The sequence below is a fragment of the Moorena sp. genome (genome assembly GCF_982860115.1).
Genome location: NZ_CEYLVT010000020.1, coordinates 1 through 55,129 on the forward strand (window position 1 = coordinate 1; position 55,129 = coordinate 55,129).

The following is a 55,129-nucleotide window of genomic DNA, read 5'->3' on the forward strand; positions in this document are numbered from 1 at the left end:
TGCCTATTGCCTATTGCCTATTGCCTATTGCCTATTGCCTATTGCCTATTGCCTTGCTAAAACCCATTTTAAATGCGTTTTAGCTTAGCTATGCTTTTACTGAATATCCCGAAATCCATGGGAAAGTTGCCGATAGGCAATCACGGCTAATTGCGCTCCTACAATTGGGGCAACCCAATAAATCCATTGATGTTGCCAAATCCCAGCTACTAGGGCTGGCCCCAATGAACGGGCTGGATTCATGCTGGCACCGGTAATTGGTCCGAAGCAAGCTGCTTCTAATGCTACGGTTAAGCCAATAGCCAAACCAGCAAAGCCAATGGGAGCACGGCGGTCGAGACCAGAGCCTAAGATCACAAACATTAAGATAAAGGTGAGTACTACTTCCAGCACTAAGGATTGAAACCAGTTCCCTTGTAGAGGCAGAGTTGCGCCAAGATCAGCAACATACCCCAGTGTCAACAACAGTAATGTTGAAGCAGCGATCGCACCAATGCATTGAGCCAGGATATAAGGTAACACCTTGCGAGCGGGAAAAAAGCCACTAGCCCAAAAAGCAAGAGTCACAGCTGGGTTAATATGGGCATCGCTAATATGTCCTGTGGCATAGATTAAAGCAGCGACCACTGCTCCAAACACAAAACTGACGCCCAGATGAGTTAAGGCTCCACTAGTGATGTGATTAACCATGACAGCACCAGTGCCAAAAAAGACTAAGATAAATGTAGCCATGCCCTCAGTTACTGCCTCTCGCCAGCAATGGGATATTAATGGCCAGAGAGTTTGTTTGGGTATCAGTTTGCGGATTCTCATTTAATGGTGATCTAATTTATCCACAGCAGGAAGATGTAACAGTATTGGATTCCTGCTGAGAATTGTCGGTAATCTTCAGATTCAAGTCGGGTGCAGTATCTTCGACGTTCACCACAAATACTTCCCAGCGGTTACCATCTGGGTCACTTACCCAAACTTTATCCTGGATAGCATAGCAACAGTGAGTGTTCTTTTCTTCTAACACCTCTAGTCCTGCAGCTTGAAAACGCTTGATCTGAGCTTGTACGTCTTCTGTCGTTTCAACCTGTACACCTAGATGAGATAATGTCCCACCAGAGTGCATGATGTTGGGGTTTAGTTCTAGGGTGAGATTGAGGGGCGGATTTGCCAAATCAAATTTGGCGTAGTCCGCTTTGTATTTAACTGGAGACACACCAAACATGGCGTGGTAAAATGTCACAGATTTGTGAAGGTTAGTGACATTTAGGGAGACATGAGTTTTGAGAGTAGCCATGAATATCCCTCCTGTTTTACTAATTAGTTGATTCTAATATATCAAAAAAAATTGATTTATTGCTTAAAGAATAGTTAAGCCATCGGCTGAATTGGCTAATGGTATAGCGCTACGCGCAAGGCAACAGGCAACAGGCAACAGGCAACAGCAGTGGGGTAGGGTGCGTTAGGGAAGGGCTTGCACTGATTTTCCGTCTCGTGGCCAGCGTTAGGATAGCCCGCCCCGTAACGCACCACCAGGTCAAACTGATCAGAGCCCTAGAGCCATTCAATTTAGACCCTAAACTAATCTGAGCAACAACTACGGGTAGGTACCATCACAGCTGTGCGACGAAATTCTGCCAAATATTGCTCTAAAACCACAAACTGGGGCAAATTCAGGCTGTAGTACATCCACCGTCCCTGTTGACGGGGGCGAATCAGACCAGCTTGTTTAAGGGTTTTCAGGTGAAATGATAGTTTTGATTGCTGGACATTTAAGCGATCGCATAAATCACACACACACAATTCTTGCGATCGCAGTAGCTCAATCACTGCCAGGCGAAGGGGATCGGAAAGAGCATGGAAGCCAGCGAGGATAGTAGTGGAGTCTGGAGGAGAAGTGGCTTGCATCAATTTTTATTGAATTATTCTGTGGGTTGGACATCGATAAATTTGAGTAATCGCACTTTTGGATCAGATAGATTACTATACTTCTTCGCTTTGTCTTCTATTATCTTCAGTTGTCCTAGTGCTTTGCTACAAGAGAAACCAAATTGAGCTTTGACGCGATCACTACCATCGTTAAGCGCAGTCCGAGACAGTGCCACAAATTCCGAAAGGGAATAGTCTTGCTCAGCATTAAAATATTTCTTGACCACTAGAGAAGGGGAATAGCAAAGTTCTTGTTCACCATCAGGCCATTCAATTTTAAAGCGAGTTTCAGGCATCTTCTTATCTTATCGAATTTTCGATTTTCGATTTGGAATTCTTTATTTTACTAATTATAACGATAAACTTTAACAAATACTCGTCGTCCAGTTAAGGGCTAATCTCTGCTTCCTTTTACTTTTTAAAATACCCTTTCCAGCCTTGACAGCCAATAATTTGAAAAATTATAAACTTCAGTTTATGGCAATATTTATCAGTCAACCAGATCCCGTATAATTGCAATCTGTTGCAGACAGATAAGGTTTAGGGAACCCATGTAGCAGTCGCGGTTATCGGTAATTAGTGGTATCGAAAACACTAGCAATTGTTAAAAGTCTTTAACAAACTCTGAAACAATCTCATCCCATCGATATTGCCTAACATCGGATCAGCTGCTCGTTCTGGATGGGGCATCATACCTAAAATTTTGCCAGTGGTATCACAAATTCCGGCAATGTTATTTAGGGAACCATTGGGATTACCGGTTGTCTCTATCTCTCCTGAAACAGTAGCGTAACGAAACAATACCTGATCATTATCTTCGAGAGCTTTGAGAGTGTCAGCATCAGCGTAGTAGCGCCCTTCACCATGGGCAATAGGTAGATTTATAATTTCTCCTGGGTGATAAGCTGTAGTCCAATATAAATCAGTGCGCTCTACTTTAACTGGAACGCGATCGCAAATAAAATGTAAGTCGCGATTTCTGACTAATGCCCCTGGTAACAGCCCCATTTCGGTCAGCATCTGGAAACCATTACAAATGCCTAGGACAAATTTACCCTGTTTAGCATGGTCTACCACCATTGGCATGACTGGAGAAAACCGGGCAATTGCGCCACAGCGAAGGTAATCCCCATAGCTAAAGCCCCCTGGGAGTACCACCACATCTAAGTCAGAAATATCGGTTTCCTGATGCCAAACCATCCTGGTTGGACATTGGAGTAAGCTAGTTGTAACATAGGCCAAATCACGATCGCAGTTTGACCCAGGAAAGACCACCACCCCAAATTTCATGCTTCCACTCCTAGTTGTGCTGAAATCTCAACCAATTCAAAGCGATAATTTTCAATAACTGGGTTGGCTAAGAGCTGGTCACAGATCTGATTCAATTGCTCTCGCGCCATATCTTCATTAGCAGCACTCAGCGTCAGTTCGATATATTTACCAATACGCACCTGTTCTATACTCTCATAGCCTAGCTGCTTCAGTCCTGACTCAACAGCTACACCGGCTGGATCCAATACAGAGTTTCTAAGTGTAACATAAATAGAAGCCTGATATTTGTTAATCACAACTCTCCCCTTTCACTATATAATGATAATGGATATAATATCAAGGATGAACGATCAAGGATTAAACAAGTCTATCAATTAGGTGACTTATAGGTTACTGAGCAACTAGTATTTTTTTCAGCTGCCACAGCGCGTAACTATCAATAGCCTAATCCAGGGATTTGGGCACAGCCGCGCTCATTGTTGCTGATGATCCGTTTATCATTCATCCTTCTTTACAGTTTGAACCAACAAGCACCATTAACATCAAAAAAATTATAGGATATTAAAAAAAGATTAATGAAAGGCCAACGCACCCGCTCCCAAGAGCGAATTCTGAAACTGCTCACAAGCTTGAATCGGGCTATGTCGGCCCAAGATCTTTATGTCGAGCTGCGCAAACGTAAGCAATCTATGGGTTTAGCTACAGTTTACCGCGCTTTGGATGCTTTAAAACTAGAAGGAATGGTGCAAGTCCGGACTCTTGGTAGTGGAGAATCCCTCTACAGTGGTGTACAAAATGATCAACATCACCTCACTTGTCTCAATTGTGACATGTCTATTCCTATTGAAGAATGTCCCATACCTCAATTACAGAATAAGTTGCAAGATTCTTATCAATTCACGATTTTTTACCATACCTTGGAATTTTTCGGATTATGTGAACAGTGTTCTGTAACCAATGCTACAGAATCTCAAGAGTCAGAATGAGATAATACCGTAATCACCTACAACAGCCATGCTAACAGACGCTTGGTGATGCTCGCTTAGCGGCTTAGCTAGCCAAAGACACGATCCCAGTACAATGTACAATTTTCAATGGAACATTGAACAGGGATTCAGTGTCATCTAAATAATCAAAAGCTTAAAAAAGGGTGATAAGTACTTTAGAGGCATAGTCCAAATTGGCTTTTGCTAGACTTTCAGCCTCGAAGGTACATTCTTATTTTAATAGGTGCTTGTGTTATGGCTAATATCAGGGAAGTTGTACAAAAAGCACTCAAAACTGGCTATTTGAGTGTGACAGAAGAGGATAAGCTACGGCAGCTTTTAACCAGAAAATATCCACTGGAAGACTTAAATGCCTTCATGAAGCTACAGCTAGCTGTGATGAATGGTTATGTTAAGCAAGAATCTCGTGAGATGTTCTGTTCCAAGGAACTTTCTCAAGGGATTTAGGTGTCCTGTAGTTATACCAGCGCCAACCAGTTAAAACTGCGTTGGCTAGAATCGCTGTCAACAGACTCCTATATCCCTTGGCTGTATTAAGAGCTGTGGATTTACTCTGTTTTTACTTTCACCATTCAACGGTCATAGTATCGATTAGTGTGGTGGTGGCAAAACCAATCAAGAGTTACATTGTTTAGGTCTGGCGGGGTAATGGTAAGCAAGAATATTCCTTAATTTTCCATTACTGTCAATCACCCTAATTTTACCATAGAAAAAATCGAGGAGCTTGCAACTCTGCCATCGGGAGTGGCGCTCCTCTGCCTAAAAGTTTTTTTAAGCTTAGACATAAAACATACCTAAACGGGGATACCCGTCTAGGTATGGGTGATTTACTATCAACTCCCCCTTTGATTTACATTCATACCTAGGGAATTGGGGTTAACCTGGTCTCCATCACCGACAATCGAACGCATGCCTTCAATGGTTGCCGGAATGCTGCGAGGATCCATAAACATAACTTTACTACTCTCGCTAGTGCCAACTTGCATACCCATATCGATATAATTCTGAGCCAGTAAAAACTGGAGGGCATCACGAGCATTGGGGTCATTATTAAGAGTCTTAGCCACAATTTTCAGAGCCTCAGCAGTGGCTTGTGCCTTGAGAACCTGCTGCTGTCGTTCTGCCTGCGCTTTGAGAACGATTGCCTGTTGTTGCGCTTCAGCGTCCATAATCGCAGCTTTTTTACGGGCTCCAGCATCTAACTCTAGTGCCTCGGCTTTACCTCTGGCAGTGTTAACCGCAGATTCTCGTTCCCCTTCAGAGGTCAGAATTTTTGCCCGCTTATGGCGTTCTGCGGACATCTGTAACTCCATTGATTCCTGCACTGCCTGAGACGGCACAATATCCCGCAGTTCAACCCGCGTGACTTTAACTCCCCAAGGATCAGTGGAAATGTCTAATTCCCGCAGTAGGGTTTCATTGATTTGAGAGCGAGCGGTAAAGGTTTGATCCAGTTCCAGTTTCCCCATTTCAGCTCGAATCTGGGTTAGCACCAAGTTCTGCATGGCGGAGCGCAGGTCTTCAACCTTATAGTAGGCTTTCTCCATATCCATGATCCGCCAGTAAACCACAGCGTCAACGGTAATGGAAACATTGTCGGAGGTGATACAAGGCTGAGGTGGCACATCAAGGACTTTTTCCCGAATGGTTTGCTGGTAAACCACTCGCTCAATCACGGGAATGACAAAGTTGAGCCCAGGTTCGAGTTTTTTGCCACTATATTTTCCTAATCGTTCCACTAAGGCTTGGTTTCCTTGATTAATAATCTTGACGGAACCGAGAAGACTTGAACCGCCCAAAGCCAAAAAGACAAGCAAAAACCACTGTGACACGCTCTTTCCTCCCTTTCGGGTAGTGTTTTACAAATTTGTTGTTAGAAGAGGAGCGGATGGGTGGGGGAGGGCAGAAAACTTATTTAGACTAATTTAGTCTGATTCTCAAGTGCTTGAAGCTGACTTTATGACCCTCTGTCCAACCTGACTGTTCCACGTATCTTTTCTCAAAAAATACTGGACTGGGTGAGCAGGGAGACTCCCAACAACTAGTAACTAGGGGGGTAATAGATCTAACGTTGACTCTATTACTCCATCACCCTATTAACCCATCACTATCCCCTGAAGCTGGCAGAGCACCCATGGTCGATCAGCTTCAGTCGTGCAATAGGTGATGAGGCACAACAATCAGGGTAGTGCCTTCCCTGCGCACTACGTAGACTTTTTGGTTGGATGCGATCGCATCTGCATAGTCTTCACAACGGGCACGCCATGAGTTGCCTTCATAGAGTACCCGTCCAGTTTCCCCTGGCAGAATTTCTGTCAAGGTTTGAGCTTCCATCGCATCCAAATTTTTTCCCACTCTAGCAGGAGGCATCAGGCGACGGGATAAAAAGACTGAGGCAGTGGAAAGCAGCAACCATAACCCCACTTGTAGGGTATAAGATATGGGCAAAATCGATATCAAAAATCCTACCACCAAAGCACTGATGCCCATCATGAAAGCAACAAATGCTGTTGGCACAAACAGCTCGACTAAGCACAGCATTGACCCGGCAATTAGCCAAAGCATCGAGGAACTTACCATCGGCTCATAATATACAGGGTATCGGGTAAGTAGTTGCAGGTAACTCTACTTTATTTTGTCTAACCTCAGACAAAGATCGCTCGTTGCTGAGTTATGTTAATTTTCTTGAATCTACTAGACAACTTTGAGAGAAAATGTTTAAAAGCTCAAACACTCCTTTTTCTAATTTATCTCAGCCGTCTAGAATTTGACCGTATAGCCGTAAATTAACTTCATAGGTATTAGCCGTGGATCGTTATCTTTGGGCAGTGGGTTCTGCTGCCGTAGAGCTACCAGTTGGAGAACAAGTGGCAGACCGCTACCAGGTAGTTGCCCCGCAAATTTGGCAGGATATGCAGCCAGAACTGCCACCGGATTTTCCTGAACAACTCAACGGCCATATCCTTCCTTACCTACGCTTGTATTCCCAGTGCCTCCATGTGCCAGAGGTTTATGGGATATGCCAGTTGCCACAGCAACGGAATTTTCTGTCTACACCTGGTCAAGATGTAGTCATTTTGCTAGAAAATGCCCCGATTGATGCCAATGGCAACTTATATCCCTCAATGGAGTCGATGTGGACATCTGCTACTGCAGTGCGTCAAGTCTATTGGCTTTGGCAAATTTGGGAATTATGGATACCCTTGTCAGAATTGGGTGTGGCTTCTAGCCTTTTAGTGCCAACTAATTTGCGAGTTGAAGGGTGGCGGCTGCGACTACGGGAATTATATCGGGATACCATGGCTGATACGAGTCTATCACCAGTTGTACCGTCTAATGGTCTAGAGGATAGGGGATTTGATACATTGGTTTCCCGAGACTCTCCTGCCGAAGCGACTTCTGTGAGTGAACCCTCTGTGGATGCTAGTCTTAAACAGCTAGGAGAGTGCTGGGAAGCTTGGTGTCGCAAAGCCTCAGTGTCTGTGGCGGATCAGCTACAAGCTATTGCCCAACACCTGCAAACTGAAAACCCCTCCTTAAGTGCGATCGCATCCCAACTTAACCACCTATTACTTGAGCAAGCTGCTCAGCAGCCGTTACGCTTACAAATTGCTGGTATCACGGCAACTGGTTCAAGTCACAGCCACAATGAAGACAGTTGCTATCCTACTAAGGCTGACTTGATTAAAGACCCAGAGCAATCCCAAGACTCCTTGATTCCCCACCTGTCGATTATTTGTGATGGTATTGGTGGTCACGAAGGGGGGGAAATTGCTAGTCAGTTAGCACTACAGTCGATTAAATTACAGGTTCGGGCATTACTGGCTGAATTGAACGAAGATCCGGAGCTGATGACACCAGAACTCGTAACCGAGAATCTATCAGCAATTATCCGGGTTGCCAATAACATGATTTCTTCTCGTAACGATCAACAAGAACGAGAATCCCGGCGTCGCATGGCTACTACCTTAACTCTAGCGCTACAACTTCCCCAAATGGTCAATACACCAGAAGGTAAAACCAATGGTCACGAAATCTATATCGCTAGTGTAGGAGATAGTCGTGCTTACTGGCTTACTCCTGACTATTGCCAGCAGCTAACTGTGGATGATGATGTAGCTACTCGGGAGGTCAGGCTTGGTCGTAGTATTTATCGACAAGCCTTGCAGCGTACTGATGCACAAGCACTCACTCAAGCCTTAGGGACAAAGGAGGCTGAATTGCTTCGTCCCACTGTGCGACGCTTTATTGTGGAAGAAGATGGTTTGCTGCTGCTGTGTTCCGATGGCTTGAGCAACAACAACTTGATTGAAAAATTTGGTCGAGATTTACCGGAAAAAGTCAATAGCCACCGAATTTCCCTCGAATCGGCGGTTGAGTCTTTAATTGACCTGGCCTTTAAACATAATGGTCAAGATGACATTTCGGTAGTCATAACACACTGTGCTGTCTCTCCCCAATATCCGACAGTGCTAAATTTGGGAGACATCTCTAGCTCCAAAGAACTACAGGTGGTTAATATGGAGCAGCAAACCGCTCTGACTCCATCAGTACCAGCGGAAATTACTACAACCAATGACAATAAACCCGAACCCACCCGCTCATACCGGGATTGGATTAGAGCCTTGTTTGGGCTGCTGGGGGTAGTCGGTATACTTGTTGGGGCTGGTGCTATTTTACTGGCTACCCAATGGATACTAGCTCCTGAGGGCTTCCAGAAAATGCGCGATCGCTTTTTCCCATCACCGGATCCAAATCTACCAGAGTCTTCACCTACCGAGCAGGAGCTCCTAGATAACTAAGGGTGAAACTAAGGGTGAAAAAACTTCCTATTATAATCTATTCTTAGAATTTTAACCAAGAATCATCCGCATCAGACCAGGGAACTAATGCCATTAAACCTAAATTTTGTTTATGCTCACAACTGTGCTCAATGTAAATAACCCACTCTGTGAGACAATAAGAAGGTTCCCTGAGCAAACCCTAGCTTAGGTAAGGGATGTCCGTATAATAGTTAGAGTTACTTATATGAAAGTTGGCGATCGCGTCCGAGTCAAAGAATCAGTTGTGGTATATACTCATCCCGAACACAGGAATAAACCTTTTGATATTAAAGGTCTCGAAGGGGAAGTTACTGGAATAATTTATGAATGGCAAGGTAGGCCAGTCAGCGCCAATTTACCAATACAAGTCAAGTTTGACAAAAAATTTAAAAAAGTTCACTTCCGTGAAGATGAACTAGAAATTCTATCGTAGGCGGTTATATTATTAACTAATACTATAAAAGTCAATTATAATCACCATCACAGGGATTTTTAAACAGGTAGGCACGGATAGGATAAAGTTAGATCATTACTGTATATATATTATATCTATTGATATCTATTACTATCCGTGTTGAATTGAATTTTTTAAACCATCTTTTATTCTAATCTAGGACTTGCGGCGACTGAACCAACCAAAAAGGTTGATATCACCGCGCATTTTTTCTAATTCCTCTCGATGGCGTTGTGCTGTCAAATAATACCACTGACAATAGTCTTCAAATTCTTGTCGATGTTCTACTTCTTGGCTAAACTCATAAGCTAGCTGGTAAGTGGCAAACATATCAGCTGCTGGTGGTGGTGCTGGGACAATCCGTTGGAATTCTTCTGGCATGGTAACTAGGAAAATAATCAAGGATAATATTTCAGCAACAATAATAATCTTGTCATACCCAACCACCTTGTCATACCCAACCGCGAATGCGATAAGCTACTATTCCAATGTATTCCTTGATAGCACGGGTAATCCTAGACAATTGATCAGCATTTGGAAGAGAATGTAGCAAAGCAGCTTGACTACTGCTGCTAGGTTCATCCAGTTCATGTTGGGACACTAGAAAATCTGTGGGTGCTGGGATCACATCAATACCCTGACGCCGGAACACTAGGACAGAACGAGGCATATGGATGGCCGAAGTTACCAATAATACCTTGCGCAAATCCCGCTGATCCAAGATTTTGCGCACATTGACCGCATTTTGGTGAGTGTTTAAAGACCTAGACTCTTGTATAATAGCGGTTCTCGGAACACCAAGGTCTTCTAGAATCTGTGCCATGTCTTCTGATTCAGAGGCCAACTGTTGTGAGGATTGACCAGTCTGGGAAGAAAGTCGTTGGCTAGAGTTATTACTACTGGAACCCCAAACAATCCGACCACCAGCAGGAATCACCCAGGGAGCTTTCCCTTCACGGTATAGCTGAGCACCATACAGAACGCGATCGCCTGCTTCATCCACTTCTGGAGTAGGTCGTGGTGGAAAAGGCGGTTTGGTCGCTCCCCCTAAGATTACGATCACATCAGCCTCAGGTAATTCTGAGGTAGGAAGATATTGCCACTCCAGAGAGCGTATTAAGCTGTTAGTCACCCAAGTATTACTTGAGACCAACAACACAATTAATGCCAAAGCCACGGGTATCGGTACCCAGCGAGGGTTGCGCCAGGACATTACCAAAGCTACTACCAGTAGCACACAAGCCAGGCCCAAGGGGTACAGAAAGAGTGGCAATAGCTTTGAGAGAAATAAAAACATTTTAGATTTTAGTTCTAAGTCAGAAAGTACTCAATCCAAAGCAAGTTCTTCTAGATTAGCCCTAGCTTAAATATCTTGGTATTTACCTGTGACCAATGAGCAATAATTAATTCCTCTTGCTCATCGTCTAAAAAATCTACTAATAGGATTGAGTGACCCTTCTGAGCGGTTCTTTTCTCTAGCTTGTCGTTGCTGTACAGCTAAACGGATGCCAGTTAAGTCAGAAGAATCTTCCTCGGTATACTCTGCCTGCTCGGGTTGTAAGTCCCTAGGTTTGTCTGGGTGCTGCCACCAGTCAACTATCAAACCACCGGCTAAAGCGGCAATGCCACCAAATAGTAAGCTGAATTGGATGTCGTATCCCAGCAAGGCAAGGGCTAAGATAAAAAACACCAAAATTTGAAGCCCGCTTAAAAAACCGTCTCTGTTACCGTTCATGTCATTAAATCTAAGGTATTTAGCTGTTTTGTTTCTAAGTTAGTTTTGTTTCTAAGTTAGAGGTTAGATGTTTTCAACCTTTCCCCTGTGCCATCTCAACGGATTACATTCTACCAAAGCCAATTGAACTAAAACGATTAGTCACAACCGCTAGAGCAGCTATTGGGTTTGAGCTTTTCGAGAAAGTAACCATAGTCTTTCTTAACTTGATCAGCATAAGTCAAAGCCACTTCCCTTACCAATTGCCGAAACTCCTTGTGGCGACCGTCAGTCAACTCATCCACCTGTTTGTCTATGGAATAAGGCACTAAGGTGGCATCAAAATCTTTGTCAGCTCGTGCGTGAGCTGTTGCCAACACTTGACCCCATTGTTCAGCTAGCTTAACAAAGCGTTTCTCTTTAGTTAGCTCAGTGATATCAAAGGTTTCCTTAAATGGCGATCGCTCTCGCACTGAGTAATACCCATCCCCTAGTTTCATCCAGCCCAGGTGATTATCGGTGTGCTTGGTTAAGGCTCGATAGGCTAAAGCGTGACGTTGACCCTCATTGTTAAAATTTTTATCATACTTTTCCCGTTCCTCCTGACTTAGGTAATCATAGGCAGTAGGGGAAGATTGGAATTTAATGTCCAAGATCCGGTCATCCTTCTGGGAAGAGGTCTCACCCTCAATCAGGACATAATAGCGGGGTATTCCTAAGGAACCAGTGCCAGCCAGTAAGCGTTGCGCAATATCTTTGACTCGGAAGTAGTCCTCATCATATTTAAACTTTTTTGTCAAGGTTTTCTTATAATCTGCGATCGCATTCTGAATATCCTGTCGCTCGGAAGCAGTAGGTTTGCCTAACTTAACCTTGGATAGATCGAAGCGACGCTTATTTCCATCCAGTTCTGTCCATTTTTTCAACATTTTTTGGCGGCTTTCGCTAGCTTCGACTCCTTCTAGGAAGTCATCCAACTTCCCATAAGTATTGTCTTTAGTGAAGTAAGTCTCTAGTTCACGATCATTACCGCGATAGGAGGCCATAGTATCAAGATAGGACTCACTGAAGGCATCAATCCCGTTGTTTTGTTCCTCAGCAGATAAACCATTCTGACGACCGACCAATGCTAAACTAGCTGCCATGCGCCAGACATCATATTGGTAATCGGCGATAATGGCATCATCAAAGTCATCAAGTGCGTAAACGATTTCCCCTCGATTATTTTCATAGGCTCCAAAGTTCTCGGCATGCATATCCCCCGATAACCAAATCTTGGTTTTGGCATTTCCAAATTCCTTGAGGCGATTATCCCCAGCAAAATCTTTCCAAAATAGTTGGTTAGTGCCACGGTAGAAGACAAATTCAGAACAAGCCATTTTGCAATATTTAGTTTCTCGATCTTGCTTGGAAATGTCACTGTTTGCTTCCTGAATCGTTTTCACGACTACCGTTGCACGATCCTTGGTTTTCATTGGGGGGTCTGATCGATCGGGGGAGGAACAGGATACGTTAGTCACTAAAAGTAGGATTGCGAACGCACTCACATAAACTAGTTTTTTACAAGTCTTCATCATTATTACGTTAATCTATGAAACATCAATCAATAGATCTCTAATAGCAAAGGGAACAGGGAACAGGGAATAGGGAACAGGAAACAAAAATTATCACAATTCCTACACGGATCCCTAAAGAGGCTATTCCTTTACATTTCTTCATGTTTCGTTGTCTTGATGGCTTACTGGCTTTCATGGTTGGTAAAATGTTTGCTTATTGCTAACTAAGGGAGTTTTCAGGGGGAAATATGGTATAATCCATAGATTACCGCACTTTACGCTTTTTGCGATTAGGATTGTGCATAAGATTTATTAAAACTAGACACCAAGAGAATGGCTGGAAACAGAATCAGGGTTGCTAAAGATAAGGCGGCTTTGGTGAAAGACCTAACCGCTTCCGATGGAAAAACTGGACCGTTTCAGACTTATGCTGATGTGATGGTGTTTGCAGCTGCTTTAGGAGTAAAGCGTCAAAAGCGATCGCCCCTGAAATTAATTTCTAAACGAGAACCTGGTCCGATTGGATTGGAAATTTTTGTCTCAAGGGGATATGAGGTAGTAATTAAATTAATTGCGATCGCTGAGATTAAGGATACTAAAATTCTCTCTTCTATCGATAAAGAGTCTGAGGAAAAACGCATCTATATTTTTGAGGAGTATGCCAATGGAGGGCTTGATATTTTGCGCAATGAGTTGCGAGGAGCAGTAGACTATTCCGAGCGACTTTTGTTAATTTTAAATAATGATAGGTATAAGAAGAAAGAATCTACAGCAAATGAGCAACAGGAGTTTGATTTGAGTCGATTTTTGTGATAGCTAGCTGCTACACTTGCCAGATAGGAAAGTGTAGAAGCTGTCACTAATTTCGTTACAACTGAGGTGGTAATCCTACCTCCTTCAGTTTCACAAATTTACCCTCAAAGCTGATCCCTTGATCTTTGCCAACACTCCTGGCATTAGCCACAGCGATGCGCAGTTGAGCACGTTCCATACGTTCTGTAACACCACCCAAAAGATATAACATCACTTTGGAGGCTAACTCTCGTCCAGAAACTAGCACTCGCTTTCGATTTGGGTCATACAAAATGCCGTACCAAGGGGATTGTGGGTGATCGATCTGACTAAAGCCACCTGAACCATCGTATTTTTGAAGTTTCTCGAAGATGGTTTTGAGGGAGAAATCCTTATTAAATACTAGGATAGCCAAAGCTTGAACGAGGGCGATTTGTCCTACTGGACGGAATAGCATGTTTCCTTCTCCTCCACCCCTTTCATGGTTAAACCGACGCAGCTGGGGTGTTTCTTTTCCATGGTCGAGCTTTTGATAGCTGGGTAAACTAGCTAGATAGTCGAAAAGCTCTGTCAATGTCTTAGTTCCCATCTCTAGTTCTTCATCTTCAGGACGCATGGGAATTAGACCTTTTTCACAGGGTTTCCAGTGAGGAAATTGGTAGCCCAAATAGAGCTCAGATATATGTTTGAGAGCTTGTAAAGTAGTCAATACTGTTGACTTAGCTGAAACCGTAGCGCTATCCCAATTAACCCGAGGATTACGATTTTCCATCTCCCTTAGCAGAGGATGAGTCATGGCAATTTTTCTAGCAACGATTGAAAAGCCATCGTCTTCATTGAGCAACGCTAGTTGTCCTTTGCTCAACCTTACTGCCATCAGGTTAACGTGAGCAAAGATCGATCGGATCCGTCGCCGTGCTTCTTCACGGGTTTCTCCCTGAACGACAGCAGGAATAAACTCAATACCAATTTTTTCTGTCGCTAGACTTTGGAGATAACCTGGTGAGATGTGATACTCCTCAATCAAGTCATCCACTGTAATCAATGAGCCAATTGGCTTTTTCCCTTTGCTATATTTTTGGAGCGTACCAATTTTAATCAATTCCATCAGAGCCTGGATTCCCATCAGTCGATGCTGACCGTCTAAGGCAAAAATTGAAACATGGTCTGAAACATCAAGCAGTCCGACTGTGCGATCTTTATCTAAACTGGTGAACTCAGCTGCCGACTGCCGAGCGCGTTGATTCTTATCCCACTGAGCAGCTTGGGCATTATCTACCCACCCAGAGCTAAGCACTACCAGGACTGGCGGAAACTTGTGAGTTTTGCGGGCTGCTAGATATTGAGCCAGAGCAGCTTGACGTGACCAATCAAGGGGACGCTGCTGAAGCGCTTCTATAGTATCGGCATCCCTGACGATATTGTTCGTTTGTTGATCAAACTTTTGCTGAAATAGCGGCAGTTGGGAGGCGTAGCGGACGCGAATCGCTAACCATTCCAGAGTGACTGAGCCAATAAATGCCTCTGTAGTGCCCATGTGAGTTTTCTGCACCAAGATTTGATCGTTTCTAGCCAGATGCCTATCGAGCAATAACGCCAGCGCCTGTCGATCTTGGTTTTCTTGTTCAAGTATTTGCTTGGCGAGGTCATTCGGATGATTTTCAGTTTTGATCACCATAGTTTTAAACCAATAATGCTGCGTTGTAGACGCTATCGATAACTATTTTGGTTCTTCCGAACGTAGTATGTAAAAAATCTCTGAAACCTATGCTGCGTGGTGTTTTAGGCTAAAACTGCTCAAAACTGACTTCAAATCTCGCAATCAATTAACAGATGACGGCTACAGGGTTTTATCCAACACACCAGGTTCCGAAGAACCAATAGTTTTAACACTAGCACAAGTTTTTAACAATCAAATTAGCTGATTTCCCTATACTCGTGGTTCGATAGAGTAAAACTATTAATCATACCAATTTAGGAAGAAAAACGTTAGATCCACTGTCAAGAAATTTTTTTCAAAACTTGGGATAAGCTCGAAAAAAGGACTAATCTGTCAAGCCTTGTCTTAGCAGAGAGTCAACGCCCCGCTCTTGCCTAGAGGGGGTTTCCCCACTCCCGTGACGTCAGATGAATCAGGTAAAATTATCAGAAAATAAGCCAAAAAATCGGACTGTGGCTGAGCTGGTGGAAGAGATTACTGCTCTGACCACTGAAATTCAACAGTTGTACTGCTTAGACGCAATTCCCTGGGTGATAGGGTATAGTGGTGGCAAGGATAGCACCGCAACTCTACAGCTGGTATGGAATGCGATCGCAGCTCTGCCACCAGAACAGCGAACTAAGACTATCTATGTCATCACTACAGACACTTTAGTAGAGAATCCCATTGTTTCAGCTTGGGTTCGCAATTCCCTAAAACAGATTAAGTTGGCGGCTGAAGCTCAAGGATTGCCCTTTGAACCCCATCTCTTACAACCGGAGGTTAAAGAAACCTACTGGGTAAGTTTAATTGGCAAAGGTTATCCAGCCCCACGGGGCAAATTTCGCTGGTGTACGGAACGTTTGAAAATTAAACCGTCTAACCGTTTTATTCGGAATGTTATCCGATCTAGTGGAGAGGCTATTGTTGTTTTAGGGACTCGCAAAGCTGAAAGCCAACAACGGGCAAGACGGATGAAAAAAATGGAAGCTAAACGAGTACGTGCTCGTTTAACTCCTAATATGAATTTACCAAACTCCTTGGTTTATAGCCCCATTGAAGATTGGCAAAATGATGAGGTTTGGCTCTATCTCATGCAATGGCAAAATCCCTGGGAATACAGCAATAAAGATCTATTTGCTATGTATCGAGGGGCTAGTGCTGATAACGAATGTCCATTAGTTGTAGATACCTCTACTCCTAGTTGTGGTAGCTCTCGTTTTGGTTGCTGGGTTTGTACACTGGTGAGTCAGGATAAATCCCTGACAGCGATGATTGATAATGACGAAGAAAAGGAATGGCTGGAACCTTTACTGGATTTGCGCAAGGAGTTGGAGCCTGGAGAAAACCGTGAGCGACGAGATTTTAGACGTAGCAATGGTAATGTCCAACTGTATGAACGGAATTTAGATGGACAAATCTCTGTTGAGCCGATTCCTGGTCCTTATACCAAAGAAGCACGGGAGTATTGGCTGAGGAGATTGCTTACTGTTGAAACTGACGTTCGTCAGAATTGTCCAGACAATATGGGGGACATCACCTTGATTAGTCAAGAGGAACTTAGTGAGATTCGTCGCATCTGGCTAGAAGAAAAACACGAATTTGATGACAGTTTGCCCCGCATCTATGAGGAAGTTACTGGCGAACCCTTCAAAGACATCCGTCCTGGCGCTGAAAACCGTCTCCTTGGTGGTGATGAGTGGCAGGTCTTAGAAGAAATCTGTGACAATGATGCTATGCATCTCGAACTAATGGCAAAACTGCTAGACACAGAACGCCAGTATGTGACTAGGTCTCGTCGTATTGGTATCTATGAGGCTTTGGAGCGGTGCTTTGACACTAGTTCTCGGTCTAAAGAAGATGCGATCGCTAATGCTCACTTGAAACGAGATTTAAAAACGGCTGCTGATGAAGGGGATGTTGACACTGTCAAGCAGCTGGCTTGGGCAAACTTGAAATTTCCAGTCCAAAATTCGTAATCATTCAAACTAGAGTAACTTATGATCAAGGCTTTGGATAGATCTAATCAGATATTAAATTTCTGGTTTGGTAAGCCGGATGAACCAGATTATGGCAAATCCCGAAAAGTCTGGTTTACTAAGAACCCAGATTTTGACCAAGAAATGCGATCGCGTTTCCTCGACATCTATCAACAGGCGGCGTCTGGCGAGTTAGATAACTGGCAAACATCACCCTATAGCTGCCTAGCGCTAATTATCTTACTTGATCAGTTTCCTCGTAATATGTTTCGGGGTCAACCCCAAGCTTTTGCCACTGACTCCAAAGCCTTGTCTACTGCCCAGTATGCTGTTGATCAAGGTTTTGACAAAGAATTTTTACCAGTCCAGCGCTGGTTTATCTACTTACCGTTTGAGCATAGCGAAAATCTCGAACATCAGCGCTATTGTGTTGAATTATTCTCGACTCTTAAAGATGATCCCGATAGTGCCAGTACCATTAATTATGCCTATCGTCATCTAGAAGTGATTGAACGTTTTGGTCGCTTTCCCCATCGCAATAAAATTCTTGGTCGGGTTAATACTCCAGAAGAGGAGGAATTTATAAAACTGCCCGGTTCATCATTTTAGCGTTAATTATCGAAAGTAAAATCTCAATAGTTACCTTTCGACAATTCACAATCAATATAGCGTTTATCAGAGTTATGAGGTAAACCGTTGTTTTTTCTTTTCCCTATTCCATCTTCTCTAAAATATCAAAGTACCTCACTTATTAAAAAAATTGTATAAACGCCAATAAACAGTTATTAATTTGTGGTTCTCAATCTAATGTATAAACTTTGTAATCAACTTCGTACTTAAAAAACTGGTGATTTTCCTTGAACTTGTCCTAGAAAACTTTGGCCCCTATCTCGGGCGTCAGGTGATCAATCTCTGTCCAAAAAGGGATGATAACTCTCGACCTATTATTCTAGTCGGTGGTATGAATGGTGGTGGTAAAACCACTATGATGGATGCGATTCGTCTGGCTTTATATGGACACCGCGCTCAATGTTCCACCCGTGGCAATTTGAGTTATAGCGACTTTCTAACTCAGTCAGTCAATCGCAATGCCTTACCTATTGACAACACCCGAGTGGAATTAGTTTTTGAACATATCGAGAACGACCAGCCCATGGAGTATCGGATTGTACGCACTTGGACAAAAAAACCGAAAGATGGTAAGGATAACTTAGGAATTTTAGAGGGAGACTGGCTGGATTCTGCCCTAACCAATACTTGGGACGAGTACATTGAAAATCTGTTGCCCTTAGGAATATCAAACTTATTTCTTTTTGATGGGGAACAGGTTAAAGAACTAGCAGAAGTAGAAGCACCACCCCCAGTTGTTGTGGAAGCGATTCGATCCTTACTTGGTCTAGAACTTGCTGACCGCTTAGCCATTGACCTTGATATTTTAGTGACGCGCAAACGTAAATCTATGGCGAATCAACAGCAACTTGCTAATTTAGAAGATATCGAAAAAAAACTTTCCTCTCAACAATCAGACTATGAGCTAGCTAAACAAGAGTTAGCCAGTATTCAAGAACAGCTAGAAAAAACTAGGGAAAAACAGCAACAAGCTTTTGATAAATTTGTCTGTGATGGTGGCAAAATTGCAGCCCAACGGAATCAACTAGAGAGTCAACTAAATCATTACAATACTAAAGCTGAACAAATTCGTGAACAGATGAGGGAATTAGCAGCTGGTATTTTGCCTCTATCGTTAATTGACACCCTACTCACCCAAGCTCAAGCTCAAGCAGAAAAAGAATCGCGGGCATCACAGGCCAAACTAGCTAGAGATATTTTACAACAGCGTGATCAACGTCTGGTAGATTTATTGACTTCCCTGAAGTTGCCTGCTAGAAAATTTGATAAAATTAAAGCGTTCTTGGGAAAAGAAAATCAACACATAGAGCAAGAGGCTGGGGAGGGTAAAGACGCTTGGTTAGGAGCTGAAGAAGAAATGTTTCATTCCCTAACTAATCTCCTGACTTACTACCAACCAACTCAAAAGCAATTAGCTGAAGAGCAATTAGTTAACCGCGAAAATCTGGAAGCAGATATTAATGCCACTAAACGACAACTAGCAACAGCTGCTCCTCCGGAATCCTATCAAGAACTCGAAGATGCACTAAAACAGGCACAAACGGAATTGGCTCAAGCTCAAGCAGCTTACGAAATCGCTAAACGCCGCTGTGATAAATTAGGATATGCGATCGCAGAAACTAAAAAAGACTTAGCCAGGTATGGTGAGGAAACCATCGACCGCAAAAATGATCAGCATATGCTCGCCGCATCTGCTAAAGTCCAACAGAGCCTTAAGGTTTTCCGGGAACAGTTAACTATCAGAAAACTGAATAAATTAGAACATGAAGTAACCGAATGCTTTCTCTATCTCCTCCATAAATCTGACTTAGTCCATCGAGTTGCCATCGACACCAACAACTTCAGCCTATCCCTGTACGACCTACAAGGAAAAGTTGTACCGAAACATCGTCTATCCGCTGGGGAAAAGCAATTATTAGCGATCGCATTATTGTGGGGACTCGCCCGTGTTTCTGGACGTAATCTACCCGTAGCCATTGATACCCCCCTCGGACGATTGGACTCCTCCCATCGCAGCAACCTAGTGGAACGTTACTTCCCTGCTGCCTCCCATCAGGTGATTCTGCTGTCTACAGATACGGAAATTGGTAAGGTCGAAGCTCAACAATTACGAGAAGCTGATGCGATCGCACAACAGTATCTGCTAAATTATGACCCAACTAAACATCGGACAACCGTGGAATCGGGTTACTTCTACTCAGAACAGGTCACGGCATGACCATAAATGTTGTTGACTCTCCATGCAATTTGTCTTGGAGTGCTTCTGAGACAGGGTCTAAAGTAATCCTGTATTCTCCTTCTTGCTCCAAGGTAATTCTAGGGCCTCCTTGATATAGCTGGCGCTCACTAGGATGCGCAGTATCAGACCAACCCACCGCCTCCCTCAGACTCCTGTGATCGTTACAAGAATCCAAATCCCCTGGTATAGGATCACAAGGGTAATAGAAAACTGGACTTTGCAAATCGACCATGAACTGTTGTTGGCTACCATCTGGTAGATAGAGAGTCATTTTCAAGGGAATCGGGTCTAAGATCTTGACAGGCTCGCTAACAGCTTTAAAAGCGAATTGGACAGTTTCCCCAGCAGTAATTGGTTGCTCTTTATCTAGTATTGCCCGGATGGTTAGAGGTTTTGACAGTAACTGTGCTTCTTCTACTAACTCTTTTGTATCATTATAGCCGCAAGCAGTAATCAATAACGGGCTAATCAATAGGGCAATGGCGAAGACAGTTTTACGAATGTACATGGAAGTTAATCCCATCGCTATTTACAATCAAAGACGCCAAATTGCCCTAAAAAGTTCTACTGATTGCTGAGTAATTATAGGTAAATACTGACCTTAATATTGCTATCGTTTTACATGAATTAAAATTCCCAAACTATCACCACTTTGGGCAAATACTAAGGTACTTTTTCCAGAAACAGTAAACCTGAGTTCATTAATTTATTCATGCAACCCCCAATCAACCAAATCATACTTTCCCAAACTGCCAAAGATCAACTTATTAAACTCAAACGTCAGACCAAAATCCCTCAGTGGAATGTCCTTTGCCGCTGGGCAATCTGCCGTTCCCTCGCTGAACCGACAATGCCCTCCCCGGTTCCCATATCTGCCGATAGTAACCTTGAACTCACTTGGAGTGTGATGGCAGGAGATATGGCTGATCTGCTCCTGATTGCTCTCAAACAACGCTGCCATAACGATGGCTTAAGTTTGGAGCCAGAAACCCTAGCGAATCAGTTTCGTCTGCACCTTCATCGAGGTATTGGTTACTTAGCAGGGGATACTACTATAAAAAAAATTGAGGATTTAATTGCCCTGGGTGTTATCAAGGATGAACAATGAAGTATCAAGTCTTACTCAGGACTCAGGAGTTAGCACTATAGTGTTCACTGCGGTGCGTTCGGGAAGCCGTTCCAAAGGAACATCCCTTGTTCTGATGGTGCAAGGCACGAGAAGTCCGCAATCGATAGATCAGCTGGACACTCAACCAATAACTAACCACAGCACAGACCAATCCAACGGCAAAACAACCAACAAATAAGGTTAGGACAATTTCTGAGCCCAATTCTGTAAATCCCTGCCAAGATTGCAAACTCACATTAGCCAAGTCATCCCGGTTAAGTAGCCATTCACCCACGTGAAAGTTGAATGCAAAAATTGGTACATAAGTCAAGGGATTACTAATCCAAGTTCCAGCAGTAGCAGCTATTTTGTTTCCTCGCAAGAGTATCGCCAGCAAAATCCCTATAATTAACTGGAGACCAAACAGGGGAAAGAACCCAGCAAACACACCACATGCTAAACCTCGTGCGATCGCTTCTGGTTTTCCTTGCATACGAACTAAACGCCAATATATGTATTTTAGGCGTCGTCTAAAAGTTACCCTTGCTCTGATCGACTTTCGTTTACCTAGGTCAAGGGGTTTGGTGGCTGATTGTAAAGGCTGTGGGTAGCTTGACAGGGATTTTCTAGACATTTTCGCAAATCAACCAGCAACCCTCTAGCAACTGGGGCAGATTATTCTGGGGCACATTATTAGTCAGCAGCTGATCATTACTGTAGCGGAAAATTCGCTTAAAGGCGAAAGCCAAAGGCCAAAGGGGGAAATAAAGCTGCAAAAATCTCAATAAATTCTATGCAAGCTTCCTTATACTTTGTGCCTTTTATCTTGTGCCTTTTACCTGACTGCCATGGCTACGAGGATCATCTTGACTAGTTATTGTAACTGACAGGGAATCGTCAATATCCGAAACTGTACCACTAGCTTGGCTATAAGGTAATGGCACATGGGTTACTATGGCATCTAAGTTAGCTTCGATTACTTGACGGGGTTGTTCTCCAATAGTTTGGGCGATCACTGTGCTGGCTTGATCAAAATATACAAAATGAGGAATACCATCTACTCGATACTTGACCAGTTCTGGTAACCACTTGGTGTTATCGACATTCAGCATGACAAAATTGACTTTCGTTTTATACTGCTGTTTCAGTTCACCCAAATCCTTTGCCATGGCTTGACAGCTGGTACACCAGTTGGCATAAAACTCCATCAAGGTTGGCTTGCCATTGCTCAGTGCCACCTCTAGAGGGGTAGATGCTTCAGCTTGGGCTTCCAAAGAACCGAGACTAGTCTCAGTTTTTAATCCCAAGAATAGGGCAATACCGAGTGCGATCGCTACTAGGGCAATTAAAAAGTTTCTGATCCGGCTGCCACTAGTGGGTACTGAAGGGGAGGAGGATGGTGTAGTTGAGTCTGGTGAATTAATAGCCATCTTGCTACAACTTTCTTGCTATAACTTTATAATTGTTTACATTTTACAACAATAAGACTTAGGCACCAACAGCCTTAAAACCAGGTTTATCGTTATAAATCCGAGAATAGCAAGGTTTAGGGCGTAAGTCCTGAGTAACGCACGAAGTAGATTAGATTAAAACGTTTTTTGTTGACGGTTGACGGCTGACTGTTGACTGTTAACTATCAACGAATGGGAATGTTACGTTTATTTTTACTCCCCTACTGATTAATTTTCACAAATCACAATGAAAAAACGGGTAACCCTGACCTTTCCCCGACGGGCGATTCAGATGCCGGTGGCTTACCGACTGGCAAAGGATTTCAATGTGGCTGCTAATATCATCCGGGCCCAAGTCGCTCCCAATCAAATCGGCAAACTTGTGCTAGAGTTATCTGGCGACATTGATGAGTTAGATGCTGCGATTGAGTGGATGCGATCGCAAAATATTGATGTTTCCCTCCTCAGTCGCGAGATTTTAATTGATGAGGATAGTTGTGTCGATTGTGGCTTATGTACTGGGGTTTGTCCCACTCAAGCCCTTAGTCTTGAGCCAGAGACATTCAGACTGAAGTTTAAGCGATCGCGTTGCATTGTCTGTGAGCAGTGTATCCCGACTTGCCCTGTTCAGGCCATTTCTACAAATTTTTAAGATTTCAGACGCCTTAAGGTATTGCCCAACAACCCTGTTTTCAGGCACACTTTCAGATAAAATCAATTAAATATCAACCCCAAGAGGATCCCTAATGAACCCAATTATTATTATTGTAGCTATACTTGCAGCAGCGGTTGTTGGGGCAATCGTATTTTTTGTACTGCAAAATAAACTGGATTTTCTCTCGGAACAAACCGACAGAAAATTAGAAGTTTTTCAAAATAAGTATGAGGGTAGAATACAACAAAGTTCTCAAGCTCTCCAAGAAAGTTATCGAGAGCAATTAAATCATAAAATTGAGGAAGTCAAACAGCAGGTAGAGTCTAGGGCTGCTGATCCTGCCGAATCTGCCCAAGCTTTACAGGAAAACTATCAGGCTCAGTTAACCCAAACCACTAATGAGCTGAAGCAACAACTTGATGCTAGTCTTCTTGAAAGTGTCCAATCCTCTGAAGCAAGATATCAAGAACAATTGACACAAGCTACCCATGAGTTAAAGGAAGAACTTGAATCTAATTTTCGCAACGAGCTGCAATCTTTGGAAGCGAAATATCAGGCTGATTTAGAGTTAGCCCATCAAAAAATTGCTGAATTAGAACAAGCTCATAAATCCCCAATACCAGACGAGGTGAAAACCATTGAGAAAACTGAGGAAAGTTCAGCGGAAACTGGTAATGAATTAGTCGAATTATTAGAAGAGGCAGAAACAAATCAAGACGAGCCTCAACAAGTGGTCGAGGAAGAAATATTGCCTGAGCCGAGTCAGCCAGAGCAACCAATGGTGACAGAAACCCCAAGTATTACTGATCAGCCCAGCCAAATTGATCAAGACTTGGAGGAAGAAATATTGCCTGAGCCGAGTCAGCCAGAGCAACCAATGGTGACAGAAACCCCAAGTATTACTGATCAGCCCAGCCAAAGTGATCAAGACCTGGATGAAACCATAACTGCTTTGGGAAATTATGCTCAAGCCAGCGATATTCCCCAGTTAAGTAACTACATCAATCATCCTGAAAGCCTTATTCGTGAATCAATGGCATCAGCCTTGGGAAAAATTGCTGCTGCTCAAGGACTCAGAGCCGAAATTAAACAGGCCATACCGCTGATCGGCAAATTGATTCAAGACCCCCAACCATCCGTGCGACAGTCTGCTGTTGAAGCCCTGAGTAATATTAAATCTGAAAAAGTTATACCCTTGCTTGAAAGGGCATTAAGGGATCCAGATAGTGATGTGGTTAAATCTGCCAGTGCTGGGATTAGTCAGTTTAAGAGTTATCGGCGAACTCCCAAGCCCAAACCTGCTAAGAAGACTGTAAAGCCCTCTAAGCGTTAACGAGTGCTCTCATCGAACAGCATCGCCCAAAACCCTAGGGAGGTGGGGATTGATGACCCTTTCTGGGGAGTCAACCCCCATGATTTAGTCCCACTCTTACCCATACTCCCTTGAAAAAAGGGGGCTGGTATCGTGCAGGACTTCTAGCTTGTTTAGTCAGCGTCGCTTTCAATGTGGATAAACAAAAGTCCCAAAACTACAGTAGGCATAACTAAGCCTATGAAGGGGACTAGCATCGTTGGTAAGAAAGAAGCTGCGTATGCGCCTGTCATATCTTATTTTCCTATTTGCCAATTAATACAGTAACAAGTTGAACATTTAACCAAACCAAGCCAATTAGGTATGGTATTGGTTGCCGGTTTGATCTCAAGCAAGACTCTACCTACCGAAGTAAGTGTAGGTCTTACACTGCCCAGCCAAGGCTTTGCTCTAAATTTAAAGAGCCAGCACTGCTATTGATGATAACTGGAACAAGGCAGCTCCCCGCTTATTAGAGGGGTAGATTACTATCGATTTTTTCGACAAGTTAATCCTATCATGCTTCAGGACTATGAAATACCAAGATCTACCTCGGAATTTGCCATACAACCTGTGGCAAAAACCTGATAGTTGCTTCTGCCCTGGCTGAGTCTTTGATGGAGTCAATTCTAATCAGTCTGCCATCCCTCTATTGACATCAACATCTCTGGTTGACCTAGACAAAAGCACATAACTCCAGTCAATTTGGGTTAACTTCCCATTTCACCTCGGCACATGAGAGGAGTTATCCCAACTCGCCCTTGCACCACCGACCCAGGCTCTTAATGGCTCAGATTACTGGAAAGTTTTTCCGAGTCGGATAATTGTAAAGATTTTTAACAAAAATTGCCCAAAAGTCTTTACAAAAATTAATTACTTTTTGTTACAAAAACCTAATAAGCTGAAAGGGGGTTAGTCATCAAAACCGTTGGTTTTAGGTTATTACAATGGTTTGGCAAAGGTTATTTTACCGTAAAGAACTAAAGCTAAAATTTTTGCCATAGACTAAGAAGGTTAGAAAAAAGAACAATATCTCGTATAATTCGTTACGAGAGGATGCACTTCTCAGCAAAGATTACTCGTGCTGATTCTTTCAGTTCCTTTTCTCCCCCCTAAAGTATGATTACTCAAGGGGTTTATCCGATTTTATAGGAGATAAATTTACAATGACGATTGATGTAATTGGCCATGGTGGAGATCCCCAAGTGGGTAATCTAGCCACCCCAATTAATTCCTCTGGTTTCACAAAAGCTTTCATCAACAACTTGCCAGCCTACCGTAAAGGGCTATCAGCCAATCGCCGGGGTTTAGAAGTTGGTATGGCTCATGGCTACTTTCTGTATGGACCGTTTGCCTTACTAGGTCCGTTGCGTGGGACAGAGTATGCCAGCACAGCTGGTTTACTGGCAACAGTTGGCTTAGTGGCTCTTTTGACAGTTGCTTTATCTATTTATGGAGCGGCTGGCTCTGGCAAACCTAAGGCAACATTGACCACACCCAATCCACCAGAAGACTTAGGAACTAAAGAAGGCTGGAGTGAATTTGCCAGTGGTTTCTTCCTTGGTGCTTGTGGCGGGGCAGTTTTTGCCTATTTCCTATGCCTGACACCTCATCTAGCCCCACTGCAAAAGATTGCTAGTGGAGTATGGTCCTCTTAACTCTGACTGGAGACAAGAGTTTCTGATCGCGCAGCGGAGGCGAAAGCCGATAGCTAAGCAAGAGAGTAAGGTGACTGACACTTAGTTAAATCACCATATTCTCTTGTTGGCACTCCACCGAAGACTCTCTAGGAAGATCTCTTGATGACTGGGGGTTAACCCAGATCTTTCCCTTTTGTCAAGTTCACGAAAACCAGCAATATACCTATCCGTGGCATCAGTATTATTCAGATACGGATTGGAGCTGGATGGCGATTGAATATCACCCGATTAAAAGTTCCAAGTAGGTAAGTGGATATTGCACGAACACACCTCAGATTCAGTCATTTAACTATGGGAGTATCTCACGGTGATTGCTAACTCTTCTTATATCGACATTTTGCAAAAACAAGTTCGGCATCTTTCAGACCCCGAACAACGCTTATCTCTTTTTCGTCAGCTGAATCCTCAGGTTACCAATCTCGGCACAGCAGAAAATGTCTTAATTTTCGATCTTTTTGAAAGCATATTTCAAGATTCTAGCTCCTTTGCTGTTGACAACACCAAATACTCTCAGCCTTTTTATGGGGAAGAATCAGTACGAGAAATGACAGCAAGCTTATTGTCAGAAACATTTCAGCACCAACTGGATCCCAACGATTTTTCAGGTGTCTCCGGTGCCTCTGCGGCCCTGGAGTGTTTGGCATTTGCTCTGTTCTCTCCAGGAGATACCGCGCTGATACCGACACCTTACTGGCAGGGGTTTCAATGGTGCTTTGAACAGCGTCCAGGGATGACCCTTATTCCTGTGGATTTATCACCCAATGCTTTTGAACTAACCCTTGAAGCAGTCCAAGAAGCCTATAACAAAGCTGAGCCCAAACCCAAAGTCCTTTTATTGACGAATCCCCATAACCCCTTGGGCATCAATTACGAACAGAGTCTGCTAGAAGAGCTTTACGCATGGGTTCTCAACTCTACGCAGATGCATATTATCTCCGACGAGTTGTACTGTCATTCTCAGATCGATCAACCCGGGGCAGATTTCATCAGCGCCTTCGCCCTTAACGCATATAATATCGATCCAGATCGAGTTCACATAGTATGGGGATTTGCTAAAGATTTCGGACTATCCGGCTTTAAGGCAGGGTTTGTAATAACTACTTGCGAGACAGTCCACAACCACATCCGCTCGAATAGCACTATGGGAATCAGCGATCGCTACGGTTGGTTTTCTCCCTTCGATTCCCTGAAAAATTTTATGCTGGGGAATCTTCTTGGGGCAGATAACGAGCAATTAGTCCGCAATGCAATGGCGGAGTACAAGCAAAGGCTAACCAATGCATTTAATACGATTAACCCTCTGTTTGACCAAGCTCCAGATATCATACCCTACGCTCCAACCCGGGCAGCGCAATTCTTCTGGCTTGATTTGCGAGCCTACTTGGATCGCGTACCACCTAACATGAACTTCTCCTTAAAAAACATTGAGTTGCTACAAAATCCAGAAAGTGACGACGCCGAGAATGCTTTGTTAGCCTATCTTGCCGAAGAAGCTTTCGTAGAACTGCTGGCGGGACAAACCCTCTCTTGTGTTGAACCGGGCTTCTACCGCTTGTGTTTCACCTGCGAGCCAACATGCGATGTTAAAGCTGCGGTAAATCGAATGATTACTGCCCTCGAAGCCCTTCCGCCTGCGCCATCCAAATGATACCAATTTTCTCTCTTTCGTGACATATATTCTGTAACAGCTGAAAAGCGGAAAGGGTAAGGGGGAAAGGTTTAATTGTAGCTTCGCCTATCCTTGGGAAATCCCAATTAATTTAATTGTTGTTGAGTTTCTGGGGGGCGACATTTAAGCTTAAATCCATACTGGTTAACAATTTTAGCCCATAAGCTCCAAAAAAATACATGCTGTTTTGGGCTGATATTGGACTATGTTATTAGGGCTTGAGCTTCCAGAACATGAAAGAAGGGTCAATTGGCGACTGTATCTTGGATGAGCTTATTGGCCTCAAAGCTTTACATAGCAAGATTTTGAGGGCTCATGTCACCCCCTCCTACGTCAATACGTAGGTCTTTAGGATGGGGAGTGTCAACCCTTTCGTCTCGCCCAGGGGGTAGACTTCCAGATAGTAAAAAATAAAGCTCCAGACACCAAAGCTCCTAAATTCCATTTGACAGAACTTTTAAACAGACCCAGACGACGAGACGATAAACTCGATTGAGCTTGGTTTTGTATCCTCTGCTCACCACGAGCAATGAATGAAGCTAGCTGTTCTTTCACCCTCTCCAATTCTTGAGAATTATTGATATCCGGAGTGCTACCTTCACTACTCAGGCTTGCCAAAAGTTTTTCCATCTCCGCTTCTGTATTTACTTTCTCCAAAGCATCTTTAACTTGTTGGAATTGGGTCATCCCTCGGTTAACTTGAGTAGTAATTTGAGTACTCGCTTGTTTATTAATCCGTACGGTATTAATAATTCCCAAAGGAATCAGCAAGAAATATAGCACTCCCAGCACCAAAGCTAACCAGGATAAAACCTTCACAACCAGGACTTCCCATCTCTCCCGCCCATGGCGCTCTCCATAAAACACCAGTGCTAAGCCGAGTAAAGGTACAGGAACCCGTTCCACCAATGCCCCTATGGTCTGTAATTCCCAGGCCGGATTCATAAAGTTTGCTGGGATAAACGTTTCAACTACGTCAAATATAGTTAGCACTAAAAGCCCATAACCTATCCAGTGCAACAGAGTCGCAGACCTTAGAACAGAAAAGTTAAACTGCCGTATATCCTCTACGGATTCAGTCAATTTATTGCCATCTAATTTAGTCATATATTAAATATTCCTTCATAATAGGACACGATTGTCGTAAACCTTAGCTCAAGGTTTAGGAAAGTGTAGATACCACCACTCGTACCAGTCAGGCCACACATTTTCCAGCACTTGATAGGCAGCTTCAGGGGAAGAATTCTCTAGAGGAATAGAAAGATGAGCCCACAGACAACGGTTGTCTTGCAGCTTTACCTGACCCAGTAACCATAGCAGCAGCCGACGGGAGCGTACATCGTAAATATCTCGATTTTTCTTGAACTGATAACTCGTGACCGTACTGCCACCCCGGGGGTTGATACAAGAACTTAGGTAAGCCCGCTCTTGGTAAACAAATAAGCGATGAAAACCTATTTTTTTATGCTGGCGTGACACTATTAATTCTTGACTAGCGGGTTCAATCCCTATGTACTTTTGAAGGAATTTATTAATATCACCCCCGCTCTGAACTAAATAGCGCATCTTTATATCTAGAGGTAAATCATTCTGAATATATCGATAGTGCTTGCCAGCTTGTAGTGTTTTATCAACAGCCGTTTGACCAGTCAAAGCTTGACTTTCCAGAGGCTGCCATTCTGGTAAGGGAACTGTAGCTGGAAATTCAAAAGGGGTGATGGGACGAGTGCTTGTAGCTGGATACCAAATTACTTTGCCCATCACTGAGAAAGTACCCCCAAAAACAAAAGCTAGCAGCCAAATACGTAGTGATTTCCAATCGAGCATGACATCAAGGCAAAAGGTAAAAGGCTTGCAGGTCAAAGTAGGACATCCTTTGGACTTTAAACCCTGGGTGTTTATGACGTTTAAGCTTTTAGATTATAGGCTTTAAGCTAATGGTTTAATGGCTCTAAAACTCTGACAAGCAAGGATATTTTTTAGTATTAAGTAGGCCATGATATGGTTTGTTTTTACCTAATACCTAATCACCAACGCCTAATACTTATAATTTAGGTTAGTCACTTAATCTTGAGTTGTCGGTTCATTATGTTGAATAATAAAATAACAGAAGAAACCGAAAATAATGACAGCAACCAATGAAAATATCATTGAACCATCTCCAAAATGCCAATATTCAAAGGCTTCATAACTGGAATAGGCGACTAAAATAGCCATCATGCTAACTCGAATAGAATTGACCACAAATCCTACTGAAATAGCTATCAGTGGTACCAAAAATTTTTGAATCCGGCTAGTAGGGAACATAAATAAGAATAACAATGATATTCCCAATAACTGAAGAATAGAACTGACCCCAGAACAGCCTGGATTGACTTCTATTCCTCCGGTTGGCAGCATTAAATAAACCCCTTGGCGAGAGACTTCAAATCCTGAGTACCAAAGGAGCAATCCAGAAAACTTAGCAGTTAATGTGGATACATCAATCAGTAATGTTGGCAATCCAGATGGTATAGCGAGACATAAAAATATAGTAAGGTGCTGCCAATATTGCTTTAATCCCTTCACTCCAGATGCCAGCAGTCCCAAACCCAATACTGAAATCAAAGGAGAAAAGCGGATAAAAATGTCATAGCCTGATACAAATGTCGATCGCAACAGTACTAAACCAATTAATAATGACCCTAAAACGCCAGAAAAAATATCACTTTCTAGCTCCAAAGTATGGCGTTTTTCCCATACCATGTAAGACACAGCCACCCAAAATAAAAAACTTGTACTTAGTAAATCAGCAATGTTACTCCTATCAGCTAGAGTCAATTGAATTGCTATTAATCCAGCTGCTATACCTACTAGCCAATATTGGAAATTTTTAAGGTGTGTAATGGTTGCAAAATGAGTAGCTTTCATCGTGATGTAGCAATATTACCATAATCGGATACGTCAGACTAAGACTCTTTCATAGTTTCCCTGACTAAGCTAAAAAAAATATCTATAATGGTCAGCTTTTTTTTATTATTGATAATAAATCTTGTTTTTAATTAGTCTATGATAACTTAATTTCTTAGACTATTTACCCTAACACCTCATTGCTACTGAATTAACTATTTTAAGTTATATTATAAATAGCACTATTTTTTTAAAAAACTATTTATAATAGTCATTTGCCAAGTCTAAAGCGTGCTTATTTGTGTAATTTTTAATTCTTTGGTAAAATAAAATATATGACAAATTAGTGCTTGTTCTATTCTTCCACTCAAAACTCTCCCACTCAGGACTATTTTTGCCTTAATTGGTTGATTCATCCAACAGTTGTATCTTTGGGGATTGGACTATAACACCAGTTTAGTCAACGTAATTGACTAAATAAATTTTCTATGTTATTGGTAATTTTTAATGATTTACAGATCCCCAGATCCTCAGGGGGAAAATACCTTAGCCTGCAAATAGAGGAAATTTGATCAAATAAACTATTAATAGTTATTTAAATGAATTTAGCGGAATTAAAACCTGGAAAGCTTGCCATTATCGAGAAAGTTCAGATAGGTTTCCAGGTCGAAGGTCTCGCCAATCGACTAGAAGCAATTGGCATTATTCCTAATAGACAGGTACAAGTGTTGCGCTCAGCCTGGTTTGGGGGACCGTTACACATTCGAGTTGGTTCCACCACAGAAGTAGCTATCCGACGGCAAGAAGCTAGCATGATTGTAGTTAACCCTGTCAAGGAATAGTTAGGGGTTAGTGGTTAGGGGCAATGTTAGCAGTACGCTATTATCTTCCTCTTCCTTCGGCGGGGAGTGTCAATCCTCAAAGGTTAAACAGCGGATAGCCTCTAGTAACCCTCTAGCTTTATTGAGGGTTTCTTGATATTCTTTTTCTGGGTCAGAATCTGCTACCAAGCCTGCACCAGCTTGCACTGACACGGTATGTTTACCAGAACCACATGGGCGAACTACCATAGTCCGGATTGCGATCGCACTATTGAACTGACCTTCAAAATCGTACCAGCCATAGACACCCGAGTAAGGTCCGCGACGCTCTGGTTCTAGTTCTTGAATGATTTCCATTGCCCGAATTTTGGGGGCTCCACTCACTGTCCCCGCAGGGAAACAAGCTTTCAGTAAATCCCAAGCTGTTTTACTAGCATCGAGCTCCCCTACTACATTGCTAACAATGTGCATGACGTGGGAGTAGCGCTCAATGAGCATCAGTTGATCAACTCTGACTGTACCACTCTTGCACACACGACCCAGGTCATTCCGACCCAGGTCAACCAACATAACGTGTTCGGAAATTTCCTTTGGATCTTCTAGTAACTCCTGAGCTAGAGCTTCGTCTTCCATAGGAGTTTGACCCCGACGTCGAGTTCCAGCAATTGGTCGTAATGTTGCCTGGATTTTTTCCTCTGGGGAAGCTGTTGCCTTTACCATTACCTCTGGGCTAGATCCAATGATTTGCCAGTCCCCAAAATTAAAATAAGCCATGTAAGGTGAGGGATTAATCAGCCTTAGGGAACGGTAAAGGGAAAAAGGGTCACCCTTGTATTCTGTCGAGAGGCGCTGGGATAATACGACCTGAAAGATATCCCCAGCTCGGATATAGTCTTTCGCTTTTTCGACATTAGCGCAAAACTGGGATTTTTCTGTATTGCTTATATAAGACACTTCTTGAGTAGCACTCTCTGGAGGTGTCCATTTGAGTAATTTGTCCTTACCTAAGAACTGCCCTTGCAGTTTGTTGACCAGATTACGAACGCGATCGCATGCTTTTTCATAGGCTGCCTCTAAATCTCCTTGGGCATGTCGTAAATCAGCATAAGCGATCACCCAAATCTTACGCTTGACCTGATCAAAAATAATCAGGTTGTCCACTTGCATCCACAATCCATCGGGTAAGTCATTGGACTGTAGAGGATAAATTGGCACACGGGATTCACAAAAACGAATTAACTCATAACCCCAGAAACCGAACAAACCGCCAATTCCTGGCGGCAATTGGGGTAACTTTACAGGTTGATAGGATTTCAGACAATTCGCTAAGGTTTCAAAGGGGTCTCCCTCAAATACTGTTACTGACCCATCCCGGTTGGTCTGAGTCGTGCGATTTCCCCTAGTTTCCAATACCCACAGGGGGTCACAACCTAGTAAACTGTAACGTCCCAGATTTTCACCACCTTCTACCGATTCCAACAAGAAGCTGTAGGGTTGACCAGCACATACCTTATACCAGGCAGAAACTGGCGTTTCTAAATCCGCCACCCACTCCTGGGTTACCGGTACAAAATTACCTTGTTGAGCTACGGTTGAAAATTGGGAAAAATCTGGGAAAATCATGGTATTTCTCAGCTCAAGGTTGAAAATTCGGCAAACAGCTGAAACTGTTGGTCACAATGTTCAACTTTTTCCCCTTTACCTTATCACTGATTCATTAAACCTCGTAAGTTGCCTTCCCACTGAACTTGATGGTTGCAGGTTCTGGATTGCTGCCAATATTGCGGTCGATTTTCCCTGCATAGGGACGCCCTTCGTTGACTTTCTCCGGGAATACGCCATCTGCGGGATGCAGAAACTGGATTTCACCATTGGGATAAACCCGGTAAATTTTATAGTCTTCGATTTTGGGCTTAAATTTCGTCCGCAGTTGGGTTCCCAATGCCAGACACTGTTCCTTACGAGCTAAGTAGAGCAAGTTTTCCCCTTCATTCATGATGGCAGCGCCACCAGTAGGCATTTCAAACACTTGCTCTTTTGAGCTTGTCCAGGTGATAGCGTATTTTTCTTCAACTTCAGCTTTGGTCAGCAATCCGCCAGTGCTACCACCAAATATGGGAGTTGTTCCCGTCAGTTCTTCTGCCATAGTCTTTTTTTCTCGTGTCTATAATAAGGCATTCAAGGGAATGCTATCATCGACTTCATACCTGTCTGGCTACTTTGTCAAGAACTGTAACAGTTCTTTAGCTATTCGTGATTTTAGTCATTGGTCTTAGTGATTGGTCTTAGTGATTGGTCATTTGTGATTTCTTCTGCCAAGGGACTTCCGGCTGATTAAAAAGGAGCTATGACCAACAAAAACCAGCATAAACACACAAAAAAGCCCAAGTTACCCGTCAAGCCAATTACATGACGCTACCCACACCACCCTACCCTGATCGTTGTGGAAATTTTGCCAACCCCAGCTATTGCTTTGAGATCAGGTAAGCCTTAGTGCTGACGGCATGCTTACCGTCAAATCAATAATGTTGATTGCTTCTAGTGTTGATTGCTATACTCACATCAGGCTTTGCTGCTACCCCAATCAACTCAGCCTTTTCAGTAACTTCCAGCTTTCGTTGTCAGTTTGAATAGACAGCAGCAATTAACCTTAATTTTCTTTAACTTAAATACTCCGATACTTGCCTATCTGGTAAGTCTGGGCTGATCAGCAATCTTAGCCTCATCAATCCCAGCCCTGGCTAGTTGCTTACGTCAATTATTGGCTGAGGTCAAAGAGCCCGAGTTTGGGCATCAAGCCAGCTTTGCTACTGGCGGGATCTGCCTCGGCCAATTAAATCAGAAAATTAAATCCGGCAATTAAATCAGAAAGGGAACCGACGACTGGCCGTGTTTCGTCTCGGTTCCCTGACTGGTTCGCTCCTCACACATCCGTAAATATACCGAAAACTTTCTGGATTTGTCAACCCCTTTGGCAAAATTTTTTTTTTCGGTCAAAGTTCACCTGGTGCAGGGACATCCAGTTGGTCTTCTAGAAGCGATCGCAAAACTACTTGAGTTACCCCCACTAATCCTAACCTTGCTTGAGCCAGCCTAGGGGTCTGGTGTTTCACCTCCCCCCAAATGCGACAGCTACGGTAGAACTGCTCAAAAGCATTGCTCACAGAACTTGCCAGTTTTAGCAAATTCTTTGATTCGCTTCCACTAAAGTAGTCTGTCAAGTCCATGATTTGACCAATTAAGAGTCTTTCTGCTGGATGAACCAACTGTATAAGCTGCTGATTTTTCCCTGTTCCTAGGTCGTCTTTTAACCAGGGAATTGGATATGGCACAACGATCAGTCCCCTAGAGGTTTTCAAGTCCATACTCTGAATCTGGATTAAGCCCTGGCGATGAGCCAAGCGCAGGAGTGAGCAGCAACGAGCATGGGCATACTGAACTCTAAAGATCTTGGAAGTATCTTGTGTCAAGAGTCCTGAGTGCTGGGTGCTAAGTTCTAAGTAGCCCAAAAGATTCTTTTGACCTTGTTGAGGGCGAAAGCTAATCAGCGTGTCTGTTGAAGGTTGAATCCAATCTTGTAACCAAGTTGCTAACCCCTGATCTGTCAGCCAAAAATTAATCCAGCCTGGGGGAGCTACTTCAACCTCGAATTCGATCAAGTTTTGTTTGCCACCATCTTGAGTTATGGTTGGCAAAGATACAGTTAACTGATGAGCAATGGCTAGAGGACTTTGCTGCATGGCGCGAGAAAGCTTGAGAGCGATCGCTGATCGATATGCTACACCAGCATTATCTGAGCAGCGTTCTAAAGGAATCGTTTCCAATATCAACTGGGGAATACCAGAATCTACCATTGCTCTGGATATCTGTTCTTGTAATCGGGTACTCAGGGCAGCAGAATTACCTGACAAATTTACGCGCCATGAGCTACTTCTCAAGGTATTTTTTGTTACTTTGGACTCCATGTAAGATCTAGATAAACTTGTGTATCCATCAGGCTCGGAGCTTATGTATTCACCATCCGACCCATTAGAGGTATCCCGACCCTTTGTAACTTGGCAAAGGATCTTAGATTGGGGACAGGAACACTACCGTTATAGGACGTTTAGCAAAGATGAGCGGATTCCTACCCGTCCTGGGTTGTTGTATTTGGTAGAGCGGGGGGCAATCCGTTTGGTGGGTACTTCTCAAGTCAGTGCTAGCCCCAATTGTTCTGAATCTCAATGCTCCCATCAGAATATGGAAGAAGCGTTTTTAGGATTCATTGGTGCGGGTCAGCCCTTTGAAATTGTTGCCCTTTCACCCTTCACACTGCAGGCTTACTCCCACGTTGAGCAAACTGCTGTGGTATGGATGTACTGGGATGACTTAGACAACTGGCCACACTTCCGACGAGAGATATTAGATGCATTTAGGCTTCAGCATCAACGCAAACTCCTGTGGCTGAGTACCTTAGGACAGCGACGAACCATTGATCGGCTCTTGGGATTTCTGATACTCTTGGTTGAAGAGTTCGGGGAACCGTGTGAACAAGGTTACTGCTTACCATTTCCCTTAACTCATGCACAAATCGGTAGTGCCATTGGCTCCACCCGTGTCACTGTCACTCGGTTGATAGGAAAGCTTCGCCAACGGGGAATTATCAACACTCAGAAGGATAATTTAATTTGCTTATCAGGTGACTCAGTACCTAAGATAACTCCTAATTAGGTACACTTCTAGATGCTTGTGTTCGAGTAAGTGCAGTGGAAATCTAATTTACTGCCAAACTGGCAACACAGCCATGCTAAATTGCTTTTTAATAAATACATACCTAACAGATCGCACAAATCAGCCATCCTGTGCCGTAATTGATGATCAGCTTGGCTGTGCTGTGAGGGTTAAAACCCTTCACAACACAGCCAGTTTTTTTTTATATAGCAGTCGCCAGGGCAGTTAGGACATGACAAAATTCTCAAACCTAAGTAAGCGCAAGAGTTTGACTTTGTTCCTTCGTTCCTTCGTTCCTTCTGCTATAGCAATGGGTGTAATGGTATTTCCAAATTCAAGGGAGTAATACCAAAAATCAAAAGTCATGACATACATACAGATTGCGAAAGCCAATGTATATGGTCATGTTTTTATTGTAAGTATGACGCTACTTTTGAAAACTGGTATAAGGTATACAGCGCTACTCGCTGCTCCGTGCTGTCTGCTCCCTAAAACCCAATAGATACGCTTTCCACATCTAATTATTAAATTCGCTCAAGGTGCGTTTTCCAATGGGCGCGAGGGATTGCTCGCGCCCATTGGGTCGCACCTCAAAATGAGAATTGCTATACTTTGGTCAGCCTACTTTAATTGGTATTTTTGTTACACCCAAATCCCTAACCAGATTTGAGATTACCTTAACTTCTGAGTATTTGCTACCAAACTTTCTGCAAATTGATCGAAGCGCTCGGAAAGTTTTTTATCCAAAAGTTTGCCATCTTCACCAAAAGCTTTCCAAGCCTGACCAATGGCAATTTGCTCTGGAATGACCCAACTATGTACCCAGCGCATAATTATCCGTAGGTCATTGAGAGCGTTACTATTCGACTGACCCCCCAATACACTAATCAAACCGATAACTTTGCCTTCGAGATGTTCAAAACTCATCAAATCTAGAGCATTTTTAAGTACACCACTCACACTACCGTGATATTCCGGTGTTGCCAGAATTAAGCCATCGGCTTGCTTCACGGTTTCCTGTAATCGAGTGACATCTGGATAGTCTGCATAGTCACTATCACCAGTGCAAAATGGTAATTGCATCTGACGCAAGTCGAGGATTTCAGTTGATATACCATTAGCTTTAACTCGGTCTATAGCATGGTTTAAAGCCTGATAGCTATAGGATTCAGGACGTAAACTACCACTAATTCCAACAATGTTCACCATCTCACTAACCTCTGTTTAACTATAGTGCTGAGTGCTGAGTGCTGAGTGCTGAGTGCTGAGTGCTGAGTGCTGATTGCTGATTGCTGATTGCTGAGTACTGAGTGCTGAGTGCTGAGTGCTGATTGCTGAGTGCTGAGTGTTTGAGTAGAGCAAGTTGTCATGTGTTCTCGTCAAAGCTACCAATTATCAAGGAAAGACGCTTTATACGTACTCGTTATGACTACGTTTAGTCTAGCAAGTTGGGAGCAACTTTGTCAAACTCCTTTTGTCGCAGATCGGAGTATGTCCGCCCAGGACCGCAAGCATACATTCGACCATCATGCTGTGACCGATAAGGCATAGGTGCGCTCTTACCATTAAGAATTAAATTCGCTCTTTGCGCGCGCCTATCGACAAAGCCGACGCGGGGCGGGAACGGGCGCGCACCTGATCATTTTGTTGTTTAATTGACAGGGCATCGAGATCAGCCCGAATGGCTAACACAGGTCCTGGTAGTTGACTAGTCATTAGAGCGGCAAAGCCATCGAGCCATTCAACCTACAGCCCTTATGCCTAAAGCCATTCAACCATTAGCCAACCAACCTAACCAAATTAATAAATAAAAACAGTCTCCTGATCTAGAGTTAACCTATTACTTGAATTGGACCGGTGGTACTGGCACTAAAGAATTGCTGTACTAGAGGATTATCTGTGGTATCTATCTCCCCAACGCTGCCGGACCACTGTACTTTGCCTTTGTAGAGAAAAACAACCCGGTCAGCGGTGCGGCGAATTGTACTCTCCTGATGGGTGACCATTAGGTAAGTACTACAAGCGTTTTCCTCTCGTTGTATCTGGCGCACTAAATCTTCAATTACTGTTGAGGCGATCGGGTCAAGTCCAGCGGTTGGTTCATCGTAGAGTAACACCTCTGGGTTGTCTCTGGGATTATCAGGATTAGAAATGATGGCACGGGCAAAACTGACTCGTTTGCGCATACCTCCTGATAACTCAGCTGGGTAGCGGTCTCCAACACCAGATAACCCTACCATCTCCAGGCTTTGATTGACTAATTTCCTAATTCGATGATGTGGTAGTTTAGAGTGCTGGTAAAGCAAGAAACCCACATTCTCTTCCACCGTCAGCGAGTCAAACAAGGCTGCTTGCTGAAATACCATACCAATGCCAATGGGGTCTTGAGCATCTTCTATTAAACCGGAGCGCCGTTGCCCTTTAACATAAACTTCACCGACATCAGCAGGTAGTAAGCCAGCAATAATCCGAAGAATTGTTGATTTGCCGGTTCCAGAAGGACCAATAATTACTAGGGCATCACCCTGATAAATTTTTAGATCCAACTGATTCAAAATGACATTGCTCCCAAAGGATTTGCTCACTCCCTTCAGTTCAATTAGTGGTTCTGGCATCGGATATTTCTGACATTTTTCATTGTCTTCTCCATACAATGTATAACCTCTTCATCAAAGAGAACGACTTTTTGGTAATCAGGAAATTCTCCTGTATGCAGGCGCACAGCCACTTGTCCTAACCCCTCGCTATACAGAAGTTGCTTAAACAACAGGTTGTCCGTAAAGGACATAATGTGAGCAGCAATGGCGCACTCGCCTTGCCAGCCAAAGTCCACATCGAGTTTAACGTGATGCCTTTCATGAATACATCGGTAAATTAAGTTGACGTCCTTACCTAGTAGATCTGATTCATTATATTGGGCGCTGATTTTAACATTTCCTTTTTCAAAGTCAGCTTTGATGTCATTCAGACATAGATCTGGTCCTCGAAAGTAGGGTTGGTAGTCAACGAACTCAAAATTGACCCCTTGCAGTTCTACCTTTGCTAAGTCAATCACAAATTGACGAAACTCTTTAACTAAAGATATAGGAGCTTCATAGGCTGGAGCTGTCATATAGCCCTTGGCTAATTCTTCAATTATCATTATTATGATCTCCTCCTGTCCATACATGACCTCCTAGGAATTCTTATAGAACTTCGGCATTCACAATGTATTCACACTATTAGTAGACAATAAGTGATATAGTAAACTTATTAATGATGGGTTTGACCCCCTGAGTGTGTAAGTCCTATGTTGACAACAAAAGAGTTAAAGCTTCCGCGTTAAATTCGTAACACTTGGAAGCCAGTTTGGGTTTCTTCTAAATTGTGATATTTCTTGACAATAAAGACGTCGCGACAACCACTTAAACGATCTTTAAGAATAAGAAAGAGTTCAAAAAGCTTGCCGTGAATTTACTTAAATAGTTCTCTGGAATACTGCAAGAGCTTTACCTGATTTTGATTTCAGAGGCAGCAACTGCGGGTTATTTGAGCAATCTGACCCTGACAAAGGCTTTCTTAAGAATATCTAAATCATTCAAACCTGTTGAAGAAGCAGTTAAATTAACTGTTCCTGCTCCGGTCATCAGTAATAACACGTACATAGCTTATACTCATTCAATTTCGGTTACTTCACATGGATTCGCTCTAACAATCTATGCACCGAAAATATAGCTGTTAATTCCATCATAACTATGTGCTTACGACTAATCACCGATAGGATTGTCTATGGCTTCAGGGATCTTCCTTATTATTATTCATATCCAGACAAAAGCCAATATATAACCAGTGAATTTACGGAATTCTCTCTTGGGTTAGAGGGGGAATGTCCAGTATTATCAATAGCTGTAAATGTTAAAGGTTTACCCTTCTTACTTACATGCTTGACCCTGATTACTTCCTTTTATATTTCATAAGCGAGATGACAACCAATCGAGAATCAGTGAATTTACGGACTCTGGGTTTTCGTCATGAGGGCAGTGACCAGCCTTAGGAATTCCTACAAATTTTACGTCTTTACCCTGATCACTCTGCTTTTGGAAGATGGTAGCACCAGAAATCGGTGTCCAAGGGTCTTCCTCTCCCCAAAGAATGAGTAGAGGACTTTGTAACTTCGGTAAAAGTTCACTAGGTGCAGGACCAGGAGGAGCAGTAAGAACTGATGCAAATACCTTTTGAGCACCGGGATCACAAGCAGGCTGGTAGATTAACTCTACAAGTTCCTCTGTAATGGCATCTGAGTCACAGTAGACTTGACGGAGGGTGCTGCGGATGCGATTTTTCTGGCGGATACGGTTAAACAGGAACGGCCCAAAGGTTGGTGAGTTAACTAATCTGGTAAAAGCTCCCATCACCAACCGTAAAGGTAGATTTAGCTCTTCAGGGCGGTGATTGAGTCCACCAGCACTGTTGATTAAGACACCACCAGCAGCAATCTCAGGATAGTTTGTGACCACCATCAGACTTAACAGAGCACCAATGGAGTTACCGATAAATATGGTAGGTTCATTGATGTAGGTATCCCAAAAGTCCTTTATTTGTTGTTGCCACAACTCTAAGGTGTAGGATAAGGCAGGTTTATCAGAACCTCCGAATCCCAGCAGATCGATGGCAAACACTCGATAACCCCCTGCGGCTAGAACAGGAATATTCTTGCGCCAATGTCCAATGGATGCCCCAAAACCATGAACCAACAGTAGAGGCTTACCAGTCCCCATTACGGTGTATTCAATCTGGTTACCTTGCCAGTTCCAAACATGGTTTTTCGTAGTGTGGTATGATAATAAATTTTGTGTAGACACAGCTTTTTGTTAACTTTAATTAACATAGTCATTTTAATAATATTATTAAACAGTTGATTCTGGATGATAAAATAGTAAGCCTAAATAGTCATGTGATCAGACGATTAAACATCACCTAGCAAGGATTGCTCAGGTCAAGGCTTCAATCTCAGCTTTCCACTCCCAGCAGGATCCAACTTAACCCGCCCTTGGTAAGTGGCGAGGTAAGTGGCTGAATCGGGCATTGTATAATTTGGGATAATAGTGAACTGAAACCTAGACATGGCAATGGTTTTGGGGCGCTTATCACCATCACAACGAGCACTTTCTATGCAAATGAAGGGATGAAGGGGAGATTTTACTGGCTGCCAAATCTGGCTGCAAAATTATAGATCCATTAGAATTATTTATGACTTAAGGTTGATTGACTTCTAGTAAACCGGCAGGAGGGGTAATCTCAATCCGACCATTTTCGAGATCGACCACTGGTGCGATCGCTTTCACAAACGGAATCAGCACCGTTGCTGGCTGTGGTTCCTTCTTAGCCTTGGATTGGCGTTTCTTGCTAGTTCGAGTAGGTGGTGGAGTTTCTGGCTGGGTTAGGGGCGGTTGCACTGAAGATTGCAATTTGACTTTCAAAAGGTCATTACCCGCTGGGATCACGTCTACGACTACCCCCACAGCTTTACCAGTGAGTTGATTAAACACTTCAAGGTCAATCAAGTCTAGGATGTGATACTCATCTTCCTCTAGCTCTGGGCGATCGCTGGCTGGTACCAACAGTTGATAACCGCGCAACGCCTCTGCCTGATCCCGGTTGTCTACCCCCTTTAGGTGTACAACATATAACCCTTTAGCAGGGACAAAACGTCCCCAAAGTAATTCTACGGGTTGGGGAGGATAATCATCCCCGGAAGGAGGAAGTGGTGGTTTTAACCAGCGCTGTCCTGGCTCCTCAAACCTCTCGGGAAAGTCAGAACTGGGATAGACTCGCAACTCTCCTTTTAGCCCATGGGGGGAAACAATTCTACCGATTTCTAGCCAGTTCTCATTGTTCATTTGAGCATTGTTAGGTAAGTGAAGTAAGCACTAAGGGCAAGGTAGTACCATCATCCCTAAAGGGGTCCGAGAGCGTGGATAGCGCGGACCTGTCATTTGATTTTATCCTGATTACCGGCATTTTGCTCAGAAAAAAATAATATAAAACACACTATATTTTTTAAGGATAATTGTCTATAAAAACCTCAAATAAAATCGATAAATATATTCCATTATTTTGAAATTTTTCTTGTTAATTTAAGGATTATTAATAACTATTAATTGTTTTTTTATTTTTGATAACAAATAATGTAACGAACTAAAATCTAAATTTTTTGTTAACTATAACCTAGACAGGATGCCAATAATAACAGGGCTTGTGGGCTTATGGATTTTGAAAACTCGTTTATAAACGTTATCGATGCTAACAGTCTAATCAGGGTTACTTCAATCAAGGCAATTGGCCATTAGCTCACCTTCGAGAGATTAATGACTTTGTGCAAGTAATTGAGATTGTCCAGCTTCTCCTGATGCTGCTCGGCAATGGCACTGGACTGGGACAATTGTCTAGATTTGACCCAACCTCAGTCCTCAATCTTATCTTTGACTACATCATAAAGCTGATTTACACTAAATTATTCCTTTATCATCATAATAATTTACATAGCAAATGTTTAGCTATTTGTCAAATTTTTTATACATTCTCGGAGAAAGAAAACTCCGACTTATCCCTCTTCTGTTATTAATCTTACTAACCTCCCTGCTGGATACTGTAGGTATTGGACTTGTCGGGCCATTTATGGGGTTAGCTACTAACCCAACGTTGATTGAACTAAATTCTCGGTTGCATTGGGTTTATGTCAAGTTAGGTTTAACTTCTGACGTTCAGTTTATTGCCTTGCTAGGTTTCATCATTATTGTTGCCTTCTGGACTAAATCCTTATTAAGTTTCCAAGCTCAAAAATATATCTTTCAATTTAGCTTTACTCAATACGGTGAATTATCTTCAAATTTGCTCCACGCCTACTTGGTAGCACCTTACACATTTCATATTAGGAAAAATACTGCTTTTTTAATTAACACAGTCTTGGAAGATTCTGGAGTTTTTAGTGTAAAATTCATGATTCCTTTCCTAAAAACGGTAGCCAGTTTTATTATTATCTTGTTTTTAGTAATTTTACTAATACTAACCGATCCGATTGCAACACTCACCCTAGGATTGATTTTACTAATTCCCTTGGGGATTATCTACCAATTTAAAGACAAAATTTCCGAATGGGGAAAAAAGGTATCTCAATCTAAGGAGGAAATGATTCGCATCATCAATCATAGCCTTGGAGGACTAAAAGAAACACGAATTATTGGTTGCGAATCTTATTTTGAAAGGCAAATGAGTGATCAAGTCGATCAACTGGTTAATGGCATGACATCGTTTCATACGTTTCAAGCTTTGCCTCGCATTATAATTGAAGCGATTTTAGTGACATTTTTAGTAGCTTTTGTATCTATAGTCTTAGTCTTTAACCTTGGTACAGAAAATATTATCCAAGTTTTAGGTATTTTCGCTTTGGCTTCCGTACGCATGATTCCAGCATTTAGTCATTTAACATCTAATATTGCTTTGATGCGAAACTCCAGCTATTCGATTAATAAAATATACTTAGATTTAAAAGAGTTAGAAGACATTGAAGTAGAGGAAATTTTTGAGCCTACATATTTATCAAATTTATCTGCCCTATCCAAGCCTAATACTCCCTCATATCATCAATTCAGGGATTTTGTCAACTCCATTGACGTTAATAGAAGTCTATCACACCAGGATAATCAGATCGAAATTGATAGAATTACCTACCGCTATCCCAAGGTTTTAGACCCTACTATTATGAACATATCTTTGACTATCAACAAAGGTCAATCTATTGCTTTAGTCGGTAAATCAGGGTCAGGTAAGACAACATTAGTTGATGTTATTTTAGGTCTGTTAGCTCCTGAAAGTGGTGAGATTAGGTACAAAGGTAAATCGATCTATAATAACCTGCGTTCCTGGCAAAATTTACTTGGCTATATCCCACAGTCGATTTTTCTGATAGATGACACAATCGAAGGAAATATTGCCTTTGGTATTCCAAAGCATTTGATTGATCGAGAACGATTAGATCAGGCTATCCAATCTGCTCAACTTGCGGAGTTTGTTGAGCAATTGCCTGAGGGAGTTAAATCTGTTGTTGGTGAACGGGGAGTGCGTTTATCTGGTGGTCAACGCCAACGGATAGGAATTGCTCGCGCACTTTACCATCAAAGGGAAATTTTAGTCCTAGATGAGGCGACTTCTGCACTAGATAATGAAACTGAATACTTGGTTAATGAAGCAATTAAATCGTTGAATGGCACTAAAACGATGATTATCATTGCCCACCGTCTCTCCACTATTGAACATTGTGATTGTATCTATTTACTCGATCAAGGTCGTTTAGTGAAGTCAGGTACTTATCAAGACATTATTTTAAATGAACAAAGCTTTAATTTTTGAATTGGAAAGACGCAGGAGCAGGTTAGTTATAGCAATTATCTCTCATGAGGTGCAAAGAGATCCCCCTAAATCCCCCTTAAAAAGGGGGACTTCAGCTGCACCTAAATTTCCCTTAAAAAGGGGGACTTCAGCTGCAATATCAAACCTGCTCCTAAATGACTAGCTTACTTTTACCAAAACTAAATTATCTTCTTCCTTGGTTTCATAGCTTTTCAAGGGTTTGTCTGCAGGTCCTTTCGTTACTTTTCCATCTACATCAAATTTAGAACCGTGGCAAGGACAGTTAAATATCTTGTCCTCTTGCTTCCAAGCTACACTACACGCTTGGTGAGTACACTTAGGGTTTACGGCAACAAGACTATTGTTACTAAGATTACGCACGACTAGAATATCTGCTATCTTGTCGCTAATTTTGCCTTTTTCTTCTAATTCCTGCACTGTGCCAACAGCTTGGAATCCATCTTCTCGCACCGATTTATCAATCTTAGGGCTTTTCTTTTCTGTTGCTTTTGGCGGACTTTGATTAGGACTACAGGCGGCTAAGGCTACTGGTAGATAAGTAGCCAATGCACCAACACCAAACCAGCCCATAAATTTACGACGATCCATAGTATACCTCTATGTGGAAAACGATTTATTTTAATAATAAACCATAATCAAAAATTAATTATATTATCTCTCAAACCAGGAATTTTTAATCGAAAATATGACCAACTAAATTAGGGTTATAATCTCTTCTTCATTATTAGTTGGCATTATGCATTTTTAGTTAGTTTTAATTAATTTTAATTATCTTTAGCCATAACCGGTTGGTTTGGACTCAATTGTTTCACTAGATTGTCACTAGATTTAGAGAGCAGCCAACGGTTATGTCTGGTAGCTGCAGCTGCTACAAATAATAAGTCTAAACCAACGAGGGTCCCGACAATTAATTCTGAGCCACCAGTGCTAAATCCATAACTGTGTAAACCCGTACCGAGAACAAAGTTAACGCCATACCAAGCCATCAACACAGCATTAAAACAAACTACACTAATGACTGCCATCCCAAAGTCTGCTAACCATCCTACCAGACGACCATGTAATGGGACTATGTAACACATTAGGGCAATCAACGCCCAGGTTTCTTTGGGATCCCAACCCCAGAAGCGACCCCAGGAGAAGTGAGCCCATATCCCACCGAGAATAATGCCAGTAGTGAGCAGTAAAACACCAATTTGTAGTACTCGATAGTTGAATTTTGATAGATTGGAAATTCGTTGAAAGGATTGGGGAGCAACTAGATAATGTCCTAGAATAATATGTCCTAATCCCATCGCTAAGGCAAAACTAGCATAGCTGAGGGTAATGGTGGGAACGTGGATACTTAGCCAAAAGTTGTCTCGTAGTACTGGTACAAGGGGGGCAATACTTGGATCTAGGACGGCTGGAAGACTGTCTGCTAGAAGAAGACAAAGGATTGATAAAGGAGCAGCGGCTAACAAATAGTATTTTGCCTGGTAGATTAGCTCAAATACTAGGGCAATGGCGGCTATCCCAAATCCAACCCACACTACGGATTCATACATATTGGTGACTGGGGGACGTCCGGCAATTTCCATGCGGGTGATAAAGCCGTAGCCTTGGATGAAAAGACCTGTGAGGAAAATTCCTACTGCTCCTGAGTAGAGGTCGAATTGCTTGAGGGATAATCCTAATAATAGGACTAGTAATGCGATCGCATAAATTTTCCAGGCTTTACTGAAGGGGCGAAAACTAGAGAAGTTAACTTCCCGTTGCAGCACGGAATCCTTGGGGTAAATGTCAGGGCTAAGAGCAGCTAACTGCTGATGTAGTGTTTCCGCGACTTGCCCAACCTCAACAGTAGTCAGTAGGGGATCTAAACGATAGGCTTGTTTGAGTGTTTGGTAACTCTGCTGTAGAGGGGTAATTTGTTCGTTGGTGTAATACTGTTGCGATTGAGGTATGCTTACCCAAGTGCCTTTACTATCACTGGGATGGGGAACTAGGGGTAGGGTATCAGTACCTACCGTGCGTAACATTAATGCCAGTCTGTCTTCTATGGTCAGGGCTTCTCGTTCGTCTCTGGTCAGCTCAATGTTGTCGGCTTGTTTTTGATTGGCTTCCAGAACCATGGCACCTAGGTTGGAACTGACTAATTCTCCGAAGGAGAAGTATTTTTGTTCTAGGTCAAGACCAATTTTTTCTTTGAGGGGGCGGTAGGTAAGTAGAATGAAGGGTTCTTGGTTCCAGTCTCGGTTATTAAACCATAGGGATAGGTAGGTTTGGAGATAGTTGAGAGTTTGATTGTTTTCTAGGCGGTAGTTAGTTGAACCGTGGATTTTGGCTACGGTTTCTCGGGCTACGGTGTCTAAGGGTTTTTTGCGCCCATCAAGTTGGACGGCTAGGGTTTGTAAGGGGTCTAGGGGTGATGGTTGCAGTTGGGTTGGAGGTATGATCAGGATTACGATTCCGAGACAGAGTCCGATCAGGAGTTGGAGTGGTTTCATCAAAGCACAGGAGTAAAAGCTAAACAGGAGTAAACGCTAATCTGAACTAGAACAAAGTATGCTAGGGGGAATGATAGTACAAGGGAACTCCGGACTCCTCTGGCTGGCGGCGCAGTTTTTTGGCTACCCCTCGACCATAGAACATGATGGTGATGCCACCGATTACTAGACCGGAGCCTGTCCAGGTTAAGGCAGTTACCCAGGCTGGTTCTCGCTTGATTTGTAGGGTTGATTGTTTTAAGTCACCGGGATTCCAGGAAGCTTGGGCTATTTTCCAGCCTTGATACCAGGTGGGATGGTTCATCCAAACGTTGCGGTGGGAGATGACATTGTGATCCCGGTCTTCGAGCCGGATTTTGCTAGTCCACATGGCAACGGAATCACTGCCTTCATTGCGTTCAACGATGAAGTCTTCTAATGCGATCGCAAATGGCAGTTGCAAGAGTTTGGGACTAAAGGCAGCAAAGATTTCTCCTGTTGGTTCGTTAATCGTAGTCGGTTCGCCCCAGGGTAACCAGGTTTGGGTTCCGGTTTCGGTGCTGACTAATAAAGCTGGTACTCCCTTAACGGTTGAGTCAAATACAGGTATAACTTGACGATTGATTATGCCATGGGGAATATACTCGTCTAGGGTAATTTGGAAGTCTGCCCAACCGGGACTGACAGCTTTTCCAACCTCTAAAGTCCCAGATTTAAATCCTTTCGAGGAATGGGCAGCATAGAATAGCTGACCTGATTGAGTCACGATCACCCGGAAATAATCCTGTGATTCCTGGGGTTGAATGTTATAGCTAATCTCAATTCCTTCTAGGGGTTGTCCTGATACCACTGAACGAATTGGGGGAAAGTTTTCCTTTCCAAACACAAACCAGCGTTCAAGCCCTTCTGGTGTGGATACCTCTAACTGTACTGCGGGATTTCTCAGTTGTTGGGAGGCCGTGGTCGGTTGGTTGTTGGCGTCTAGTCGGAAATCTGGCCAAAAATCGATTACTTTGACTGAGGAGTCTGGGGCTTGGGATGACAGAGCTTGTTTTATATCGATAATCTCTGTATCTATCTTGTCCCTTTCTTTTGACGTTACCTCGATGGTTCCCCAAGGACTCAGGTTTTTTTCGTCAGGGGGGGATACCAGAGATTTTCCTTTTCCTGTCGCTACCGTATCTACCTGAATAATTTCTAATTCAGCTGGCCCAATTCCTACTTTGCTATAGGCTACTGGGGCTACAGCTAAATAGCGCTCTAGGGTTTGCCCCATGCGATCGCTTTTCAAGCGTAATCGCACAGCTGGATTATCTACTGCTAGATTATCTGCCGTTTCCCCTTCGGTAAAACTGACTGTTTTGATGGTGTTGTCGCTGTAGCCTACCAAAGACAGTTTACCAATTTGCTTGGGCATGACTGAACCATCTGGCTTGATCAATACATCCGCCTGCTGCAACTCTGATGATGGTGTCATCACTTCCACAAATTCCCCTTCAACCCGAATCTGATTGCTCGAAGCCGTATCGGTGCGCAAAGGTAACATGCCCTCTACACCTAAGTGGATTACAGCCGCTGAACCAGCGATAATTATGATGATACCAAGATGGGTCAGAGCAAAGCCGATTTTACGCGCACCTCGCCAGGGATAGCGATACAGAGCTGAGACCGCTAAGTTGAGGGCTAGTAGGAACATTAAGGCTCCAAACCACGGACTTTTGTAAATCTCCTGTTGCACGGTAGTTGACCCGACCTGAGATTCGTAAAACGTCGCCCCAATTAAGATAGCGACAATCATACTAAGTAAAGGGACAGCTAGTTTAATCGAGCCAATAAATTTCAATGTATGCTCAAGCATATAGCAATTCTAGGTTATTTGTGAACATACTGGTCAAGATTGGTAGCACACAACATGGTTTCGTAACTATAAGGTAATCAGGAATAGTTTTTACCCAAAATTTAGGATTTATTTCTATATAATACACCCTGGTATAAAACAATTTTATCAACACAAGCTTTTTCCTAAATTATGGTTTTTTTCGCTTTTTTAAAACTAAGCGATCGCTTAGTTTTAAATACCTTCACTTCATGAACTATTACCATAAATTTAAATTAATATTGTATTCACTTATACATTGAGCAAGTTTTTCATCTTAAAGGTGTACTCAATTAGTCTACTAATAGTCTACTAAATTAAACATTGCTAAACGGTTGCGTAAACGCGATCGCTAACATCAGACTTCGATACTGGCCATATTAAGGTCTGTCTACAATTTCCCATCTGTAAGGAATTGTGATTAACACCAGACCCAATCCAGATCACGTTTGAGGTTATCTATGCTGTTGTACACTAGTCCATCTAGCCAACTTACCACAACCAATCCTGAGGAACTACTGAAGCGATATGCTAGGGGAGAACGGGATTTTCGGGGCATAAATCTGAGTGAGGAAATGTTGAGTTGGGTAGATCTTGAGGGAATAAATCTCAGTGGTGCTCAGCTTTATGTATCTGTTTTAGAAGGGGTTAACCTTACCGAAGCGAACCTTACTAGAGCTAACCTCAGTTGGATAGACTTAACTGCAGCTAGGTTAATCAAGGCAAATTTGACTGAAACTAACTTACACAAAGCCGATTTGCGTGGAGCGGATTTGAGTGGTGCTAACCTTCAGGGGTCAGATTTGAGTGGTGCTAACCTTCAGGGAGCGGATTTGAGTGGTGCTAATCTTAGCGGTGCGGACTTAACTAGTGCAGTAATGTCTCGTAGTTTTGATATCGGTATCTTAAAGTTGGCAGCTTTGTAGAAAGATATTGTTTAATATTTTGTTGTTGAAAGTTTAAGGTTGGTTTGTTTAAGGTTTAATAACCTGTAACTTTCTAACCTGTAACTTTTCACCTCTGGTCATCCTGTTTTCAGGATAATAGCTCTTGCAGCACTTTACTGATAATTGTTTCAGGTATTTTGCCAACTAGGATTTCTGTCTCTTGCTGATTACTGTCTAGAAATGTGAATTGAGGCACACCAGTCACTCGGTATTTTTCAATCGGTTTAGCCCACTGGGGGTCATCTATATTTAGCATCACCCAATTCACGGTTTCTCCATACTGTTGGTGTACTTTATTTAGTATGGGAGCCATAGATTGACAAGTGGTACACCAGTCAGCGTAAAATTCTATTACAGTTGGCTTATTATTGCTTAAAGCAAGCTCATACGGTAGGGATTGCTTTGCCATTGTCTTGATTAGAGCTAACCCAGCCACGCTCGAAGTGCTAAGGCTAGATACATCAGAACGAGTTAGGAAAAATGTTCCAGCGGCGAATACAACAGTGATTATTCCTACAACAATGCTGAGTTTTGCCCTGAGTGTTCCTTTATCACTATTCATTATAGTATTTCTCAATTGGGTGATGTCTAAATTCCTGGGTTGTAGGGAGCAGGGAGCAGTGAATAAAATTTAGATATACCTGACTAGACTAGGAAACGCTATATTTATTGATATAGTATTTACCAATAGATCATGAAACAAAATACTCAATTATCATAACACCAAAAAATAATCGTATCGGGTGCATCTCACTTTTACTATTTGACGCGGTGGTGCGTTACGGGCAACAACCTAACACTTGCTATGGCTTGCGTCTTGGCGAGCCCGTCCCTAACACACCCTACGCCACTGTTGCCTGTTCCCTATTGCCTATTGCCTGTTCCCTATTGCCTATTCATTGATAGTAATAGGCGAGAAATATGTGAAATCCTAGCATGACAAAGAACACACTGACTAGGAAGATATGGGTGGATAGCCAGATAGAGCGTAGATTACGAATTAGGGGGCCTTTAGATATACCCGGTAGCATCGTGCCAATGCCATCCTTTGCTGGCACCCAACCAAAATATTTTCTAGGAGATTCCAGCACCCCAGTTTCCGCCACCACACCGACTAGAGCCGATAGAGTTACACCAAAAAATACCCACAGAAATATAGAATTAAAATTCTTACCAGTCGCCCCAATGGTATGAATTAATGTTGTTCCTAACAGGGCGACTCCCAAAAAGATATGTAAACTGCGCCACAGCTGCATAGAACCAGGAATAGTAAACTTAATCATCCAGCCACGACTACGCTTTCTAGCCGTTAGTACCATCTCAAACAAGACAAAGGCTAGGGATAGATAGCCGGTAATTTGCTTATAAAGTTCCCCTTGTAAAAGCTGATACCATCTAAAATAATTGTCCCGCAGCATCGGTAGATAAAGGGGACTGAGGGCAAAGGGAGTCAGAATTACCACACAGATGAAGGTGAGGATGATTAAGGTAGAAAATTTGGGCTTCATAACATAGTGGCTTTTCGGTTAAACCTATTTTGTCAGCACTCAGCACTCAGCAGTCAGTAGTCAGCCGTCAGCCGTCAGCCGTCAGCCGTCAGCCGTCAGTCTTTGGGTGATAGCTGTTCGCGTAGCGTGGCCAAAGGCCAAGCGTGCGCGTAGCGCTAATCGCTGACCGCTGATAGCTGATAGCTGATAGCTGATAGCTGATAGCTGATAGCTGATAGCTGATTGCTGATAGCTGATAGCTGATTGCTCTCACATTTCCCCTAAAAATTAGGTGCCTTTTAGAGGCAGATTAATGATGATGCCACCCATGACTTCGCCCATCTCGAAGACTTTGTCGGGATAGCGCTCTTTGTGTACAGGATGGGTGTTGTGGCAAGAGACACAGGCTTCAGCCACTGCTTTATCAGGGTAGACTGCAGAATAATAGGTTGTACCAGCAATTTCTTGATAGTCCATGTAAGGCTCACCAGTTTCAACCACTTCTGCCATCGCTTTCTTTTCAAATTCAGATTTTGGCGCTTGGTTATCGTTGATGTTCCAAGGGGAAATTAAGCCGTAAGTAAACTGTCCGTTCTCAGAAGCAATCTCTGCTCCTAGACGGAACATCTGAGCTGGTAGGGGAATACCACCAGTTTGTTGCCAACCTTCAGTGGCTTCCGCATCAACTACTCCTTTTGGCTTCTCTTTGCCTTCTAATTTCGTCAAGCGGTTAATGACATGCTTGGTGTAAGCAGTGCGGTCTGCTAAGAGCACGGTATGGATATAATCCACAACTAATTCTGGAGCAACACCTGCAGCTTGCTGAGTGGAACCGCCACCACAAGCGACAACAGTGACGCAAATCGCTAAACCTAAGGCAATTAAGCCTACAGCTTTGGTTTTCATGCGATGTAGCAATGTCTTGATTGCCATGATTTCGTGTCTCCTCTCGTTGTATTTAATTGGTATGACGTGGCTATAAAATGGCTATGACTACCGCTAATTTAATGATTAGCGTTAGCTAGTAGCTTTATTTAGTAGCTTTATTTAGTAGCTTTATTTAGTAGCTTTTACTACTAGTAGCGTTAATTAGTAGCGTTAATTAGTAGCTTTTACTACTATTCAGCATTACTCGACCGTTTCTTCTCAAATTCACGAACTAGATCAAAGGTTTCTAGCTTTAGGGTAGGAGGTTCAGCAAAGTTTTCCTCCACTAGCTCATCGTCGAAGATGCTGTTATAGCTATACTCGACGCTGTGGCAGTTCATACAAACTTCCTTAACCATGCGATCGCGTGGTTTAAGAGTAAAGGTATTGTTGTGATTAACGACAATTGTGTTTTCTGTGTTTTCCAGCTGCTGACGAGGTAAATGACAGGTAGCACAGGTCACCGATTCACCATTCGGTCTGGGTAAAGTACCTTGGTCAGCAAATAGTTGGGCATGCTTTGAGTTTTGATAGTTAAGGGAGTGGTTGTCATTATGACAGGTTAAACAGGAATCTACAGAGGCTTGCCAGGTATCTACAGAATGGACATTATGACAGGTGTTGCAGTTCATTTGCTTGTCTATCGCTGACTCTTTCATCGGCAAATGAGCCATTGCTGGTGTCAAGGGAGATAGTCCTTCTGAGATCCGAATGCCATGCTTACCATACAAAAACGTCTCAACTGCTACCTCATGGCAAGTTTGACAACTTTCCTGGGTTGGTTTAACCACTAATTCTTTAGTTTCAGAGTCTTGGTGACAGCTAGAGCAGTTGACGTCTGCTAAGGCATGAGCACTGCCTTCCCACAACTGATTAATTTCAACTAATTCTGCTTGGGAAAGGGATGCACCGGGGTCTTTGGGCACACCCCCATTAGTAGCTACATCAATAGCAGTGTTTGCGTTACCTCGGATACCGCTGACCAATACCAAACCAATTAGGACGAGTACAATGGCAATCAGTTTTTTCATGACTCGCTCCCCAGGAATTCTTCACCTAAATCGGGAGTAGGCGGTTCTTCTAATTCCGCAGTAACTGTCCGCTCCAACAGTACAGGTTCTGGCAACATCGGCAACTGATCAAGATTCTGACGTAGGAATCCTGTGGAGATGGAGCGGTGGTCGTGGAAGTTATGACAGCCTGCGGTCCAGCAACCATCCGGAGTAAATCCTGTATGACTGGCTAACTCACCGGTAATGATCCCTTCATGGCAAGCCATACATAGATCTGGCTTGAGGTGAACTCCTCGCCCAAACATATGGACGTGTTCGTTATGGCAAGCCGTACAGGTCAGTACATCTATCTTGGTTAAAAGTTCAGCCCAACGGGGGTCACGGAACTTTTTAGTTCCGTGAGTATCTGCTGCCATTTCGGCTTCGTGACAGCGCATACAGGTTTCGTTGGTGACCGGTTTAAACCCCTCATGACAGGAGTTACAGGACACCTCAAACAAAACATGTCCCTCCGAGGTAGTGCCAGGAAGGAACACACTGCGATGATCTAAAGCGAAGGCAGCGCCTAACCACGTTAGTAGGATCACCATCACACCGATGATGACTACCTTGGATTGGAGAATAGTGGGCTTAAAAAACTTACCTAGATTGCTTGCCATTTTTAACTATTTACATCCCCATGGCTTACAACAACAGGGCCAAGAGAAGGCTGACGATTCCACCAGCTCCAAACACTCCACCGACTAAGGGCCAGTTAATGTTTGCTTCCGGCACCTCATACTGTTGGGGGCTGGGTTTTGTGGCCTCTGGTTTTGGGGAATCTAACTCCACTTCTTCAGAGGAATAATCCGCACCATCCAACATGATGGTGGTAATGGCTCCGTAGGCATCTACCCAGGCTTGCTTGACTTCTGGTGTCCAATCCGCGCCCAAGTATTGCTCAAAGGTTTTTAGGAGGCTATTGCCCACTAATGGATAATGTTCTGGCAGCGCTCCATACTTAACATGTCTCGCTCCTAGTCCTTTGAGGGCTGCACCGAGGGTATCTGGATTGCGTAGATTTTCTACTACCAGTACCAAGGAAGCCAGCAGTTTTTTCTTTTGGGCACCCATGTCTGTGGTATCGAACAGAGGCTGGGCTGCTGGATAATCGGTAAATAGATTTTCGTAAAAGCTGGCTACAAATTCTGTAGCGCTAGGCTTAATCTGATCAAAGCTTTGTTCTAATAGTTCGACTTGTAAAGACATTGTTCTATATCACTCCCTAGGATTTATATAGGATTTACATGGGATTTACATAGGATTTAACTGTTAGCTTGGCACCGAGCCCCCGGTAATAACTTCAACCCACTTCTGGGTTGGAGTTATTGACCTTGAGAGCTTGACATCCCCTAAAGGTAGATGCCCAGTGGAGATAACCTCCCACCAGGCAGGATTGTAAAGATGTCTAACTGTGTAAGGTTCCCACTGACTAACACTGACTAAGTCGATGTGATTAGATCAATAGTCCATATCGAGATATAACGATAGGTTTCACAATTGGGAGACATCGTAGCTTTTGTT

General features: G+C 43.0%; 55 protein-coding genes. 17 read left to right on the forward strand and 38 right to left on the reverse strand.

The features are described from left to right. Window positions 1-96: 96 nt before the first annotated feature. The 6 genes from AC4II3_RS05800 to purS all read right to left on the reverse strand — a co-directional run bounded on the left by AC4II3_RS05800 (window position 97) and on the right by purS (window position 3,488). The gene (locus AC4II3_RS05800; RefSeq protein WP_488006366.1) at window positions 97-813 is read right to left on the reverse strand and encodes an MIP/aquaporin family protein; all 717 of its coding nucleotides are present in this window, start codon (window positions 811-813) and stop codon (window positions 97-99) included. 16 nt (window positions 814-829) lie between these two features. Next, window positions 830-1,288, reverse strand: coding sequence for an ArsI/CadI family heavy metal resistance metalloenzyme (locus tag AC4II3_RS05805; protein ID WP_488006368.1), 459 nt, complete (start codon window positions 1,286-1,288; stop codon window positions 830-832). 284 nt (window positions 1,289-1,572) lie between these two features. Continuing rightward, window positions 1,573-1,899, reverse strand: a complete 327-nt coding sequence (locus AC4II3_RS05810; protein ID WP_488006370.1) for an ArsR/SmtB family transcription factor — start codon at window positions 1,897-1,899, stop codon at window positions 1,573-1,575. Between the two features lie 14 nt (window positions 1,900-1,913). Beyond that, window positions 1,914-2,216: an MSMEG_0570 family nitrogen starvation response protein gene (locus tag AC4II3_RS05815; protein WP_488006372.1), complete on the reverse strand. Its 303-nt coding sequence runs from the start codon at window positions 2,214-2,216 to the stop codon at window positions 1,914-1,916. A gap of 298 nt (window positions 2,217-2,514) precedes the next feature. After that, the gene (gene purQ, locus AC4II3_RS05820) at window positions 2,515-3,210 is read right to left on the reverse strand and encodes a phosphoribosylformylglycinamidine synthase subunit PurQ (RefSeq protein ID WP_488006374.1); all 696 of its coding nucleotides are present in this window, start codon (window positions 3,208-3,210) and stop codon (window positions 2,515-2,517) included. After that, window positions 3,207-3,488 carry a phosphoribosylformylglycinamidine synthase subunit PurS gene (gene purS / locus AC4II3_RS05825; RefSeq protein WP_488006376.1) on the reverse strand — a complete coding sequence of 94 codons (282 nt, stop codon included), beginning with the start codon at window positions 3,486-3,488 and terminating at the stop codon, window positions 3,207-3,209. The genes purQ and purS overlap by 4 nt, the downstream gene beginning before the upstream one ends. A gap of 279 nt (window positions 3,489-3,767) precedes the next feature. On the opposite strand from purS, the gene AC4II3_RS05830 reads away from it, so the two are divergent. Then, on the forward strand, window positions 3,768-4,178 hold the full coding sequence (locus AC4II3_RS05830; RefSeq protein WP_488006378.1) for a Fur family transcriptional regulator: 411 nt from the start codon (window positions 3,768-3,770) through the stop codon (window positions 4,176-4,178). Window positions 4,179-4,433: 255 nt separating this feature from the next. Next, window positions 4,434-4,646 (forward strand): hypothetical protein, encoded by a 213-nt coding sequence (locus AC4II3_RS05835; protein WP_070393310.1) that lies wholly within the window; start codon window positions 4,434-4,436, stop codon window positions 4,644-4,646. 386 nt (window positions 4,647-5,032) lie between these two features. Here AC4II3_RS05835 and AC4II3_RS05840 read toward each other — a convergent pair whose 3' ends face one another. Both AC4II3_RS05840 and AC4II3_RS05845 read right to left on the reverse strand, forming a co-directional pair. Next, the gene (locus AC4II3_RS05840) at window positions 5,033-6,031 is read right to left on the reverse strand and encodes an SPFH domain-containing protein (RefSeq protein WP_488006380.1); all 999 of its coding nucleotides are present in this window, start codon (window positions 6,029-6,031) and stop codon (window positions 5,033-5,035) included. Between the two features lie 316 nt (window positions 6,032-6,347). After that, window positions 6,348-6,779: an NfeD family protein gene (locus AC4II3_RS05845; RefSeq protein WP_424103169.1), complete on the reverse strand. Its 432-nt coding sequence runs from the start codon at window positions 6,777-6,779 to the stop codon at window positions 6,348-6,350. A 227-nt stretch (window positions 6,780-7,006) separates the two neighbouring features. Between AC4II3_RS05845 and AC4II3_RS05850 the strand changes: the two genes are divergently transcribed. After that, on the forward strand, window positions 7,007-9,001 hold the full coding sequence (locus AC4II3_RS05850) for a PP2C family protein-serine/threonine phosphatase (RefSeq protein ID WP_488006383.1): 1,995 nt from the start codon (window positions 7,007-7,009) through the stop codon (window positions 8,999-9,001). Window positions 9,002-9,227: 226 nt separating this feature from the next. Then, window positions 9,228-9,455 (forward strand): ferredoxin-thioredoxin reductase variable chain, encoded by a 228-nt coding sequence (locus AC4II3_RS05855; protein ID WP_488006385.1) that lies wholly within the window; start codon window positions 9,228-9,230, stop codon window positions 9,453-9,455. 177 nt (window positions 9,456-9,632) lie between these two features. On the opposite strand, the gene AC4II3_RS05860 is transcribed toward AC4II3_RS05855, so the two are convergent. The 4 genes from AC4II3_RS05860 to AC4II3_RS05875 all read right to left on the reverse strand — a co-directional run bounded on the left by AC4II3_RS05860 (window position 9,633) and on the right by AC4II3_RS05875 (window position 12,665). Further along, window positions 9,633-9,857 carry a hypothetical protein gene (locus AC4II3_RS05860; RefSeq protein WP_488029116.1) on the reverse strand — a complete coding sequence of 75 codons (225 nt, stop codon included), beginning with the start codon at window positions 9,855-9,857 and terminating at the stop codon, window positions 9,633-9,635. Window positions 9,858-9,927: 70 nt separating this feature from the next. After that, window positions 9,928-10,773 (reverse strand): YdcF family protein, encoded by an 846-nt coding sequence (locus tag AC4II3_RS05865; protein ID WP_488006389.1) that lies wholly within the window; start codon window positions 10,771-10,773, stop codon window positions 9,928-9,930. A 120-nt stretch (window positions 10,774-10,893) separates the two neighbouring features. Further along, window positions 10,894-11,211, reverse strand: a complete 318-nt coding sequence (locus tag AC4II3_RS05870) for a hypothetical protein (protein WP_488006391.1) — start codon at window positions 11,209-11,211, stop codon at window positions 10,894-10,896. Between the two features lie 137 nt (window positions 11,212-11,348). Next, complete coding sequence (locus tag AC4II3_RS05875; protein ID WP_488006393.1) at window positions 11,349-12,665, reverse strand: DUF2252 domain-containing protein; 1,317 nt, start codon at window positions 12,663-12,665, stop codon at window positions 11,349-11,351. Window positions 12,666-13,079: 414 nt separating this feature from the next. Between AC4II3_RS05875 and AC4II3_RS05880 the strand changes: the two genes are divergently transcribed. Beyond that, window positions 13,080-13,559 (forward strand): DNA phosphorothioation-associated protein 4, encoded by a 480-nt coding sequence (locus AC4II3_RS05880; RefSeq protein WP_488006395.1) that lies wholly within the window; start codon window positions 13,080-13,082, stop codon window positions 13,557-13,559. Window positions 13,560-13,614: 55 nt separating this feature from the next. Here the strand turns inward: AC4II3_RS05880 and AC4II3_RS05885 are convergent, their stop codons facing one another. Continuing rightward, the gene (locus AC4II3_RS05885) at window positions 13,615-15,216 is read right to left on the reverse strand and encodes a DGQHR domain-containing protein (RefSeq protein ID WP_488006397.1); all 1,602 of its coding nucleotides are present in this window, start codon (window positions 15,214-15,216) and stop codon (window positions 13,615-13,617) included. 449 nt (window positions 15,217-15,665) lie between these two features. On the opposite strand from AC4II3_RS05885, the gene dndC reads away from it, so the two are divergent. The 3 genes from dndC to dndD all read left to right on the forward strand — a co-directional run bounded on the left by dndC (window position 15,666) and on the right by dndD (window position 20,064). After that, window positions 15,666-17,216 (forward strand): DNA phosphorothioation system sulfurtransferase DndC, encoded by a 1,551-nt coding sequence (gene dndC / locus AC4II3_RS05890; protein ID WP_488006399.1) that lies wholly within the window; start codon window positions 15,666-15,668, stop codon window positions 17,214-17,216. A gap of 21 nt (window positions 17,217-17,237) precedes the next feature. Further along, window positions 17,238-17,825 carry a DUF924 family protein gene (locus AC4II3_RS05895; protein ID WP_488006401.1) on the forward strand — a complete coding sequence of 196 codons (588 nt, stop codon included), beginning with the start codon at window positions 17,238-17,240 and terminating at the stop codon, window positions 17,823-17,825. Between the two features lie 238 nt (window positions 17,826-18,063). Then, complete coding sequence (dndD, locus tag AC4II3_RS05900; protein WP_488006403.1) at window positions 18,064-20,064, forward strand: DNA sulfur modification protein DndD; 2,001 nt, start codon at window positions 18,064-18,066, stop codon at window positions 20,062-20,064. On the opposite strand, the gene AC4II3_RS05905 is transcribed toward dndD, so the two are convergent. After that, on the reverse strand, window positions 20,054-20,608 hold the full coding sequence (locus AC4II3_RS05905) for a hypothetical protein (RefSeq protein ID WP_488006405.1): 555 nt from the start codon (window positions 20,606-20,608) through the stop codon (window positions 20,054-20,056). The two genes, dndD and AC4II3_RS05905, sit on opposite strands and share 11 nt — an antisense overlap. A gap of 189 nt (window positions 20,609-20,797) precedes the next feature. On the opposite strand from AC4II3_RS05905, the gene dndE reads away from it, so the two are divergent. Further along, window positions 20,798-21,193 carry a DNA sulfur modification protein DndE gene (gene dndE / locus AC4II3_RS05910; RefSeq protein ID WP_488006407.1) on the forward strand — a complete coding sequence of 132 codons (396 nt, stop codon included), beginning with the start codon at window positions 20,798-20,800 and terminating at the stop codon, window positions 21,191-21,193. Between the two features lie 22 nt (window positions 21,194-21,215). On the opposite strand, the gene AC4II3_RS05915 is transcribed toward dndE, so the two are convergent. Further along, window positions 21,216-21,827, reverse strand: a complete 612-nt coding sequence (locus AC4II3_RS05915) for a DUF2062 domain-containing protein (protein WP_488006409.1) — start codon at window positions 21,825-21,827, stop codon at window positions 21,216-21,218. 187 nt (window positions 21,828-22,014) lie between these two features. After that, a complete protein-coding gene (locus tag AC4II3_RS05920; protein ID WP_488006411.1) occupies window positions 22,015-22,623 on the reverse strand; it encodes a thioredoxin family protein in 609 nt (202 codons plus the stop codon). Between the two features lie 268 nt (window positions 22,624-22,891). Here AC4II3_RS05920 and AC4II3_RS05925 point away from each other — a divergent pair, with 268 nt between their 5' ends. Together AC4II3_RS05925 and AC4II3_RS05930 are read left to right on the forward strand one after the other, a co-directional pair. Beyond that, window positions 22,892-23,296, forward strand: a complete 405-nt coding sequence (locus AC4II3_RS05925) for an NIL domain-containing protein (protein ID WP_293079626.1) — start codon at window positions 22,892-22,894, stop codon at window positions 23,294-23,296. 94 nt (window positions 23,297-23,390) lie between these two features. Continuing rightward, complete coding sequence (locus tag AC4II3_RS05930; RefSeq protein WP_488006413.1) at window positions 23,391-24,632, forward strand: HEAT repeat domain-containing protein; 1,242 nt, start codon at window positions 23,391-23,393, stop codon at window positions 24,630-24,632. A 152-nt stretch (window positions 24,633-24,784) separates the two neighbouring features. Here AC4II3_RS05930 and AC4II3_RS05935 read toward each other — a convergent pair whose 3' ends face one another. Further along, window positions 24,785-24,904, reverse strand: coding sequence for a photosystem I reaction center subunit VIII (locus AC4II3_RS05935; protein ID WP_071986957.1), 120 nt, complete (start codon window positions 24,902-24,904; stop codon window positions 24,785-24,787). Window positions 24,905-25,816: 912 nt separating this feature from the next. On the opposite strand from AC4II3_RS05935, the gene AC4II3_RS05940 reads away from it, so the two are divergent. Beyond that, a complete protein-coding gene (locus AC4II3_RS05940; RefSeq protein ID WP_488006415.1) occupies window positions 25,817-26,308 on the forward strand; it encodes a photosystem I reaction center protein subunit XI in 492 nt (163 codons plus the stop codon). A 349-nt stretch (window positions 26,309-26,657) separates the two neighbouring features. Beyond that, window positions 26,658-27,998, forward strand: coding sequence for an aminotransferase class I/II-fold pyridoxal phosphate-dependent enzyme (locus AC4II3_RS05945; RefSeq protein WP_488006417.1), 1,341 nt, complete (start codon window positions 26,658-26,660; stop codon window positions 27,996-27,998). 384 nt (window positions 27,999-28,382) lie between these two features. Here AC4II3_RS05945 and hpsJ-A read toward each other — a convergent pair whose 3' ends face one another. The 3 genes from hpsJ-A to crtA form a co-directional block, all read right to left on the reverse strand. After that, a complete protein-coding gene (hpsJ-A, locus tag AC4II3_RS05950; RefSeq protein ID WP_488006419.1) occupies window positions 28,383-29,126 on the reverse strand; it encodes an HpsJ-like protein, cyanoexosortase A-associated in 744 nt (247 codons plus the stop codon). Window positions 29,127-29,174: 48 nt separating this feature from the next. Next, complete coding sequence (locus AC4II3_RS05955; protein WP_488006421.1) at window positions 29,175-29,882, reverse strand: cyanoexosortase A system-associated protein; 708 nt, start codon at window positions 29,880-29,882, stop codon at window positions 29,175-29,177. 201 nt (window positions 29,883-30,083) lie between these two features. Then, on the reverse strand, window positions 30,084-30,929 hold the full coding sequence (gene crtA / locus AC4II3_RS05960) for a cyanoexosortase A (protein ID WP_488006423.1): 846 nt from the start codon (window positions 30,927-30,929) through the stop codon (window positions 30,084-30,086). 578 nt (window positions 30,930-31,507) lie between these two features. Here crtA and AC4II3_RS05965 point away from each other — a divergent pair. Next, window positions 31,508-31,750, forward strand: a complete 243-nt coding sequence (locus AC4II3_RS05965; RefSeq protein ID WP_488006425.1) for a FeoA family protein — start codon at window positions 31,508-31,510, stop codon at window positions 31,748-31,750. Window positions 31,751-31,819: 69 nt separating this feature from the next. Here the strand turns inward: AC4II3_RS05965 and trpE are convergent, their stop codons facing one another. The 3 genes from trpE to AC4II3_RS05980 form a co-directional block, all read right to left on the reverse strand. Then, entirely contained in the window at window positions 31,820-33,352 is a 1,533-nt protein-coding gene (gene trpE, locus AC4II3_RS05970; protein ID WP_488006427.1) for an anthranilate synthase component I, read from the reverse strand. A gap of 94 nt (window positions 33,353-33,446) precedes the next feature. After that, entirely contained in the window at window positions 33,447-33,875 is a 429-nt protein-coding gene (locus AC4II3_RS05975; protein ID WP_488006429.1) for a photosystem I reaction center subunit II, read from the reverse strand. 847 nt (window positions 33,876-34,722) lie between these two features. Next, on the reverse strand, window positions 34,723-35,667 hold the full coding sequence (locus AC4II3_RS05980) for a DALR anticodon-binding domain-containing protein (protein WP_490722789.1): 945 nt from the start codon (window positions 35,665-35,667) through the stop codon (window positions 34,723-34,725). Between the two features lie 70 nt (window positions 35,668-35,737). Here AC4II3_RS05980 and AC4II3_RS05985 point away from each other — a divergent pair, with 70 nt between their 5' ends. Next, window positions 35,738-36,439 (forward strand): Crp/Fnr family transcriptional regulator, encoded by a 702-nt coding sequence (locus AC4II3_RS05985; RefSeq protein ID WP_488006433.1) that lies wholly within the window; start codon window positions 35,738-35,740, stop codon window positions 36,437-36,439. 672 nt (window positions 36,440-37,111) lie between these two features. On the opposite strand, the gene AC4II3_RS05990 is transcribed toward AC4II3_RS05985, so the two are convergent. The 5 genes from AC4II3_RS05990 to rimM form a co-directional block, all read right to left on the reverse strand. Further along, a complete protein-coding gene (locus AC4II3_RS05990) occupies window positions 37,112-37,648 on the reverse strand; it encodes an NADPH-dependent FMN reductase (RefSeq protein WP_488006435.1) in 537 nt (178 codons plus the stop codon). A gap of 623 nt (window positions 37,649-38,271) precedes the next feature. Further along, on the reverse strand, window positions 38,272-39,054 hold the full coding sequence (locus AC4II3_RS05995; RefSeq protein ID WP_488006437.1) for an ABC transporter ATP-binding protein: 783 nt from the start codon (window positions 39,052-39,054) through the stop codon (window positions 38,272-38,274). After that, entirely contained in the window at window positions 39,039-39,581 is a 543-nt protein-coding gene (locus AC4II3_RS06000) for a hypothetical protein (RefSeq protein ID WP_488006439.1), read from the reverse strand. Before AC4II3_RS06000 ends, AC4II3_RS05995 begins: the two co-directional genes overlap by 16 nt. An 808-nt stretch (window positions 39,582-40,389) precedes the next feature. Beyond that, entirely contained in the window at window positions 40,390-41,280 is an 891-nt protein-coding gene (locus tag AC4II3_RS06005; protein WP_488006441.1) for an alpha/beta fold hydrolase, read from the reverse strand. Between the two features lie 393 nt (window positions 41,281-41,673). Then, a complete protein-coding gene (gene rimM / locus AC4II3_RS06010; RefSeq protein ID WP_488006443.1) occupies window positions 41,674-42,318 on the reverse strand; it encodes a ribosome maturation factor RimM in 645 nt (214 codons plus the stop codon). Window positions 42,319-42,967: 649 nt separating this feature from the next. On the opposite strand from rimM, the gene AC4II3_RS06015 reads away from it, so the two are divergent. Beyond that, on the forward strand, window positions 42,968-44,827 hold the full coding sequence (locus AC4II3_RS06015) for an ABC transporter ATP-binding protein (protein ID WP_490722790.1): 1,860 nt from the start codon (window positions 42,968-42,970) through the stop codon (window positions 44,825-44,827). A 159-nt stretch (window positions 44,828-44,986) separates the two neighbouring features. Here AC4II3_RS06015 and AC4II3_RS06020 read toward each other — a convergent pair whose 3' ends face one another. From AC4II3_RS06020 to AC4II3_RS06030, 3 genes are all read right to left on the reverse strand, one after another. Further along, on the reverse strand, window positions 44,987-45,436 hold the full coding sequence (locus AC4II3_RS06020) for a QcrA and Rieske domain-containing protein (protein ID WP_488006447.1): 450 nt from the start codon (window positions 45,434-45,436) through the stop codon (window positions 44,987-44,989). A 176-nt stretch (window positions 45,437-45,612) separates the two neighbouring features. Further along, complete coding sequence (locus AC4II3_RS06025; RefSeq protein ID WP_488006449.1) at window positions 45,613-47,337, reverse strand: cytochrome c biogenesis protein; 1,725 nt, start codon at window positions 47,335-47,337, stop codon at window positions 45,613-45,615. A 61-nt stretch (window positions 47,338-47,398) separates the two neighbouring features. After that, window positions 47,399-49,174, reverse strand: coding sequence for a cytochrome c biogenesis ResB family protein (locus AC4II3_RS06030; RefSeq protein WP_488006451.1), 1,776 nt, complete (start codon window positions 49,172-49,174; stop codon window positions 47,399-47,401). A 479-nt stretch (window positions 49,175-49,653) separates the two neighbouring features. On the opposite strand from AC4II3_RS06030, the gene AC4II3_RS06035 reads away from it, so the two are divergent. Then, a complete protein-coding gene (locus AC4II3_RS06035) occupies window positions 49,654-50,118 on the forward strand; it encodes a pentapeptide repeat-containing protein (protein ID WP_488006453.1) in 465 nt (154 codons plus the stop codon). 109 nt (window positions 50,119-50,227) lie between these two features. Here the strand turns inward: AC4II3_RS06035 and AC4II3_RS06040 are convergent, their stop codons facing one another. From AC4II3_RS06040 to AC4II3_RS06070, 7 genes are all read right to left on the reverse strand, one after another. Continuing rightward, window positions 50,228-50,701, reverse strand: a complete 474-nt coding sequence (locus AC4II3_RS06040; protein WP_488006455.1) for a thioredoxin domain-containing protein — start codon at window positions 50,699-50,701, stop codon at window positions 50,228-50,230. A gap of 334 nt (window positions 50,702-51,035) precedes the next feature. After that, the gene (locus tag AC4II3_RS06045) at window positions 51,036-51,647 is read right to left on the reverse strand and encodes a hypothetical protein (RefSeq protein ID WP_488006457.1); all 612 of its coding nucleotides are present in this window, start codon (window positions 51,645-51,647) and stop codon (window positions 51,036-51,038) included. An 88-nt stretch (window positions 51,648-51,735) separates the two neighbouring features. Beyond that, a complete protein-coding gene (locus AC4II3_RS06050; RefSeq protein WP_488029117.1) occupies window positions 51,736-51,915 on the reverse strand; it encodes a hypothetical protein in 180 nt (59 codons plus the stop codon). Then, entirely contained in the window at window positions 51,915-52,559 is a 645-nt protein-coding gene (locus tag AC4II3_RS06055) for a Tll0287-like domain-containing protein (RefSeq protein WP_488029115.1), read from the reverse strand. Before AC4II3_RS06055 ends, AC4II3_RS06050 begins: the two co-directional genes overlap by 1 nt. A gap of 185 nt (window positions 52,560-52,744) precedes the next feature. Next, entirely contained in the window at window positions 52,745-53,584 is an 840-nt protein-coding gene (locus tag AC4II3_RS06060; RefSeq protein ID WP_488011631.1) for a cytochrome c3 family protein, read from the reverse strand. Continuing rightward, window positions 53,581-54,225 carry a cytochrome c3 family protein gene (locus tag AC4II3_RS06065; RefSeq protein ID WP_488011633.1) on the reverse strand — a complete coding sequence of 215 codons (645 nt, stop codon included), beginning with the start codon at window positions 54,223-54,225 and terminating at the stop codon, window positions 53,581-53,583. The genes AC4II3_RS06060 and AC4II3_RS06065 overlap by 4 nt, the downstream gene beginning before the upstream one ends. 25 nt (window positions 54,226-54,250) lie before the next feature. Further along, complete coding sequence (locus AC4II3_RS06070; protein WP_293079111.1) at window positions 54,251-54,814, reverse strand: globin family protein; 564 nt, start codon at window positions 54,812-54,814, stop codon at window positions 54,251-54,253. Window positions 54,815-55,129: the final 315 nt, after the last annotated feature.

Bases quoted from the DNA above. Each gene is read 5' to 3' on its own strand.
- AC4II3_RS06070 (WP_293079111.1), bottom strand. From the start codon at position 54,814: ATGTCTTTACAAGTCGAACTATTAGAACAAAGCTTTGATCAGATTAAG.
- AC4II3_RS05875 (WP_488006393.1), bottom strand. From the start codon at position 12,665: ATGAAAACCAAGGATCGTGCAACGGTAGTCGTGAAAACGATTCAGGAA.
- AC4II3_RS05855 (WP_488006385.1), top strand. From the start codon at position 9,228: ATGAAAGTTGGCGATCGCGTCCGAGTCAAAGAATCAGTTGTGGTATAT.
- AC4II3_RS05935 (WP_071986957.1), bottom strand. From the start codon at position 24,904: ATGACAGGCGCATACGCAGCTTCTTTCTTACCAACGATGCTAGTCCCC.
- AC4II3_RS05995 (WP_488006437.1), bottom strand. From the start codon at position 39,054: ATGCCAGAACCACTAATTGAACTGAAGGGAGTGAGCAAATCCTTTGGG.
- AC4II3_RS05975 (WP_488006429.1), bottom strand. From the start codon at position 33,875: ATGGCAGAAGAACTGACGGGAACAACTCCCATATTTGGTGGTAGCACT.
- AC4II3_RS05815 (WP_488006372.1), bottom strand. From the start codon at position 2,216: ATGCCTGAAACTCGCTTTAAAATTGAATGGCCTGATGGTGAACAAGAA.
- AC4II3_RS05880 (WP_488006395.1), top strand. From the start codon at position 13,080: ATGGCTGGAAACAGAATCAGGGTTGCTAAAGATAAGGCGGCTTTGGTG.
- AC4II3_RS05805 (WP_488006368.1), bottom strand. From the start codon at position 1,288: ATGGCTACTCTCAAAACTCATGTCTCCCTAAATGTCACTAACCTTCAC.
- AC4II3_RS05905 (WP_488006405.1), bottom strand. From the start codon at position 20,608: ATGGGATTAACTTCCATGTACATTCGTAAAACTGTCTTCGCCATTGCC.
- dndC (WP_488006399.1), top strand. From the start codon at position 15,666: ATGAATCAGGTAAAATTATCAGAAAATAAGCCAAAAAATCGGACTGTG.
- AC4II3_RS06035 (WP_488006453.1), top strand. From the start codon at position 49,654: ATGCTGTTGTACACTAGTCCATCTAGCCAACTTACCACAACCAATCCT.
- AC4II3_RS05965 (WP_488006425.1), top strand. From the start codon at position 31,508: ATGAATTTAGCGGAATTAAAACCTGGAAAGCTTGCCATTATCGAGAAA.
- AC4II3_RS05870 (WP_488006391.1), bottom strand. From the start codon at position 11,211: ATGAACGGTAACAGAGACGGTTTTTTAAGCGGGCTTCAAATTTTGGTG.
- AC4II3_RS05860 (WP_488029116.1), bottom strand. From the start codon at position 9,857: ATGCCAGAAGAATTCCAACGGATTGTCCCAGCACCACCACCAGCAGCT.
- rimM (WP_488006443.1), bottom strand. From the start codon at position 42,318: ATGAACAATGAGAACTGGCTAGAAATCGGTAGAATTGTTTCCCCCCAT.
- AC4II3_RS05990 (WP_488006435.1), bottom strand. From the start codon at position 37,648: ATGGTGAACATTGTTGGAATTAGTGGTAGTTTACGTCCTGAATCCTAT.
- AC4II3_RS05830 (WP_488006378.1), top strand. From the start codon at position 3,768: ATGAAAGGCCAACGCACCCGCTCCCAAGAGCGAATTCTGAAACTGCTC.
- AC4II3_RS06055 (WP_488029115.1), bottom strand. From the start codon at position 52,559: ATGGCAATCAAGACATTGCTACATCGCATGAAAACCAAAGCTGTAGGC.
- AC4II3_RS05940 (WP_488006415.1), top strand. From the start codon at position 25,817: ATGACGATTGATGTAATTGGCCATGGTGGAGATCCCCAAGTGGGTAAT.
- AC4II3_RS05835 (WP_070393310.1), top strand. From the start codon at position 4,434: ATGGCTAATATCAGGGAAGTTGTACAAAAAGCACTCAAAACTGGCTAT.
- AC4II3_RS05810 (WP_488006370.1), bottom strand. From the start codon at position 1,899: ATGCAAGCCACTTCTCCTCCAGACTCCACTACTATCCTCGCTGGCTTC.
- AC4II3_RS05845 (WP_424103169.1), bottom strand. From the start codon at position 6,779: ATGGTAAGTTCCTCGATGCTTTGGCTAATTGCCGGGTCAATGCTGTGC.
- AC4II3_RS06060 (WP_488011631.1), bottom strand. From the start codon at position 53,584: ATGAAAAAACTGATTGCCATTGTACTCGTCCTAATTGGTTTGGTATTG.
- AC4II3_RS05800 (WP_488006366.1), bottom strand. From the start codon at position 813: ATGAGAATCCGCAAACTGATACCCAAACAAACTCTCTGGCCATTAATA.
- purQ (WP_488006374.1), bottom strand. From the start codon at position 3,210: ATGAAATTTGGGGTGGTGGTCTTTCCTGGGTCAAACTGCGATCGTGAT.
- hpsJ-A (WP_488006419.1), bottom strand. From the start codon at position 29,126: ATGACTAAATTAGATGGCAATAAATTGACTGAATCCGTAGAGGATATA.
- AC4II3_RS06065 (WP_488011633.1), bottom strand. From the start codon at position 54,225: ATGGCAAGCAATCTAGGTAAGTTTTTTAAGCCCACTATTCTCCAATCC.
- AC4II3_RS05920 (WP_488006411.1), bottom strand. From the start codon at position 22,623: ATGGCTATTAATTCACCAGACTCAACTACACCATCCTCCTCCCCTTCA.
- AC4II3_RS06030 (WP_488006451.1), bottom strand. From the start codon at position 49,174: ATGCTTGAGCATACATTGAAATTTATTGGCTCGATTAAACTAGCTGTC.
- trpE (WP_488006427.1), bottom strand. From the start codon at position 33,352: ATGATTTTCCCAGATTTTTCCCAATTTTCAACCGTAGCTCAACAAGGT.
- AC4II3_RS05930 (WP_488006413.1), top strand. From the start codon at position 23,391: ATGAACCCAATTATTATTATTGTAGCTATACTTGCAGCAGCGGTTGTT.
- crtA (WP_488006423.1), bottom strand. From the start codon at position 30,929: ATGAAAGCTACTCATTTTGCAACCATTACACACCTTAAAAATTTCCAA.
- AC4II3_RS05885 (WP_488006397.1), bottom strand. From the start codon at position 15,216: ATGGTGATCAAAACTGAAAATCATCCGAATGACCTCGCCAAGCAAATA.
- AC4II3_RS05895 (WP_488006401.1), top strand. From the start codon at position 17,238: ATGATCAAGGCTTTGGATAGATCTAATCAGATATTAAATTTCTGGTTT.
- AC4II3_RS05925 (WP_293079626.1), top strand. From the start codon at position 22,892: ATGAAAAAACGGGTAACCCTGACCTTTCCCCGACGGGCGATTCAGATG.
- AC4II3_RS05985 (WP_488006433.1), top strand. From the start codon at position 35,738: ATGTATTCACCATCCGACCCATTAGAGGTATCCCGACCCTTTGTAACT.
- AC4II3_RS06015 (WP_490722790.1), top strand. From the start codon at position 42,968: ATGTTTAGCTATTTGTCAAATTTTTTATACATTCTCGGAGAAAGAAAA.
- AC4II3_RS05915 (WP_488006409.1), bottom strand. From the start codon at position 21,827: ATGTCTAGAAAATCCCTGTCAAGCTACCCACAGCCTTTACAATCAGCC.
- AC4II3_RS06020 (WP_488006447.1), bottom strand. From the start codon at position 45,436: ATGGATCGTCGTAAATTTATGGGCTGGTTTGGTGTTGGTGCATTGGCT.
- dndE (WP_488006407.1), top strand. From the start codon at position 20,798: ATGCAACCCCCAATCAACCAAATCATACTTTCCCAAACTGCCAAAGAT.
- AC4II3_RS05865 (WP_488006389.1), bottom strand. From the start codon at position 10,773: ATGTTTTTATTTCTCTCAAAGCTATTGCCACTCTTTCTGTACCCCTTG.
- AC4II3_RS06040 (WP_488006455.1), bottom strand. From the start codon at position 50,701: ATGAATAGTGATAAAGGAACACTCAGGGCAAAACTCAGCATTGTTGTA.
- AC4II3_RS06045 (WP_488006457.1), bottom strand. From the start codon at position 51,647: ATGAAGCCCAAATTTTCTACCTTAATCATCCTCACCTTCATCTGTGTG.
- AC4II3_RS06000 (WP_488006439.1), bottom strand. From the start codon at position 39,581: ATGATAATTGAAGAATTAGCCAAGGGCTATATGACAGCTCCAGCCTAT.
- AC4II3_RS06025 (WP_488006449.1), bottom strand. From the start codon at position 47,337: ATGAAACCACTCCAACTCCTGATCGGACTCTGTCTCGGAATCGTAATC.